General features: G+C 56.2%; 31 protein-coding genes (1 of these 31 cut by a window edge). 15 read left to right on the forward strand and 16 right to left on the reverse strand.

The window, feature by feature from the left end; all coding sequences use genetic code 11:
- Window positions 1–410 precede the first annotated feature (410 nt).
- Window positions 411–2,120: an Hsp70 family protein gene (locus J3U88_RS24070; protein WP_207861547.1), complete on the forward strand. Its 1,710-nt coding sequence runs from the start codon at window positions 411–413 to the stop codon at window positions 2,118–2,120.
- Between the two features lie 18 nt (window positions 2,121–2,138).
- On the opposite strand, the gene J3U88_RS24075 is transcribed toward J3U88_RS24070, so the two are convergent.
- The 6 genes from J3U88_RS24075 to J3U88_RS24100 all read right to left on the reverse strand — a co-directional run bounded on the left by J3U88_RS24075 (window position 2,139) and on the right by J3U88_RS24100 (window position 12,140).
- Window positions 2,139–3,803: a metallophosphoesterase family protein gene (locus J3U88_RS24075; RefSeq protein ID WP_207861548.1), complete on the reverse strand. Its 1,665-nt coding sequence runs from the start codon at window positions 3,801–3,803 to the stop codon at window positions 2,139–2,141.
- A complete protein-coding gene (locus tag J3U88_RS24080) occupies window positions 3,796–4,680 on the reverse strand; it encodes an HAD family hydrolase (protein WP_207861549.1) in 885 nt (294 codons plus the stop codon). The genes J3U88_RS24075 and J3U88_RS24080 overlap by 8 nt, the downstream gene beginning before the upstream one ends.
- Before the next feature lie 123 nt (window positions 4,681–4,803).
- A complete protein-coding gene (locus J3U88_RS24085) occupies window positions 4,804–6,849 on the reverse strand; it encodes a cation:proton antiporter (RefSeq protein ID WP_207861550.1) in 2,046 nt (681 codons plus the stop codon).
- 323 nt (window positions 6,850–7,172) lie between these two features.
- The gene (locus J3U88_RS24090; RefSeq protein WP_207861551.1) at window positions 7,173–10,337 is read right to left on the reverse strand and encodes a hypothetical protein; all 3,165 of its coding nucleotides are present in this window, start codon (window positions 10,335–10,337) and stop codon (window positions 7,173–7,175) included.
- A gap of 99 nt (window positions 10,338–10,436) precedes the next feature.
- Window positions 10,437–11,291, reverse strand: a complete 855-nt coding sequence (locus J3U88_RS24095) for a thioredoxin family protein (protein ID WP_207861552.1) — start codon at window positions 11,289–11,291, stop codon at window positions 10,437–10,439.
- A 306-nt stretch (window positions 11,292–11,597) separates the two neighbouring features.
- Window positions 11,598–12,140, reverse strand: a complete 543-nt coding sequence (locus J3U88_RS24100) for a thioredoxin domain-containing protein (protein ID WP_207861553.1) — start codon at window positions 12,138–12,140, stop codon at window positions 11,598–11,600.
- A 311-nt stretch (window positions 12,141–12,451) separates the two neighbouring features.
- On the opposite strand from J3U88_RS24100, the gene rsgA reads away from it, so the two are divergent.
- Window positions 12,452–13,381: a ribosome small subunit-dependent GTPase A gene (gene rsgA, locus J3U88_RS24105; RefSeq protein WP_207861554.1), complete on the forward strand. Its 930-nt coding sequence runs from the start codon at window positions 12,452–12,454 to the stop codon at window positions 13,379–13,381.
- A 193-nt stretch (window positions 13,382–13,574) separates the two neighbouring features.
- Here rsgA and J3U88_RS24110 read toward each other — a convergent pair whose 3' ends face one another.
- From J3U88_RS24110 to J3U88_RS24120, 3 genes are all read right to left on the reverse strand, one after another.
- Window positions 13,575–18,836, reverse strand: coding sequence for an ATP-binding protein (locus J3U88_RS24110; RefSeq protein WP_207861555.1), 5,262 nt, complete (start codon window positions 18,834–18,836; stop codon window positions 13,575–13,577).
- Between the two features lie 170 nt (window positions 18,837–19,006).
- Entirely contained in the window at window positions 19,007–19,714 is a 708-nt protein-coding gene (locus tag J3U88_RS24115; protein ID WP_207861556.1) for a cytidylate kinase-like family protein, read from the reverse strand.
- A gap of 371 nt (window positions 19,715–20,085) precedes the next feature.
- A complete protein-coding gene (locus J3U88_RS24120; RefSeq protein WP_207861557.1) occupies window positions 20,086–21,087 on the reverse strand; it encodes a M20/M25/M40 family metallo-hydrolase in 1,002 nt (333 codons plus the stop codon).
- 787 nt (window positions 21,088–21,874) lie between these two features.
- Here J3U88_RS24120 and J3U88_RS24125 point away from each other — a divergent pair.
- On the forward strand, window positions 21,875–23,290 hold the full coding sequence (locus tag J3U88_RS24125; RefSeq protein WP_207861558.1) for a hybrid sensor histidine kinase/response regulator: 1,416 nt from the start codon (window positions 21,875–21,877) through the stop codon (window positions 23,288–23,290).
- Between the two features lie 28 nt (window positions 23,291–23,318).
- Here the strand turns inward: J3U88_RS24125 and J3U88_RS24130 are convergent, their stop codons facing one another.
- Window positions 23,319–23,933, reverse strand: coding sequence for a chemotaxis protein CheB (locus J3U88_RS24130; RefSeq protein WP_207861559.1), 615 nt, complete (start codon window positions 23,931–23,933; stop codon window positions 23,319–23,321).
- A gap of 650 nt (window positions 23,934–24,583) precedes the next feature.
- Between J3U88_RS24130 and J3U88_RS24135 the strand changes: the two genes are divergently transcribed.
- Entirely contained in the window at window positions 24,584–25,648 is a 1,065-nt protein-coding gene (locus J3U88_RS24135) for a serine/threonine-protein kinase (RefSeq protein ID WP_207861560.1), read from the forward strand.
- A 70-nt stretch (window positions 25,649–25,718) separates the two neighbouring features.
- Here the strand turns inward: J3U88_RS24135 and J3U88_RS24140 are convergent, their stop codons facing one another.
- Window positions 25,719–26,909, reverse strand: coding sequence for an alpha/beta hydrolase (locus J3U88_RS24140; RefSeq protein WP_207861561.1), 1,191 nt, complete (start codon window positions 26,907–26,909; stop codon window positions 25,719–25,721).
- A 277-nt stretch (window positions 26,910–27,186) separates the two neighbouring features.
- Entirely contained in the window at window positions 27,187–29,268 is a 2,082-nt protein-coding gene (locus tag J3U88_RS24145) for a PA14 domain-containing protein (RefSeq protein ID WP_207861562.1), read from the reverse strand.
- A 1,269-nt stretch (window positions 29,269–30,537) separates the two neighbouring features.
- Between J3U88_RS24145 and J3U88_RS24150 the strand changes: the two genes are divergently transcribed.
- Both J3U88_RS24150 and J3U88_RS24155 read left to right on the forward strand, forming a co-directional pair.
- Window positions 30,538–32,676 (forward strand): VWA domain-containing protein, encoded by a 2,139-nt coding sequence (locus J3U88_RS24150; protein ID WP_207861563.1) that lies wholly within the window; start codon window positions 30,538–30,540, stop codon window positions 32,674–32,676.
- A 266-nt stretch (window positions 32,677–32,942) separates the two neighbouring features.
- Complete coding sequence (locus J3U88_RS24155) at window positions 32,943–35,225, forward strand: TonB-dependent receptor (protein ID WP_243436126.1); 2,283 nt, start codon at window positions 32,943–32,945, stop codon at window positions 35,223–35,225.
- Window positions 35,226–35,445: 220 nt separating this feature from the next.
- Here J3U88_RS24155 and J3U88_RS24160 read toward each other — a convergent pair whose 3' ends face one another.
- Window positions 35,446–37,656: a pre-peptidase C-terminal domain-containing protein gene (locus tag J3U88_RS24160; RefSeq protein WP_207861565.1), complete on the reverse strand. Its 2,211-nt coding sequence runs from the start codon at window positions 37,654–37,656 to the stop codon at window positions 35,446–35,448.
- Between the two features lie 1,460 nt (window positions 37,657–39,116).
- Between J3U88_RS24160 and J3U88_RS24165 the strand changes: the two genes are divergently transcribed.
- Window positions 39,117–44,225 carry an ATP-binding protein gene (locus J3U88_RS24165; protein WP_207861566.1) on the forward strand — a complete coding sequence of 1,703 codons (5,109 nt, stop codon included), beginning with the start codon at window positions 39,117–39,119 and terminating at the stop codon, window positions 44,223–44,225.
- Between the two features lie 105 nt (window positions 44,226–44,330).
- On the opposite strand, the gene J3U88_RS24170 is transcribed toward J3U88_RS24165, so the two are convergent.
- Complete coding sequence (locus J3U88_RS24170) at window positions 44,331–44,564, reverse strand: hypothetical protein (RefSeq protein ID WP_207861567.1); 234 nt, start codon at window positions 44,562–44,564, stop codon at window positions 44,331–44,333.
- A 41-nt stretch (window positions 44,565–44,605) separates the two neighbouring features.
- On the opposite strand from J3U88_RS24170, the gene J3U88_RS24175 reads away from it, so the two are divergent.
- Window positions 44,606–45,238 (forward strand): cyclic nucleotide-binding domain-containing protein, encoded by a 633-nt coding sequence (locus J3U88_RS24175; RefSeq protein ID WP_207861568.1) that lies wholly within the window; start codon window positions 44,606–44,608, stop codon window positions 45,236–45,238.
- 323 nt (window positions 45,239–45,561) lie between these two features.
- Here the strand turns inward: J3U88_RS24175 and J3U88_RS24180 are convergent, their stop codons facing one another.
- Window positions 45,562–46,242: a hypothetical protein gene (locus J3U88_RS24180; RefSeq protein ID WP_207861569.1), complete on the reverse strand. Its 681-nt coding sequence runs from the start codon at window positions 46,240–46,242 to the stop codon at window positions 45,562–45,564.
- Window positions 46,243–46,938: 696 nt separating this feature from the next.
- Here J3U88_RS24180 and J3U88_RS24185 point away from each other — a divergent pair.
- Window positions 46,939–48,021, forward strand: coding sequence for a calcium/sodium antiporter (locus tag J3U88_RS24185; protein WP_207861570.1), 1,083 nt, complete (start codon window positions 46,939–46,941; stop codon window positions 48,019–48,021).
- Between the two features lie 122 nt (window positions 48,022–48,143).
- On the opposite strand, the gene J3U88_RS24190 is transcribed toward J3U88_RS24185, so the two are convergent.
- Window positions 48,144–48,947 carry a TrmH family RNA methyltransferase gene (locus tag J3U88_RS24190; RefSeq protein ID WP_207861571.1) on the reverse strand — a complete coding sequence of 268 codons (804 nt, stop codon included), beginning with the start codon at window positions 48,945–48,947 and terminating at the stop codon, window positions 48,144–48,146.
- Window positions 48,948–49,203: 256 nt separating this feature from the next.
- Here J3U88_RS24190 and J3U88_RS24195 point away from each other — a divergent pair, with 256 nt between their 5' ends.
- From J3U88_RS24195 to rlmKL, 6 genes are all read left to right on the forward strand, one after another.
- The gene (locus J3U88_RS24195) at window positions 49,204–52,017 is read left to right on the forward strand and encodes a M16 family metallopeptidase (RefSeq protein ID WP_207861572.1); all 2,814 of its coding nucleotides are present in this window, start codon (window positions 49,204–49,206) and stop codon (window positions 52,015–52,017) included.
- Window positions 52,018–52,179: 162 nt separating this feature from the next.
- The gene (locus J3U88_RS24200; protein ID WP_207861573.1) at window positions 52,180–53,193 is read left to right on the forward strand and encodes an NAD-dependent epimerase/dehydratase family protein; all 1,014 of its coding nucleotides are present in this window, start codon (window positions 52,180–52,182) and stop codon (window positions 53,191–53,193) included.
- Window positions 53,194–53,309: 116 nt separating this feature from the next.
- Window positions 53,310–54,290, forward strand: coding sequence for an AAA family ATPase (locus tag J3U88_RS24205; protein ID WP_207861574.1), 981 nt, complete (start codon window positions 53,310–53,312; stop codon window positions 54,288–54,290).
- A 50-nt stretch (window positions 54,291–54,340) separates the two neighbouring features.
- Entirely contained in the window at window positions 54,341–55,177 is an 837-nt protein-coding gene (locus tag J3U88_RS24210; protein WP_207861575.1) for a YcjF family protein, read from the forward strand.
- Window positions 55,178–55,224: 47 nt separating this feature from the next.
- Window positions 55,225–55,992, forward strand: coding sequence for a substrate-binding periplasmic protein (locus tag J3U88_RS24215; protein WP_207861576.1), 768 nt, complete (start codon window positions 55,225–55,227; stop codon window positions 55,990–55,992).
- 16 nt (window positions 55,993–56,008) lie between these two features.
- Window positions 56,009–57,671, forward strand: partial view of a bifunctional 23S rRNA (guanine(2069)-N(7))-methyltransferase RlmK/23S rRNA (guanine(2445)-N(2))-methyltransferase RlmL gene (rlmKL, locus tag J3U88_RS24220; RefSeq protein WP_207861577.1) — the 5' portion only. 527 nt of this gene lie beyond the right edge of the window; the window shows 1,663 of its 2,190 coding nt (coding positions 1–1,663); the start codon lies at window positions 56,009–56,011; the stop codon falls past the right edge of the window.

A 57,671-nucleotide genomic window follows, 5' to 3' on the forward strand; every position in this document is an offset into this window, starting at 1 on the left:
CGGGCGGCCGAACCGTCCTGTTCCGGTTTCTGCATTTTTTGGTTGCAGGAAATTCCTCGCTTTCGCGCGTTGTTAAACGGGGCGCCGAAAAGAAATCGTCGCAATAACTGTTGCACGCTAAGGGATGTCTTTTCGCCCTGATTCCAGTAGCATAAAACCTAATTAGCGCGAGACCTCGCGGTGATTTCAACCAAACCTCTGGGGGGCAACGAGCTGTGGGAAAACGTGCCATTCACCAGTGAGGTTCGGTGCGATCCTGGTTTACTTTTTCAAGTTATTTCACACCAGAGTTTTAGCTGAAACTTTTGGCGTGTTTGGCGCTTTTTAGGTAAAAAGCCCGCCGCGGCAATTGTGGTTGCTGTCGTGCGCATGTTTTATTGGAACGACCAACAGACCGAGGGAGTCACTGAATGACAAGTTGGGCCATCGATTTGGGAACCAGCAATACCGCTGTTGCGCGCTGGGATGATCAAAACAACGAACCGCGTATGGGCCATTTTCCCGATATCGCGCGGGATGCCGAGGAAGGGCGTGACTTGGAAGTTCGCTATTCGATTCCTTCCGCCGTCTACCTCAGTGAACGGGATTCGTGGGCCCGCAACCTGTATCGTTATAAATGGTTGCGACGCTGGTTACCGACGCCCTACCAAGCCTTGATCGGTCGCGCCGCCTTGGATGAAAATGCCCGTTCCTCCAGTGCCCAATTCGTGCCCACCTTCAAATCGGCCTTGATGCGCGACAGTTACCGCACCCTCGGGCGGGTGAGACGCCGAACGGTTGGTGCTCGGGTTGTCGCCACCACTTTTCTGTTTGAACTGATGCATTTCATGAAAAAGAAGGACGGAAAATGGCCGCGCCGGTTGGTGTTCGGTACCCCCGTGGATAGCTTCGAGCCCTACCGTGCCGTGCTTAAAGAAATTGCGCGTGAGGTCGGTGTTCGCAAGGTTGGTTTTGTCGATGAACCTGTCGCCGCGGCCCTGGGTTACGGCCTTTCCATTCGCGACGACCGCCCCGTGTTGGTTGTTGATTTCGGCGCGGGCACCCTTGACCTCGCCCTCATCCGCATGACCAAACAGAAAAGCGAAAAAATCGGGGCCTGCGAGGTTCTGGCCAAAGAAGGTCTGGTCCTTGGCGGCAACCACGTCGACGCCTGGCTGTTCGAAAAGTTCGCGGCCGAAAAAGGGTTCGAATTACAGGGTATCAACGAAATGGTCGCCCAATGGTGGTACAACGCCATGCTCGGCGAAGCCTGTCGGGTCAAAGAACGCCTCTTCTTTGAGGAAGAAACCTTTTTCTCACTCGAACCGCCCGAACAATTGCGCTCTTTCGATAAAATCCTGCAAATGCAGGGGGGGCCCCGCCGAGACCCGGTTACCGTTAACCGCCAAGATCTGATCGACCTGCTCGATGAAAAAGGGCTGTACGCCGCCATAAAAGATGCATTGCGTGCCATCGAACGTCAGGCCACCCGCCACGGCATCGCCAACAAAGATATCGGCGAGGTCTTGATGGTGGGCGGTTCGACCTTACTTCCTCAGGTCTATTCCGTGGTCGAAAAACATTTTGGTCGTGACCGGGTTCGCGCATGGCAACCCTTCTTTGCGGTTGCCTACGGTGCCAGCGTATTTTCCGACGGTGGACGGCGAACCTCCGACTTCATTACCCACGACTACGCGATTCAAACCTTTGACGCCAAGGCCAAAAAGAAGGCGTATCACGTGATTGTGCCGGCCGGAACCCACTTCCCCACGCCAAAGGATTTTAACAAACAATTTTTTGTACCGACCTGCGCGGGCGGTGAACCGGAAGATCTCTTTCGGCTCGTGATTTGCGAACTCGGGCGTCACCGTCAGGAAGTCGAAGAATTCGTGTGGGACGCCCAGGGGAAACTCCACAAGGCCGGCGACGATTCGGAGGAGGGCGGCCGATTGGTCATTCCCCTTAACGAGCAGGATCCCACCTTGGGTCGTCTCAACCCGCCGCACCAGCCCCAGGACCGCAAGGCGCGCCTTGAAATTGCTTTTGGGATCAATGAGGATCGCTGGCTGATTGCCACGGTCACCGACATCAAAACCAACAAGGTCTTGATGAAGGAACGCGCGGTCGTCCGCCTCAAATAGGCCTGAACCCCGTCAGGGTCAATTTTCTTGCTTTGGAACGGATCGCCAGTTCCCCAGTACCAAGTGGCCGTCCTTTATGGACAGGGGGGCGCACCATTGATGCACCTCTTTAAAGGGTTCCTGCATCCGGCGTGATCGAAATAACGATACTGAAAGTTGGACGGTCCTCGGTCGAATTAAATGAAAGTTCAGCTGCTGATCATTAACCGCACGTGAGCCGGCACTGCCGCCGCCGAGGACGGCGACCTCGCCTAGGCAGTCGCCAGGATCGGTTTCTGGTGAACCAAAAACCGCGGTACGCCAAATAAAGGGCTGATGGCGATGACCGTGAAGTACCAAGTGTACGCCGGCGGCGGCTGACTTGCGCAGCGTTGCGGCGGCGTCCACGGCCATCCCAAAACCCTTGCCGTATTCATTCGGCGATTCAATGCTTTCCGTGGGACAGACATGGTGGTGAACCACAAGCCACCGTAATGCGAGCGAGTTGCGTTGCTGTTGCCAGTGCAGGGATTGATTGATGGCGGCAAAAGCCCGTGGGTGGACACGGCCCATGCCGGACAAAAAATCCTTCCCGTGTTCTAGGCTGCTCGAATTGACGGCACCGACTTCCAGTACTTGCCCATTTGGAAAAACAAAACGGCGGGTCATCGTTAGCGTTTCGTGGGGGTCATGCTTGAGAATGCGACGGTAACATTGTTCGTAGGCCGCGCGGGCCTTGGGCGGGGGATGATTGACCGGAGCATCGTGGTGGTAAGTGGTTTGATTGCTCCATTGAATGTTGTGGTTGCCGGGAATGATAACCAAATGCTCTGGTCCAAGAGAGAGCATGTTAAGCAAGGTTCGAATTTCCTGGTATGCGATCTCGAATTCGGCCTCATTTCCTAAAAAAGTAATATCGCCGCTGATAATGACTAAGCCAATTCGGTGTCCCTGAATGCCGGCTTCAACCGCCTCCACCAAGGTGGTTTTCCCTTGGGTCTCGTTACTGTAGCCCCAAACGTGTTGTGCCCTTAGCTTTTCTCCCAAGCTGAAGTGAAGATCGCTTAGGTGCAGGATGGTCTCGCCCTTTAGCGGGATTGGCTGGGATGAGAGGGGTTCGTTGATGACAAGACCGGGAAACACAAGCCGCTCGTCACGATCTTCATCGTGCCGAGGCCGTATTTGCCAGATGGTGGTGTCCATGGCGCTCAATTCGCCGTGGTCATGAATGACCTTGTCGTCCAATAGATGAAGATGATGTTTTTCAATCCAGGGAAGCGGCGGGGCCTTGAGGTAGCTGTAATTTTTAAAAAAATCGGTGGGCTCGGTGGCGATTTGATCGAGCTTTAACCAGCCCAAACTGTAGGGGCTTTTTCGGTAGTAACCTGGTACCAACAGGCGTTCTTCCTCATTGAGTTTAATCGTCCCTTCTTCCTCGGGTGCTTTGACAGCGACGACACGCGCGTGAAACACGGAAAGGTGTTGCTTGGCGCCTGAATTAAACAGACCGATAATGATGTGCCCGTTCTGATTAATTTCTTCCAGAAGGTGTTCCCAGACTTCTTGGCGATAGTCTTCGTAGGGCTTTTTCCACCAACCCCACCAACAAGCGCCGTGGTTGGCAATAAGTGTTCGGTGTTGCTCCAAAGTGTTTGCGATTAAATCGCGGTATCGAAACAAAACGGAAAGCGTAGGATTAGGCATAACTGCAGGTACCCTTGTTGGCGGGTTCGAAATGAAAATGAGAAAAAATCTGTTCGAAGGACTGATCCAAAACTGCATCCGGTTCCAGGTTGGGGTAACGCATTCGCAAGGTCTCGGCTTGAGCCACATCCTCTTCGGTCCAATGGCTGATGCGAACCAACTTTTTCCAGGCTTCGTCAGGGTGGTGGGTGCCGTACTTTGCCCAAGCACTTGCCAGGCCGGCCTCTACCGCCATGCTCATATCCTTAATGAGCGAATCGCCGATGTAAAGGCTTGTCTCAGGCTTGGCGTCCCACTCGTCCAATATGCCCTTCAATACCGCAACGTCTGGCTTTCTTTGCTTTGGCGGTAACGTCACAATTTTAATACCCTGATTGGCCGTTGTCGGACTGGGCCCTTTAGGGTGAGGCAACCCCCCATGGGCAGGGGCATGTAAACCGTGGAAAAAAGGTGTAAGTCCTAACTTTTTAAGGCGGAACACGGCGTTGGGTAAGGTCGCTTCCGTGTGACCGACAACCGTGACGCCGCTGTTTACCAACCGCTGCAAACCTTGGCGAACCCCTTGGTAAAGCGTTAGTTCACGATTGCGCACCGCGTTAAATGCATGGAATGCTTCATCCAAAGCATTCATCTGTTTTTTTCGCGAAAGCCCCTTGGTGTAATGCTTGACCGTTTCCGTTTCCAGAAGTGCGAACGGGTGTTCTGTGTTGTGATATCGCTGATGGACCTTTTGCAGCTCCTTGAGCAACTGTTCTTCACTAACTGACAGAATTAAGGCGGCTTTTTGTGTCATGGCGTACAGCGAAGCTGTGAAAAAATGAACCCAGTCGTACAAGGTGTTGTCTAAATCGGTGATGACCAGGTCAATGCTTCGCATTTCTTCGCCTCAGGTTCTCATTTTATTATGATTCTATCACTTCGAATGTGATGTGTCATCGGCTTATGTGTTTTTTATTACTTAATCGTGTATAACAATAGTATCTTTTTGGTGTGTTTGATGTTAGCTTTCCTCTGCTTCCGGGTTGGTGATGATTTCACGGGCCTTGGCGACTGCCTCCTCCGTGCCCGTGACGAACAGCAAGTCCTCCGCCCGTACGATTTCGGAGCCCGTTGGCAGAACCACGTCGGTTCCTTCGCGGTGGATGGCGACCACCAATGCGCCGGAGCGCGCGCGCAGGTTCAACTCCGATAAGGTTTTCCCGATGACTGGAAGGCCTTCCAAGATGAAAATACCGTCCATTTTGTCGAGGTCGGGGAAAAAAGCTTGTGGGGCTTGCTCCGAGACGCCTTCGGTGCGTTGGCGGTCCAGAAACGCGATAAGGCGTTCCGCTTCCGACCTAATCTCGGCGTCGAAACGGCCCGCCGAACGCCACAACAATCCCATCATCATAATGATCCCCGCTGCCACAAGGGCGATGATCGCGGCGGAACCGACAAAAGGCAGGAGAATGACCACCGCCGGAATGCCGATACCCATCATGACCAATACGTGAATCGAGGCGCGCAGCAGGGATGCACCGATGGGGGTGATATGGGCGTTGGCGCGAGCGCGGCGCTCCTCAATCCCCTGCAAAATACCTTCGACCAATTTGTGGGTGTTGCGCACGATGCCGATCAGAAGCGGAATGGAGGCAACAAAGAAGACGGCGAAGGAGACCATTTTGCCCTGGGCCGGGGTGATGGCCAATTTCTCCGAGAGGAAGGTGGAGATGCTTGTGAACCCGTACATAAACAGGGCGGTGACCACAACCCACACCAAGGCGTCGAAGGTGATGGCGTTAACCGCTTTGCGGCGTGGCGACTTGCCGCCGCCGCCGCCACTGCTCGTGCGCAGGCCGCTGATCCAGCCCTCGTAAACGACAATCGAGTTTTTAAAGCGGTTGGGTAGGTTGTGATCGACAAAAGCGACCATTCGCGGTGCCCATTTTAGGGCCAGCGGGGTGGTGAAGGCGGTCAGCACCGCAACCGTCACCATGATCGGTTGTAGGCCGGGACGGACCACCTCGGCGCTGATGCCGATGGCGGCGATGATAAACCCGAATTCGCCGATTTGCCCGAGGCTCAAACCGGAGGTCATCGACTTTTGCAAACCGTTACCGGATAAGACGCCGGCGATGGAGATACTGAGCAATTGAAAAACAATGACGCAGACAAACACGAGCATGGAAGGGCCGATGTTTTCGAGGGCGAGTTGGGGTTCGACCGTCATGCCGATGGATACGAAAAAGACGGCGGCGAAGATGTCTTTGACCGGTTGAATCGCGTGGACGATATCGTGGCCGCGCCCCGATTCCGACACCAAAACACCGGCGACAAAAGCGCCCAAGGCCACGGAATAGCCCAGGGATTCGGCCAAAAGCGAAAAGCTGAAACACAGGCCGATGGCGCTGATGATAATGACCTCGTTGTTTTTGAAGGACATCACGTGGCGCACCAAACGCGGTACGATCGGCAAGCCGAGGGCGATCATCATGGTTAGGGTAAAGAGCAGTTTGCCAAGGGTGAGGGCCAGGCTTTGGACCGAGACGCTCCCGCTTTCGGCCACGGCCGTCATGGCCGCGATTAGGGCGATGGCGGCCACGTCTTGCAGCACGAGGATGCCCAGCACAAAGGTGCGCACGTCGGCCCCGACCGGGCCGTCCTCAAAGATTTTACTCACCAGCATGGTGGACGAAATACAGATACAGGCACCGAGAAATAGGGCCTCTATGTTGGACCAGCCCAGGGCGAGGCCGATGGTAAAGCCCAAAAACAGCATGGTACCGATTTCGATCAAAGCCGCGAAACCCGCGACCGGCAGGACCTTAAAGAGTTTGCTGAGTTGAAATTCCAGCCCAATGTAAAACATGACCAGAACAACCCCGAACTCCGATAGGGTGTGCACGCGGGCCGTATCGGCGAATAGCGGGATGGGTATGTAAGGGCCCACGATCAGGCCCGCGGCGAGAAACCCGAGAATACTTGGCTGATTAATTTTGCGACAAATAATGCTGGTGCCGGTTGCAACACCTAAAACGATGCCCAGGTCGTGAACGAAACTGGCCAAAACGCCTCCTCAACACATATCCCATCCGTGGGGACCACAAAATTTAACCAAAAGGTTGCGATTTAGGAAGATGCCGTTGTCCAAGTCTTGGCTCGGGGTGCGCCTGGGACCGGCGCTACGGGTGGCGGAACATGCACGGACGGTTTTGGGAAGGTCGGCGAGCATGTTCATCACCCGTTGAAGACCGGTAAGCTGCGCGAATAGGCTGCCAAGAATCGCATTCTCTAGGTTCATGGCTATCGGAAAACCCTATTGTAACCGAGTTTTGTGGTTTGTCGGGAGGGGGGCTTTGCTTTTGCCTGGAAAGAGGGCCCAACGAAGGGTTATTGGGCAATCACCCCGGTCATCATTTCACCGTCTTTGCTGATAAGTAACTGAAAGCCGACCAACTCACTGGCGGCGGATGCTTTAACCCATGCGGCCTCGAGCGGGACATTCTCAAAAAGTTGGCTCAGCAAAAAGATGCGTTTTTCTTTGCCGGCCAAAGTGGTGGGTTCGGTTTCGCCGATGAGCGAGCCGTCCAGGGCGTAAAGGCCGAAACGGATCTCGCTCGCCGCGGCGGCGACATTAACTACCGCGTAGCCGTGGAAGGAATCGCCGCTTTGGTCGATCATCGGGAAGCAAATTTCCTCGGCCGTTTTGGCAATCGCTTCCAAGCCGGCCATGCGTTTGTTGTCCCAGGTACCGAACAATTCGTAACCGAGAATATCGGCGTCGGCGATGACCTCAAACCAATCGACGTTGGCCGGTGAGCCGATGCCTTCCAGAAACGTGTCGGCAAGCGATACTTTTTTCTCTTGAGCGGCGAAGGTCATGGTTTTTTCCCCGACCAAGGCGCCGCCCGGCCCATAGGCACGGACCAACGCGCTTTGTTGGCTGTCGGCGACATTGACCAGGGTGATCCCCGTCCAGAATTGGCCGATATCCCGCGCCACGTGGGCAAAATACAGGCTGTTGGATTCCGCCACGAAATTGGCGTTATCGGCCCGACTCCCTTCCAAGCCGAGCGCGGCGCTGTGTTCAAATTGATCGACGCGTCCGAAGACCTCCACGCCGAGCAGGCCTGCTTGTTGGTTCTGTTCACTGAAGGTCGCCCAGGTGGCGCCCTCGGGAATGCTGCCCTCGAAGCGGGTCAGGAAATCAAAACCGTCCTTGGAGAAACTGGCGTTGTTGGCGAGGGTGCCGCTGTAGGTGCCCGCGGTCATGAGGGCCTCGGTTTGTTCGGTTAAACCGTTCACCACGGAGGCGCGGGTAAACCAGGTTTCGGTGGCTTGGGCGATGTGGGGCACAAACAATTCTTCCGCCAGTTTTTTGGCGGCATTCACCGCGTAGGCCTCGGTTTCGGTCTGATTACAGGTCAGTGAGTACCCAACGACTTCCGCGGTGCTGTCGACGCGAATCCAGGCCACATCATTGATGACCTCGGGGAACAGCGAAACCACGCTGTCGCGGTACATCCCGTTCCCCTCCACCGCGCGTTCGATTTTTTCCAAGGTATTGCCGGCGTTGTCATAGGCAATGATGGTGAGGTTGGCGGCGCTGTTGGTGGTGTTAATAATGCCGATTTCCGTGGAAAAATCTTCGTCCTCGGTGACCTCGGCAAAAAAGAGGCCGGGGTTGAGGACTTCGATGGCAAAGCCGAAGCTGAGATTTTTGGTCGCGCCCTCGGTTGCCTGGGGACGGGCGCCGACAATGTAATTGCCCGCGGGAAGATTCGGGAACTGGAGATTGCGGCCCTTCTCCAACCGCCGTTGCCACAAGACTTGGTCCGGCTCGCGTAAAAAAACGATTTCAGCCGGACCGTCCAAATCCAGATCGAGGCTGATGGTCAGCCCGTCTTCAGCCAGGGTGTAGCGGAAATACTGATCGCCGTCCAGCACCAAACTGTCGTACCGGCCGGGTTGGACGTCGGCCGGTCGGTCGATTTGCGAGTTATCGCCAAAATCGGTCTGGTTCCCAACGGTTACGGCCCGTTGATCTACCAGCAGGCTTTCGCCCGATGCTTCGTTGCGGTAATAAAGCCGCGCCTCGTAATTGCTGGCCTGTTCAAAGGTCACTTTTCCCAGCGCAAGCTGGGTCGACTCGGTTAACACCGATTCGTCCTCAAGATTGACGATTTGCCAAGCGGGGTTCTGCTGTTCGCGGGGTACATTGCGGAACGAGGCGTCAAAAAATACATCGCGACCGACCGGGAGACGCACGTTGGTGCGGGGTCGGATGATGCGGAAGGAAGGGGTGGCATTGCTGTCGTAAACCTTAAAGGACACTTGATGCTCAACCACGTAATTTTTGGGTTGGTTTACCGCAAATACCCGTACCTGGTAGTGGCCGGGTCGGTTAATTGTGATGGGATCGGGTTTCAGTCCGGTCAAACGAATGTCGCGCCCCAACCAATTGACCACGGTGTTGGGATCATCGGCCAATTCGCCGCTCAGGGTCGCTTCCAAGGTAATCGCTTCGCCGACCCGGTATTCCGCCCGGTTTTGTGGCGAAACGATGTCAAAGTCCAATTGCGGGGCCACATTCACCCGCATGAAGTCGCCGATGACCGGTCGGTTATCGGCGTCCAAGGCCACCACGTTAATGGTGAACTTGCCCCGTTCGCTAAAGGTTACGGCGCATTCCTCCGTGTCGCGGCACAGGATGGTATCGCCGGGTTTTTGCACCCAGGCGGTGGTGGCGACCCGATCTAAATTGCCCTTGGCCTCGCTTCGGAAGGTGACGGTCTCGTTCAGCGCCACGACGATTTCGCGGGTGTCGGGCGGCGCCTCGGGTGAGACAATGCGCAGCGATTCGCTGATGACCTCAATAAATCTTTGAGCCGGAATGGGATCGCGATTGCCGGCACTGTCCTCGGCCTGGCAGGTCAGCACGAAGCGCCCGGGCTTGTCGAACGGGATCTCGATTTGGGGGCCGCCAAAGCGAATGGGTTGGGGATCGGCCCGTTCCTCGCGCAATTCCCAGTGAAAAAGGGTTGCCGGGTCGGGCGGTTCCGAGGTCGCCCCAAAAGGGATGACGGAGCCGACGCTGATGCGCAGCAGTTCTTCCGGGGGCGCGACGATTTGCGTATTAATCATGGATTGCACCACCGCTTCAAAGCGGCGTTCGTCCGGGCCCGGGGCCTCGCGGCCGGTGGCGGGATCGCGCATAAAACAGCGCACGATGTATTTGCCGGGCAGGGGAAAGGCGATGGGGACCTGGGGTCCGGTTAAGGTCGCCAGAATCAAGGTCGGGTTTATCTCCGCGGACACCTCCCAGCGAAAATCAAGCGGATGGTTCACCTTGGGTTCGGAGGTTGCGCGCAAGGTGCGTTCTTCATTGACCTGGATCAAAATGAAATCGGGGCTGGGTGGCGGGTCGACGATGCGAACCTGTAAATCCTGAGCCCGCAGTGATAAAGGCAGGCAGAAGAAACAGAAGCCAAGCAAACCCAGTGAAATGGAGATGTTAGGCGCTTTGATAAGGCCGATAGGATTGGGACGACGCATAAGTTCTCCGTGCGCGGTGTTCAACATCATTCTTTATAGATACAGACCTGAGAAACCTCGAATGGGTTTATTGCTGCAATCTTACAGTTTTTTCGTGGCTTACCAACCGTTGGCGCGCGCGATTTGATCGGCGGTGCGGATGGCGGCCAACGCGTTACCGTCGACCTTCTTCTTGCCCTTGTGGTCGTAAAGCACCACGTGGGGGATGGATCTAATGTTGTATTGCTTGGCCACGTCCGAATTCCAATTTTTAATGTCGATTTTTCGCAGGGCCACCCGACCCGGGTACTTACGTGCCAAGGCTTCGAGTTGGGGGGTGATCTTGCGGCAAGGACCGCACCAATCCGCGTAGAAGTCGAACATTACAATTTGGCCGGGCTCGATAAACCGTTTGATTTCAACCCGTTTTCCGCTGGAAATGGTGGAGATTTGCACGGTCCCCGAGGATGGTTTGGGCGCGACTTCGTTGCTCGCGGTTTCGGTTCCTTCACCCGTAAAGGTGTCGAACAGTGTTTGAATCAAGCCTTTTTCCTCGTTTTTCTCCGGGGGAAGTTCGGGTACATCGCCGTCCCATTTGTTGGCGAGGCCCTGGCCCGGTTTGAGGTTTTTCAGTGCTTTATTGTCAATTTTAATCTGTCGTTTGGGTTGCTTGCGCGCGGTGTAGCCGGAGGATGTGTTGCTCGGTTTTGGCAGCGGCCGGCCGGGATAGACTTTTTTGAACAGTTCCGGCGACTTTTTAACCGTGCGTGGCCAGTCCACCAGGGTTTTGCTGATCATGCGATTGGTGCCGTCCACGTCCTTAAATGCGATCATGTTGTTTTGGAAACCCAAGCTACCGGCGAGGGTGTGCTTTTTCCCGGTTAGCAAGATGAGGGTGTTGTCGTCGGCAAGCAACGGTTGCAGTGAACAAAGCAACAAACCGAGGAACAACGGGAAATACCGTGATTGAAGCATAGGGGCCTCCTAAAGCGCGGGTGACCCTGGCCGGGCCGGAGCAGTGCTAGCCCGCATTTCTCACAAGGAATTCTGCTACGAAGCCGAAACCCATGCGATTACTTCGCTTACTCGGTCGAGCCGCCTTCGCCTCAGCTGCTACGCCGAAAGGTCGGACCCCTGTGCCGTGGCTTGGTCGTCATCTTCGTACTCACAAGGCTTTCTGCTTCTCGCGACGAATCCTTGTGAGAAATGCGGGCTAGTCATTCTATCGCAAAGCGGGGCTTGCGTGTGTGAGCGACGGCAAAAGGTCCGACAATGAGGGCGTTATGAAACGCTGTTGTCGACGTTTTGGAGGCAATTTTCCAAAAATTGGTTTAATTCTTCGTCCAAAAGTGCGGCGAACCGGGTGGGATCCAGGTGGACCAGCCAACGGTCGCGGTCGGAAGCGGCTCGGTTTTGCATTTGCTCCAAGGCTTTGCTGACGGAGGCGGGACGCGGCCCCCACTGGTCGCGAATGGTGCCTTGTTGATCCAGCAACATCAGCAGCGGTGTTTTGCGGCCGAGGGTTCGCCCCATCACGGGGAAAAAGTATTCGGCACAGTGGAAGCGTACTTCCAGATGGTCGAAGGCGGCCAAACTCCCGCCGATAATCGGCAAGCTCAGCCAGGTATCGAGTTTGTAATTGCTGTAATAAACCGCAAACCGCGTGTACGGGGGCAGCTTCGCCAACTGGTCTGACGTTTTGGTCAGTTGGGGGGCGTTGGCGATTTTATCGAGAAAGGTGAGGCGGTGTGTTTGCCAGGAGGCCAAGCACTCTTGCCAGGTTTGCCCACGTTGGAATAATTTGTTATCGAAACAAAACGTCATCGGGTTGCCCGATCCTTGTGGCTGGTTTAAGGTGGTGCGCGGAAGACTCCCGGTATTCTAGCATTCGGGCGCGGGCCGTTGCCAAAAATTTTGGCGCCTTTACCCTTCTGTAAAGACACTACTTCGTTCTTCATGGGCCGGTCGCGGTGTCGGTGCTCCCGCGTGCGTGAAACTTGTGTTATAAAGCCTTAAATTAACTGCTCGCCGTGGCCGACTGCTCAACCACTCGCTGGTGAATTTGGGTTTGACGCGCGGGCGGTTTTCAAAGATCAAGGGAGGCAAAGCGTGTTGTACCAAATGGGCGAGGGTTCATGAAAGGCCTGGTCGTCAAAACCCACAATCGTTTTTATGAAATCAAAGCAGACGACGACATTTTTTTATGTAGCCCGAAAGGGTCTTTTAAGCGGAAGGCCGAACCCGAGTACCGTTTACCGGTGGTCGGTGACCAGGTGGAAATCGAACTTTTGAAGGAGCGGCAGCGTGGTGTCGACGGTTATATCGTCGAGATTGATTACCGGCGCAACCGTTTGAAACGGGCCTTGGTGGATAAGCGCCGAGAGCGCGTGATGGCGGCGAATTTGGACCGCATATTAATTGTAAGTGCCTGTGTCAAGCCGGGAATTGATTGGGGTTTTATTGATCGCTATTTGCTGACCTGTGCGTTGGCGGATATTCCCTGTAGCATTTTGCTCAACAAAATCGATTTGGACGAACAGCAAGGTGAGGACAAGTTTATCGATATTTACCGTGCCCTGGATTACCCGATGCTCAAAACATCGGTTAAAGGCAACATCGGGCTGGATACCCTGCGGGATTGGACGGCCGAGGGGATTAGCCTGTTTACCGGTGCCTCCGGTGTGGGTAAGTCTTCTTTAATTAATTGTTTGGCGCCGCGGGCGAACTTGGCCACGGGTGAGGTTGACGCGCGTAAGGGCACCGGTAAACACACCACAACCACCTCCGCCTTGGTTCGTATGGAAGCGGGTAAGGGTTGGTTGGCCGATTCGCCGGGTTTGCGCGATTTTGCGCCGCCGCCGGTTGAGCCGGACCAAGTTCGTTTTGGTTATCGGGAGATTGCCCAAGTCCAAAAAGAATGCCGTTTTTCCACCTGTTTGCACGACGCCGAGCCGGGATGCGCGGTGCGTGAGGCGGTCGCGGCCGGCACGATTTCCAACCATCGTTACCGCAGCTACCTCGCGGTGTTTCAGGAAATGCGCGATTATTTTCAAACGCGTTTCTAGGGGGGGGTTAATGGTGGATTTTTGCGCTGCTTGGTTTGGTTTTCGGGATTTCTTAGGATTTCAGGATGATCAGAGGATGCGGCCGGTGAGCCCGCTTTGACCGCTTCCCGATGTGGATGGAGCCGTCGCTTCGGATGGCTTCTTCGCCGGTGATTTCCACCTAGTTGCTCTTTTAGTTGCTCCTTCGTTGTGGTTAGTTTTTTTGTTCGGTGGGGATCGGTGGCGCGGCTTCGTCCAGGCGGTGCCCCGCTTTGAGTGGAAGGCAAAGCATGAATTTGGAACCCTTGCCTTTACCGTCGCTCTCGGCCCAAATTTTGCCCCCCATCGCATTCACGGCGTTGGCGCAAAAATGGAGGCCGTAGCCTTGACCGGACTTTTTGGTGGTGAAACCGTGGGAGAAGATGTGGACCAGGGCTTCTGGGTCGATGCCCATTCCGTTGTCGTGGATCTCAATGCGGACCAGGGTTTCTTCTACCGAGGTGCTCACCAAAATGACGCCTTGTTGCTCGAGACTTCTGACCGCGTCTAGGGCATTGAACAAGAGGTGGGTCAAGACCTGAGACAACATTTGGCGCCGGCCCACGATGTTCGGCACCCGTCCCAACTCAAGCCGCAAAATGACCTGGCGGTTGTCCAGTAAGCCGCGCTGGAGGTTAACCACTTCCTCAACCAGTTGGTTGACGGCGAATTCCTCGTTGAAACTGATATGGGTGTATTCGTTGTGGGCGCGCACGAATTCAGTGATGCGCTCCACCCCGCCGCGCACCGCCATCGCCTCGTTGGAGATTTGGTTGAGCAGGTTGGTCATGTGTTTGGTGGCTTGAATGATGAGCGGCGGCACCACATCGCCTTTTTTGGCTTCCACCAGAAAATCAATCAGATCATGGCGGTGCGACTCCATTAGGGTCGCCAGCCGGTTTAAGGTTTTCATCGGTTTGGGTTCGCGCAGGTAATCTTGCAACAAGGAGGCCGAGGTGGTCACGCTGTTGAGCGTGTTGCCGATGTTGTGCAACACGCCCACGGCGATTTCGGCCATACCGGCCTTGTGGGCGGCGTCGACCAAATCGCGTCGCGTGCTGACCAGTTGGCGCGTGGTTTCCTCCAGGCTGCGCACGTAGCGCGCCTTGTTTACCGCGGACGTGGCGTGTTCCCGGAACCGCTTGAGCTTGCCCAGATCCGTGATTTGGTCAAAGGCATCGTCTTTGGTGAAATTGTCGAGGATAAGAAAGCCCTCGAGCCGGTTTTCGGCATTGAGCGACATCGAAAGCATGCAGCGCGGGCGCGGCAGATGGTCCATGTTCTCCCAGCCCGGCAGGCGTGGCGCATCGCGCAATAACCAAACCCCTTCTTCTTTTTGCTCGCCGCTGGTGTAGCGTTCCCAGACCCCTTTTTCGTCAAACACCAGGGCCTGAATCTCGTCTTGGTCGTAACCATGGGTGCGGGCAATATGGAACTGATCGTCCTCGCCCCGGCGCATGAGCAAGGCGCCTTTCTCCGCTTGGGGAAACAGCAAAAAGCCTTTTTCCAGGATGGCTTCGAGCAGAGACTCCAGCATAATCTCGCGGTTGATCGCGTTGACAATTTGGTCCAGGGTCTCCAGTTCGCGGTTTTTTTGATTTAACTCGTCGTTGCGGGTCACCAGTTCTTGGTTGGCGATCTCCAGGGCTTGGGTGCGGTCCTGGACTTTTTGCTCCAGGTTGCGGTGAATATCCAGCAACTTAAGTTGGGTTTCCACCCGACTGATGAGCTCGGCCTTACTAATGGGTTTGGTGATGTAATCGTTGGCGCCCACCGAAAAACCCTCCACCAAATCGTCAATCCGGTTTTTGGCGGTTAACAACAATACCGGCAAGTCTTGAACCGAATAGTTTTGACGTAGGTTGCGACAGACTTGGTAGCCGTTCATTTGCGGCATCATGACATCTAACAGAATGAGATCAAACGGGGTGTCCCCGCCGATCAGCTCAAGCGCCTCACTGCCGCTGGAGGCCTGGGTGATCTGGTAATTGGAGAAGGCAAGATGGTTGGTCAAAACCTGGCGGTTCACCGGCTCGTCGTCAACCACGAGAATGTGAAAGCGGCCTGTGTCGCCCTCGAGCCTGGGTTCGGCCGCCGTGTCGGTGTCGAACACGGGAACCTCCGCGTCGGGGCTTACCAGGCTGGGATCTTCACCATCCTCCATGGGACGGTAGACGGCGACGGCTTCGATATCAACGGCGGTTTGATCGCTGGCGGGTAGGGTAAACGAAAAGTTGGCGCCGCGGCCCGGCTCGGATTCGATCCAAATGCGCCCTTCGTGCAGGGCGACCAATTGGCGGGTAACGGCGAGCCCCAAACCCGTGCCGCTGTAGTGGCGCGAAGCTGAGCCGTCGGCTTGTTCGAAGGATTCAAAGATGCGCTCTTGGTCCGCCGGCGCGATGCCGATGCCGGTATCGATCACACTGATGACAACCTGGTCGTCTCGGCGTTCGGCGGTGGTGCGGATTGAACCACTTTCGGTGAATTTGATCGCGTTGCCGATCAGGTTATGGAGAATTTGCTGGAGGCGGTCGTAATCGGCCAACACCGTATGGGCGCCGGGTTCTACCAGGTTTTTTAAAACCAAATTTTTTGAGCCGATAAGGGGTTTGGAAAGCGACATCACGCTGTTGAGCTGCTGGTAGAGATCAAGGGGTTGCCGGCGCAGCTCCAGCGAGGCTTTGCGCAATTGGGAAAAATCGAGAATGTCGTTGACCAAGTTGGCCAAACGCCTGCCGCTTTGCACGATCATTTGGAGATTGCTCTCTGCATCGCCGTTGATCGGTCCCGATACGCCGTCAATCAGCGATTCGGCGATGCCGATGATGCCGTTGAGCGGCGTGCGCAGCTCGTGGCTGGTATTGGCCAGAAATTCGTCTTTAAGGGTGGCGACTTGCCGCAATTGATGGGCGACTTCTCGTTCCCGCAGCGCGATTTCCCGCTCGCGTTTGAGTTTGTTGTTTTGGAACTGGAGGAAGGCGCCGACCAAAAACAGGGAAGCGAGGAAGTACAGCGACATCGCCCACCAGGAGCGCCACCAGGGCGGTAAGATGCGCACCGCAACAACGGCCCCGACGGGGTCCCAGTTACCCTCTTTGTCACCCGCTTGAACCCGAAAGGTGTAATTTCCGTGGGGGATACGGTTGTAGTTTGCATAACGGTTGGTGGCCGTGGTTTCAATCCACTGTTGGTCCAAACCTTCCATTTTGTAGCGGTAGCGATGCGCCGCGGGATTGTTGTAGGTCAGGCTGGAGAATCGGAACGAAAAAACACTGAAGTTGTGGTCCAGGGTGACCGATTCGGTGAGGTAAATCGGTCGGCGTAAAGGCGATTGGGACCATTTGAACCGCAGGGGGACCGGTTGGTTGGCCAGGAAGAAATCGGTGATCGTGGTGCGGGGTTGGGCGGTTCTCGGTTTGAAATCGTCGGGATTAAATACGGATAATCCGGTGATGCCGCCGAAGTACAACAAACCCCTGCCGTCGGCCAAGAAGCTGTTGATGAAATAACCCGTTCCTTGAGCGCCCTCGGGACGGCTGTAGTTCTGGAAGTGCTCCTTGGCGGGATCGAAACACGACACACCGCGGGTGGTGCTGATCCAAAATCGGCCCTGTCGATCCTGGAGAATGCCGCCGATGGCGTCTGCCGCCAAACCGTCCTCGGTGGTGTAGGCGCGAAAGCGCAGCGCCCCCGGTTCTTCGTTGACCACCTGGTTAATGCCGCCGCCTTGGGTGCCGATCCACATCACGCCGTCTCGGTCTCGGTAAAAACAGGTAATGCGATTGTGGCTGATGGTATCGGGTTTGCCTTGTTGGGAGCGGTAGGTCTCAAAGGCCGCGGTTCCGGGAAGCCGACGGTTGAAACCGTTCAAGGTACCCACCCAAAGGGTGCCGTTCTCTTCCTGCAGGATGGGGTGAACGCGGTCGCCCGCCAGTGAATCGGGGCGGTCGGGATCGTGGTTGAAGCGTTCAAAGGTGCCGGTTCCGGGGTCAAACAGGTTGAGGCCGTGGGCCAAGGTGCCCACCCAGATACGGCCGTCCTCGGCGGGCGCCAAAGAGCGCAGCTGATTGTGGCTGATGCTTTGGGGATTGTAGGGGTCGTGTTTGTAATGGGTAAAACGCCCGTCGGCCGGGTCGAGTCGGTTCAGGCCGCCGCCGTCGGTGGCGATCCAAATAATACCCGCGGGATCGGCGTACAGCGCATCAATCCGCGCCGTGTTCAGACCCTCCGGCTTCTCCGGTTCGGCCGGGTAATGGGTGAGTTGTCTGGTGTCGGGATCCAGCATGTGGAGACCAAGGCGGGTTCCGATCCAAATGCGCCCTTTGCCGTCCTCGTGGAGCGCGCGCACCTCGCTGGATGCCAAACCCTGGGCGTTTCCCTGTTGTTTGCGCAGAATCTTAAAGCGGTCACCATGGGGGTTAAAGCGATTGACGCCGTTGCCGTAGGTGGCAATCCAAAGCAGGCCCTCGCGATCCCGGTACAGTTTTTCCACATCGTTGTGGCTGAGGCTAAAGGTGTCCTCGGATTGGTATTGGTAGGTTTTGAATCGGCGCACCGCCAGATCGAGGCGGCACAGGCCGCCGCCGTAGGTGCCCACCCACAAGACATCCCAACCATCGGAGGTGACACTGTAGACGCGGTCACTGGGCAAGCTGTTGGTGTTCTCCGGCTGGTGGCGAAAGGTTTCGGTGGTGACCGTGCCGGGGTCGAAACGCACCAGTCCGCCGCCGTCCGTCGCCAACCAGAGAAACCCTTCTTTTTCATAAATATCGAGGATGTCGTGGGCCACGTTGTAGCGCGGGTAGTCGGGATTGTTGGCGCTGTAGGTTCTGAAGCGCGCGGATTCGCGATCATAAACGGCGAGATGACCGTCTTCCATGCCCAACCAGAGCCGGTTCTTGCGATCCTGGGCAAAGGAGAAGACCGTGGCCGCGGGCAAGCCGTTGTCTTCCTCGGGCGGGAAGTGGCGGAGTTGGTTTTGACTTCGGTTCAAATATGAAAGGCCGCCGCCGTCAATGGATACCCACAATCCCGCGTCGCCCTCGGGGGAGAGGGCGTGGACGATTCCGGGTTTGACCCATCCTTCCCGATCCGCAGCGGCCACGTAGCGCTGGAACTGATCGCGATCCGCATCGTAGCGGTTAAACCCGTTGCCGGTCCCAATCCAAAGTGTGCCGTCGGGGCTAACCGTGAGGGAGTGAATAAAGTTATCGGATAAGCTGCGCGAGGCGCCGCGCTCGTAGCGGTAGGTGCGCATTTGGTAGCCGTCGAAGCGACTTAACCCGTCTTGGGTGCCGAACCACATAAATCCGGTTTGGTCCTGGGCCACCGCGTTAACGGTGAACTGGGCCAAGCCGTCGGCCATGGTCAAACGCTGAAAGGCGAGGTGGGGTTCCTGTGCCGGCGCGGTTACGACCCAGAACAACCAGCAAAGCATCGCCCACCCGTACCCGCGACAGACTCTGTCGCGCGCGCCGCGGGCGGCGGGGACGGAATGGGTCGAGAACCAATTGGAGGAGCAAGCTAGTTGGCGCATCGCTGGTTGTGTCCCTAGACGGGGAGAAGATAAGGTGCGGAAAGGCGTTTTCCGGGAGATCGGCCAGATCGTTAACGAATGGTTTTGCGGATTTGGAGTTTTTCACAGATGAGACGGAAACACAGATCAATGGCTGTTTCGGTGCCCACCTTGGCGTTGTCAATCATGATGTCGTAGAGGTAACGGTTGCTAATATCCTCGGAAAGATAGGTTTTGAGGTAGTTGTAGCGGTGGGCGTCTTGTTCCTCTACCGCTTTTTTCCCTTCATCCAAGGTCAGGTTATGGCGTTGGGCATGGTTCTCCGCGCGCCAGTCTTTGTTTGCAAAGAGGCGAATATGGACCGCGTGGTCGTAGTCCTGGGTGAGCACCGAGGCGCCCGCGCCCAACAAAATCACATGGCCGCGGCGCGCGGCGACGCGAATCATGTTGGCCAAAATCTGGATGGTCTGGAGTTGGCTTTTTTGACCGAACAGCGCTTCTTGCAGATACCCCTGGAATTCGGAATGACCGTATTCTTCCAGGATATTTAAGCGCTCCTCGTTGAGTTCATTGGGGTCCGCGTTTTTTAGCAACTGTGCGCGATCAATCGTATGCCACGGCATTTCGTCCTGGCGTTGGTTCAGGCGTTCTTGGAGGCCCGCCGCCAGCAGCCTACCGTCGCAGCCGTACTCGCGCGAAATGGTCACAAAGTGAGGGGTAAAGGTCTCTCTTAACGCGAACTTGAGATTGAGTTGTGCGGCAATTTGGGTATCAGCTTTTTTATCCAGCCAAGTCGTCATCGGTTGCCTCCTAGCAAAACGGGTCCGGTTTGAGGGTTGATGAAGAACTGGTTGCGCATGCGCGCGAAGGGTGGTTTTTTCAATACTAAAAAGAAGAGCTACGCGGGTTCACCCTGACAGGGTTTGGGCCGTCCCTTCGCCGGTTCCGTTGCCAAGTCCGGCGGGAAGCGCGGATTCCATGGCGTGCGGTGCGTGCGAACCTGCTTGGTGGGTGCTGCCAAGCCGTGAACGACGGGCCCTTCGTTCTCCCGGGCCAAATGAGGCACGGTCAAACGAGGTGGTAACAAGGGTTAAGGGTCAGATTGGGTGTGGGCCTATCTTATCAGACCCCACCCCGTCTGTGTGTTTTTGTGTCGGGAAATGGGGCCGCTTTAACCCAAGAGTTGTTCCGCCAAACGCCGGTAAATGTGTACCGCCTCTTCCAAATCCGCAATTTCGATTTTTTCACCCGCCGTGTGGGCGTCCGTGATCGAACCCGCGCCCCATAAAAAGGCTTTGCCCCCGAATTGGAAATACGGAATGTCGGTATTAAATGAAACCACCGTGGTCGGGTAACCCGCCACGGTGTTGAGTTCAACCGGATCGTTGGCGGCGACGACCTGAATCTCAACCCGTTCGTCGGCCATGTCGCGCACTTGTGCCAAAAGTTCCGTTTGATGGGTGACGACCCGAAACAAGACTTCCGCGTAAGCGTGGTCGGGAACGATATTGGCCGCTTTCCCACTTTTGAGGACCCCGATATTCACGGTGGTTTCGCCGAGGCGTGTTTCGGCGGGCCAGGGGTGTTTGCGAATCTTTTCCAGCAGATCGAGCAGGGGGTCTAGTGCCGAGCGACCCGTGTGGGGGTAGCCGGAGTGGGCCGCCTTGCCTTTGCAGGTGAGCGCCAGCTTGAGGATGCCTTTTTGACGGGTCACTAGTTTGGATTCGGTTGGTTCACCCACGATTAAATAATCCGGCTTCAGGCCCAGTTCGTTGGCGTGAATCATGCCGATGTGGTCGACCTCTTCCCCAACCACGTACAGCAATGCGATATCGTCGCGGCCCGCCTCTACCAATTCCTGGGCGGCCAGGAGTTGGGCCGCAATCAAACTTTTGGTATCACAAGCGCCGCGACCATAAAGGGTGCCGTTCTCAATGGTGGCTGGAAAGAAGGGGGGGACGGTGTCGATGTGGCTGTTGAACACCAGGCGCGGTTGCTTGGCGTTGCGGCGTGCCAGGACATTGGGACGGCCGGGTGCGACTTCTTGAAAGGTAACTTGCCAGCCGCGGGGTTCCAGGTAATCGCGGAGGAACCGTGCCATGGGTTCTTCATTGCCCGAGATGGATTCCGTGTTAATCATTTCCATGGCGAGGGCGACAACATCGTTTTTCATAGGGTTCCTCTTTAAATAATGACCGATTCAACCTAAGAAGCGCGCGTTATCGTGCTTCTTAGGTTACAACTTACAGCGTTCTTCAGCATTCTAGCCGAGCCGACGGGGGGGCGCGAGTCTTGAGGTCGATTCCCGTGGAATTTGTGGCACCGGGCGGGCCGGGATCGCGCCGCCTATGTTGCCTTTTTGTTGGGGTTTACGTTTGATACGAAAAAAGATGTAAAAAAACTGAACAAATGACGACGAATAGTCGTAATAGTTACTGAACGAAAACGAGGCTCTTACGGTCTCAGAAGCATATTTTCTCCTCATTTAGGGCTGGACTTTGGTTCCGGCCCTTTTTTTTACCTAAGAAGCGCGATAAGAATGAGGGATTTTGGCTAAAGATCTGGAGCGAAACGGTTTGGGAAAAGCGAGCCGGGGTCGCGCACGACCGCACCCGTTGGGTGCGGTGAGCATTTTTACAGGCCGTTGTAGCCCAGAGGTTTAGCCAAAATCGCCACGAGTTATCGCGCTTCTTAGGTTTTATGAAACCGCGAGCCCGTGGGATCGCTTACGTGCGCTGACGAACCCCTTTAGTTTTATTCATCACTGTGTCAACATGAAAAGACGCTTGAGGCTTTTGCCTTTTTTGCCGAAGCGTCCTAGGAAGCATCCCGATGTTGCCGTCGGCCGTCGGTTTCCCGGCCGCCTTGTCACGATGATCTATTGCGCTATGATGATTTGATGCAATGGCGGGATGTCCGCGCCCCCTTTCGCTCTGTATCTTCTTGGGAATCTGAAACTCATGGCATTGCTTGACCAAAACCTCGTTACCGTGACCACGACCACGGGCCTCCACAAGCCCGAGGATCAGTCCGCCGTGCCTGCCCCCGAGGAGGTGCGGCCGCTTGCGCTGCTGGTGGTTGACGGGAATCGGGTGAGTCGCAAAGTATACAGTCGGCTGTTGCAAAAACATTTCGGTGGCTGCCACATCAGTGAGACCGAAACCGGCGAGAAGGCGCTGACGATGTGCCGCGAGGGTGTTGTTGATTGTGTGTTGGTTGATTACAACCTGCCTGACATCAACGGTTTGGAGTTTTTGCAGAGTTTGCGGGAAGAACTCGGCCTGGGCTTTATCGCCGTGGTGATCCTCACCAGTCAGGGCGATGAAATGACCGCGGTTGAAGCCATGAAACGCGGTGCCCAAGATTATTTGGTCAAGGGGAGCTTTTCCCAAAAATTGATGGCCCAGGCAATCACCAATGCCATGGAGAAGGTCGAGCTGCTCAAAGAGTTGGAGCAGAAACGCATCGACCTGGAACGCAAAAATGTCGAACTGCAACAGACCAACGAAGAGCTGAACCGTACCCAGCGGCAATTGATTGATGCCGCCCACAAGGCCGGCATGGCCGAAATGGCGACCGGGGTATTGCACAACATCGGCAACATGCTCAACAACCTCACCACCGCGGTGGGGGTTTTGGATGAGATGGTCAAAAATTCGCGGTTGGGTGGTTTGAAAAAAGCCAACCAACTCTTGGAAACCTTTGCCGACGATTTGGAACAACGGCCTAAGGGACCGCAGCTCATGCAGTATTACCGTCGTCTTGAGGGCATTCGCACTGAAGAGTTTACGCGTTTTTCCTCAGAGATCACCTCGCTTAACGAGCGCATCGACCTTTTGTCGAAAGGGGTGATGGCACAGCGCAAATACGCGTCGCTGGAATACCACGTTGAAAAAGTCACCATCAAAGATTTGGTTCAGGACGCCATTTTGCTCAAAGCCACCTCGGGGACCGACGATGCCGGTGGGGTTGAGATTGTCGAGGATTATCAGACCGATCAACCCATTGAATGCGTCAAAATCAAAATTCTCCACGTGCTGACCAATTTAATTCTCAATGCTCGTGAATCCTTGCGCCAAGTCGCACGACCCGAGGGTGACAAGGTGATCCGCATTACCGTGGAACAAGAAGAAGACGCCTTTTTGTGTATCACTGTCGCGGACAACGGTACGGGCATTGAAGCAGAGAATTTAGAAAAGATTTTCCACTACGGTTTTACTACCAAACCCAACGGAAGCGGTATCGGCCTGCATGTCGCCGCGAACTCCATGACCGAAATGGGGGGATCGCTGCGTGTGGTGAGCGAGGGGAACAATCAGGGTGCCGAGTTCATCGTTCGCGTACCCGTCAAGGTGCGCGCCAAGGTAGGTTCCTAAGTTCTCTGAAATAAACAATATCCGTGGATCAGCAAGGTTCCGGCGATACCTCGCCAAGACCCTCTGCCATCTGGCTGAGGAGGGTGGCGATTTGGGTTGGCGCCAGGACGCGGTCAACGGTAGTGGCATTGAGCGCCGCGAGCGGCATTTGCGCGACCTCGGCACTTTCAGGACTCTGGACAACCGTGAAACCGCCGAGTTCGGCGACCATCCGCAAGCCCTGGCTGCCGTCGTGGTTGGCGCCGGTTAAAATCACCCCGATCAAACGCGGCCCGTAAACTTCCGCGGCCGACTCGAACAAGACGTCAATGGAAGGGCGTGCATAATTAACCCTTGCGTCTACCGAGAGGCTTAAGCTGTTGTCGGCCTCAATTAATAAATGGTACCCGGCCGGGGCTAGGTACAGATGTCCCGCGCGGAGTTGTTCCTTCTCCTCTGCTTCTTTAATACGCAGCGATGTTTTTTGCTGGAGCAAGGGGTAAATCAAACGTCCGCTGTCGGCGCCCACGTGTTGGACCGCCACGATGGGAATCGGAAAATCCTTGGTCCAATGAGGCAGGATCAAGCTTAAGGTGTCCATGCCCCCGGCGGAAACGCCGATGACAAGGCACTCGAATCTCCGTTGAACAGCAGATGAGGTCATGTTCTCGATCCTTGGGGTGAGGCCGGCGCGGGTTGGTGTCGGCGACTAAAGGATATCCCATCATAGAACATCGGTATTTCACCTGTTCGAGAAAAGTCATTCTTGCGATTTCATGTGAAAGTGGGGCGCGCGAAGCGCTCCCATGCCATTCAAGCATCCTACATTTTGGAAGGGTTTGATATGGATTTAGATAATTGGGACAAGATGTAGATCTTAGGATAGGTATTTAGGGTTTTTCACGTGCAAGACCGATTCTAGGCGGCCCATATAACAAGGTCTTTGGGTGATCTTTTAAGAGAAATCCCATGGTTCTTGTATGGAGTTTGAAGCTAAGTTGTTTGAATAAAGTGGTTTGAGGGTTCTTGGTTGCGGTTTTCTCAATCGGCGAGCATGAGGTTGTGTTTTTTTGGCACGGACCTTGATGTGTAAGGAGGGTGAGACTGATGGCAATCAGTCGACAATTTTTTGAATAATTTAGGTTTTTTTAACGGATTGGTAAGGATAAAGATAGGTAGCAAATTCGGATAATCGTTGACAATTTGTTTGGTTGCGTCGTTAAGCGTATTGACTGAACGTTTTTTGCGATTCCTGAGACCTGCGCCCCTCCTCTTTCTCCAGCGCCTGTCCTTCCCTCTGATGGAGATTGGGTCATGACACCGCAAGCACTACACAACACGAACCTTAGGCAGTCCTCCGTTGTTGACAACGGCACCGCCGCTCGTGCGTCTTTGCTGGGTAACATCGGCCCTTACCAATTGCTCGAAAAAGTTGGGCAGGGTGGTATGGGGCTTGTTTACAAAGCTGTACGGCGCGATGCCGACCATCACTATGTCGCCGTAAAAGTTATGCGGGGCATGGTGCCAAACCAACTGATGTTCGGGCGTTTCCAGCAAGAGGCGGAGGCCATGGCGCGGTTGCGCCATCCGAACATCGCATCCTTCATTGAGGTGGGTTACGACGCCGAATGGCGGCCTTACCTGGTGATGGAATACGTCGACGGCTGTCCGCTGTTGACCTACGCGCGGCAACGTCAGCTTACCTTGGCGGCGCGGTTGCGTCTGTTCCAGCAAGTGTGCGACGCCATGGCGGCGGCGCACGCGCAAGGTATTGTTCACCGCGACCTTAAACCCGACAACATTTTGGTTGCCGACACGGGTTTGGGACCACGGGTTAAAATCATCGACTTCGGTGTTGCGAAGGTCAACGATCTTCGCGACGGTCATCCTTTGACCCAGGCCGGGGCCGTGGTTGGCACTTTGTCCCACATGAGTCCCGAGCAGGCCGGTTTCCAAGAAGGTCCGATTGATGCGCGCAGCGATGTGTACACCCTTGGATTGGTTCTCTACGAACTGCTTGTTGGTGTACTGCCTTTTGATCGGGCCGGCTTGATCCGCAAACCCTTGTTCCGACAGATGCGTTGCTTGTTTGAAAAAACACATCCGGCCCCAATCGCTCGCTTGCGGGCGCTTGAGCCCGAGTTGGTACAGGAAATTGCCGAGGCCCGTCAAACCACGCCCAAGTTGTTGATGAAAGCCCTTGCCGGACCGATTGCCGAGGTGATCGGTCAGGCGTTGACCATCGACCTTGAAAACCGGACCCGCGATGTGGGCGCCCTGGGCGAAGCCGCTTCGCGCGCGTTCGAACAACGTCAAACTTCTAAGCGCTTGTCCTTGGCCGGCTTCCGTCAATGGGTCGGTTTGGGGATGTCTTCCTAAAGCGCAAACGCCAAAACGAAAACCCGCATGGATGTTGCCCATGCGGGTTTTTTTTGTTTTGGGTCGTGGTCTACCGCGGTGTAAATGGGAAGAAGTAAGCGGCTGCGCTCGGTACCATGTCGACCCAGGCGTGGACGTGGTGACCGTCTTGGAACTCCGCGGTTTTATGGGCTAGCCGCTTGGTGCGCAACACCTTGGCCAGCTCGCGGCCGTCCTTGAGCCAGTAGGCGTCTAAGTTGGCCAGGCCCACGAATACCTTGATGCCCGGTTTGGACTTGCGCTTGAAATTGCGCATAAATTTGGTCGGGGACAAGGCCGGGGTCAACGCGGCCACGTTGGCGACCCGGTTGGGGTAGTTAAGCATGGCGTCCAGCGCCATCAGCGCCCCGCGTGAGCCGCCCAGGATGACACGGTGCTCCGGTCCGTCCAGGGTGTTGTAGGTGCGATCAATAAAAGAAAACAGATCGTAAACGTACCAATTGCGGTATTTGCTCGAGCCGCGGTATTCCTCGCGGCGGTTGGTCGGGTTACTGAGGACCACGAAAAACGGATCGCATTGGCTGTGGTACATCATCGCGTCGAGGGTCTGTTTTAGGTTGCCTTCATCTAGGAACAGGCTGCCGTCGTTGATGTACATCACCGGAAAGGCGCGGTCGCGGTCCTCGTCAAAGGCGCGCGGAACATATACAAAAATTTCTTCTTCTTTGCCGTTGCGTTTGATCTTTTGGGTTTCAATGCGGCCGGGTTGGGTGCGTGCCTGCTCTTCCTTGGAAAATCGTTCTTTGAATTGCGGCATGGTGAACGAGGACAGGGTGTTGCCGAAGACCTGGACCGTGGCGGGATTGTGCGGGTCGGTCAACCGTTTTTCGCCAACGGCGAATTCGTAAACCAGGCGTGCGTCTTCAAGCAAAGGGACGGTTGCGTAATACCAAGTGGTTTGGCTGATGCGCGTCATTTGGCCGATGGCGGGATCATCTTTGCCGTACAGTGCGCCGAACGCGTTGTTGTCGTGTAACAGGCGTGGCCGTTCCGTTCCCGCTTTGTGTTCAAAAAGGAAAACGGCCTGGGTTTTTTCGACCAGGGGATGTCCTTGGCGTTTGATGAACTTGCGGATCAAGCGGTGGGCTTTGCGGGGTTTAACCTGGGTGCTGACCTGCAGCAATTCACCAAAAGTTTTCGGTTTGCTTTTTTTTGCTGCCAATGCGTCGGGTGCAAAAAGGAGAAGCAGGATGAATCCGATACGGAACAGCGAGGAATGCATGCAAAACTCCGGGAGGGAAAAGGTTGAATCGTCGCCTCATCCTAGCAGGGGGCCGGTTCTCTAAGAAAGCTGTAAAGTCACGGATTTGGCGCTGCTTTTCATCTTCCTGTTGCACGGCCTCAATGAAAAAGCCGGCCAAGATCGGCCGGCTTTCGCGGTTCCCCCGAGGGGGTTACTTTGGTTTTCGCCTGGCGGCGGGATTGGTTGAGGGAGGGGTCCCCCGCTTACCCGGGAGTCGGCGGGGGGACCCGCCCGCTCTAAACCCTGTCCGCCAAAATCAGGGTTCGTTCACACCTGAGCGGGCATAATTGCTGACGACGTCCCATGCGATTTCCTGCAGGGCGAGGGCTGTATCGCTGGGAATGTTGAGCCAATCGCGCTCACCCCAGTAGCCGTCAAAACGGCTGGTGAGCCCGATGGGGCAGCGTTTGTACAAGGTCGCGTATTGAACCAGGGCGACGAAGTAGTTGCCGACGTTGTTCATGTGAATGTTGTCGACCATCATGCCTTCTTTAAGGTTGCTAATGCCAGGTACTTGACCCGCGTCGATGCGAATGCGGAGTTCGCGAACCGCCAAACCGGCGGGAACCAGATAGACAGGTGCCTCGTTGGGGCGTTCGCGTTCAACCGTGTTGGCGATTTGTTCCCAGAGCAGCAGCTTCTGGTCGACCGCGTTGTACCAGTCGCCCGTCGTCATTTCCGGCCAGGTTTGGTAGATGTACAGCTCGGCATTGCCGTTGCCTTTGAGGATTTCGTCGTAGAAGCGAACCGCGTAGCCCTCGGAATCGTTCCAAGTAATGTGGTTTTCCAGGGGGAGGGCTTCGGTGATGACCAGGGTGTCGTAGTTGCCGGAGGGCAGTTCGGCGGCGTAGTTGGTGCCGCCACCGCCGCCGGGATTGCTGTAGTTCCAGCGCAGGGGTGAGCCGTTGATGTATTGGTAGCTTTGGGTGTGGTTCATGCGGGCGTCCTCGGCGAGTTTGCCCAGGATGTAAGGCATGTTGTCGTTAACGAGGCTGTGGCCGATGAAGTAAACGCCGCGTGAGGTGATTGCGGAGGTGCTGCAATCGCCGGGAATGCCGCCGTCGCCGCCGTCGGAACCGTCGCCGCCGTCGGAACCGTCGCCGCCGTCGCCGCCGTCGGAGCCGTCGGAGCCGTCGCTACCGTCGGAGCCGTCAGAACCATCGGAGCCGTCGGAGCCGTCGCTACCGTCGGAGCCGTCAGAACCATCGGAACCATCGGAACCATCGGAACCATCGCTACCGTCGGAACCATCGCCGCCGTCGCTACCGTCGGAACCATCGCCGCCGTCGCTACCGTCGGAACCATCGCTACCGTCGGAGCCGTCGCTTCCGTCAGAACCGTCGGAGCCGTCGCTTCCGTCAGAACCATCGGAGCCGTCGCTTCCGTCACCGCCGTCGGAGCCGTCACCGCCGCCGTTGTTGTACCACTCGACTTGCAGGACCGCGTCCCAGCCGCCCTCGTAGTATTCAACCGTTACCGTTTCTAAAGGACTGACGATATGAACGTCGGCGGTGTAGGTGGTGGCCGGTTGATCGAGCCAGCCGTCGATGACCATTTCGCCGCCGACATAAATGCGAACACCGTCGTCGGCGGTGGCGGAAAAGGTGTAATTACCAGGGGCAAAATCAAAGGTACCCATGAAGCGGGCGGAGTAGTTGTCTTTGCTGAGGCCGGGGCCGGGGGAGGTATCGCCCCAGAAATAATTGATGCGTTCGGTTTGGACCGTGTAAACCGCGTCACCGCGCAGGAGGCGGTTGGGGAAAAATTCGCCGCAAAACATGTTTTTGGGGCAGGCATCCAAATCGCCGACGCGTTGCCAGGAAAATTCCAAGGTGGCGTCGCCCCAATATTCGTAATATTCAATGATGATGTCGTGGAAGCCGGCAATGATCGGGGCCTGGGCGAAATACTCGGTCGGCGGCTGATTCTTCCAGCCGTCGATGATGAGTTCGCCGTCGAGCCAAACGCGAACGCCGTCGTCGGCGAGGGCCAGGAATTCAAAAATGCCGGATTCGAAGAAAAAACGGCCCTCGTAACGGGCGGCCCAGAAATCGTGGGCGATGCGGTCGCCCGGGCTTAACGCGCCCCAGTGGTTGGCGATAATGCCTTCCTCGCGGGTGTAGGTAGGGGTGCCCGCGAAATCGATGTTGTCGTAGTAACTCGCGCAGAACTTGTTGTCGGCGCCGGTACAGTCTTGGGCCTGAACCGGGGCGGAGACAAGGCTTACTAGGAGAAGCAAGCCGTAGAACAGTGGGGAAAGACGGTGGGCGATGGAAAAGTTGGTGTGTGAACCTTTTAAAGAAAACCAATTACCTTCCTGTCTTAAGAACAAGGACATGGGGAATCTCCTCAGTAGATGGCCGACATAATGCGGCTAGTGTTCTTTTCGACGCAGGCGTATCTATTACCTATCTGAAAAGAAGGCAAAGTGTGATACTTCCTAAGATTTGCGTGAAAAGGGTTTCATTTGGCGGAATCTTGTCGGTGACGCTCTGGATCGACGAGACACAAGCCTGCTTGGAACCAGCGAAGCCAGGTGTTCTCCGTGATTGTCAAGGATCTCGAAATGAAACACTTAGGGCCGAATGGCGATTGGGACATGGTTGCGTTGGGTTACACCTTTCGCGGCGGGGGTTAAACACGAAAATGGATCTCTTCTAAGCGGAAACTATGGGAAGAAATGGAACGGAAAAACCAAAGGAGGTTTTTCAACAATTATCGCGACATTGGATGACTTCTGTCTTGGTAACAACCAGAAAACCATGCCTTCACTAAATGAAGGTTTTTTTGAGTTTTTGTTGGAGCATGTTGGGTTCTTCGTTTTGACCGGTTTAGCCAAAACGTTCGGTTTTTCAAAACGTACATGTCCCATCGGATGTGCCTATCTTAACCCTTTTTTCCTGTCATCTGTGTGTCGATGCTCACCTTATTAACGCTTGGGAAGAGAACTTGGGAAGGTGTGAATTTTTTGTCAGCAACTAAAAATACGCGGTGTTCTGGTTAAGGCTATTTTCTTCAGGGGTTTGGCTGGGACCGGTGCGCCATTTTTTTACGTCTCAGTGCGTCAGTTGTGTTTTTTTGGTGGCCTGGACGATGGTAAACCGTGAACCTGGACACGTTTTTTGGAAGCCGTGGAAAACGGACATTGTCCCGGTGTTGGGTTTTTCGTAGGGGAAAAGCCCAAGTTGTGCGTTTGCTCCTACACTTGGATGAGTTTGATTGGATGGTCCGTCGCGCGTTTGGGTCGCGTGTTATGCATTGAGTTGGATCATCGGAAATTTTGCGGCGAGGCTGGCCTTGGTCACGTCCATTGATATATGTTTAGAGCAACTTTTCGAATGGAAGTTTGATCCACACAATGGTCTTTTCTGTACGGCGTTATCCCTGAGAAGCACGATGTGAGCGAGGGGGTTTGGCGAAAAATCTGGAACGAAATGGCTTGGAGGAGACGGAGGCGCACCCAAGGGGTGTGGTGAGTATTTTCACAAGTCGTTGTAGCCCAGAGGTTTCGCTAAAATCACCGCGTCAGCGCTTCTTAGGTTAAAGCCCATGTATTTGAGAATGAATCACTTGGTGTGATTTGCTTACCCAATGATGAGGTGGATTTATGAAAGCTAGGTTGCTCATTGTGTTGTTGTTGAGCTGCAGTGTGGCCACGGCGTTTGCTCAAGAAGTTCAAGAGAATATCAAGGTCATTTTCCGCGATGTGCGCGTGCACGTTACCGATGGTGACGGCAATCCTGTTCGCGGCCTGAAACTAGAGGATTTTTCCTTAACCGAGGCCGGCAACGGTCAACGCATCGACTTTTTCGAAGAAGTCGATTTATCCCAAGAAGTCTCCAAAGGCACGATTTACCACAAGGATGGTCTGGTTGAAGATCCCGACGACCGTCCTGTCCGCGCAAGTGGCAAAGAACGCAGCCTCGTTCTTTTTATCGACAGTTCCAACATGACCAAGGATGCCTTTGAGCCCTTCGTCGAAACCGTCCACGAATTCATTGATTCCTCGGTGGTGCCCGGTGATTTGGTAAAGGTTGTCCAGTTTGACGAGCGCCTGGAGATTCTATCGGCGTTTACGTCCAACAAAAACGACCTCCACGCCGCTGTTGACAAAGCCAAATACGCGGGCAACATGCGCAACCGTTTGGAGGCTGCCGAGCGCCTTGTAACCGACAAGTTTACCGATTACCTTCAGCCCCAGGTGACCAATCCCTTCCCTGGCGAGCTCGAGCAAATTCGTGACGGCCTGTTGCTCGAACTTGAAGACGCGGTGCGCCAAAAACACAGCATTAAAACCGGTTACTACAAGGCCTTTGAATCAAGTCTGGGTTACCTCGCGCGCATTTTCGACCAAATGTCCGGTTCCAAATCGGTGTATTTGTTCACCGGCGGCCAACATGTGATCGACAAAAGCCTCGTCGGTACCAGCAAAGAAGTGGCGCGCCTGATGAACCAGAGCCTCAACTCCTCCAACGTCACCGTTTACACCATGATCCACCTGCCCCAGCGTCCCATTGGGCACAGCCATCGTTTCACCGGGCGGGTCCGCTTGGACGATGAAACCAATCCGCTTCGCTCACTGGGCCTGAATAGCCGCCCGTCGGAAGGAACCATCCTCGAGGACACCGTGGAGCTGTCCACCGGTCCTTATAAAGTGACCGACGGCACCGGCGGTATTATCCAGGCGGCCCACAAACCCCAGGACATCGGCTCCGCGCTTAAGAAGTTCCAAACCCGCGCCAATCACTACTACCGTCTGGGTTACTCGGTGGATTCCCCCGACAAGCAAACCCAAATTAAAATCAAACTCAGCGATGCCTACAAAAACGCCAAGCTCAGTTACGGCGGCACCTTTAACCCGGTCAAAACCTACTTGGAATTGAAACCCCAGGATCGGGCCATCGCCTTTGAAGCCTCGTTGCAATACACCCAAAGTTTTCGCGACGATCTCGACGCGCAGCCGGGTTTTCGCGGCTTCAAACATCCGGTGGAAAAAGGCGACATGATTCCCGTTTACCTCGGGCTGAAGGTCAATCAATTCCCCAAAAACGGCTATGAAATTGGTTTTGCCGCCCTTAACGCCGAACGCGGCCTCATTGATTTGGTGCGTTCCACCGTCAAAAAAGACAAACACCAAACGGATTTTCTGCTTTACGACGTGTTGCTGCCCAAGGCAAAACCGGCTCTGCTGCGCTTTAAAATCGTCAACCTCGACAATGGCGAGGAGAGTTTGCTGGAAGTTCCCTATGAGCGCGAGGAAAAAGGTGAGACCGATTTTCACATCAGTGAAATGGTCTTTTTTGGCAAGTCCGACCGCGAAATGGTACCGCTGAACCATTTGCGCTACAACGGGACCCCGGAAAAGGACCGTCCGGTGATGGTTGATATGCGCAAGCACTACGACCCGCTCGCCATGGCCAACTACTTGTTCAAGCCGGTGGCCACGGATAACCTGTTCCCGGCCAAAGAGCACCACCTCTTTTTCCAAATCCGCAATATGGAAAAAAGCATTGAAAACTACCAAATCAAATACACCTTGAAACGCGGTGGCGAGCAGTTGCCGGTCGAGTTCCAGGTGAAAGACGCTTACCAACCCAAGGGGTTTGGTAACACCTACCATTTTGTTGGAACCTTCTCTGGGATCGATTTTGATCCGGGCGATTATGAACTGATGATCGAAGTGGTCGACGATCAGGCCGACGCCGGTGCCCAGTTACAGCGCACGTTCTCGGTTGCGGCAAAATAAACAACAGCTCGTTGCTCGCGGGACCCGCGAGCAACGGGCGAAACGCATGCTACGCAAACCCCAAACGCAAGCGGAGCTTGCATTTGGGGCTACAAAAAAGTTTCCCCAGGAAAGCAGCGATTCCGGCGGCACACGCCGCCCACGAACACAGGGTGGGGAGGACTGCGCCGATTATATTTGAGAAAGAAAATTAGTTGTTATTATAAATAAAGCGTTAAGTGAATAAATAGCCTCCTGTTAGAATGACCGCGGGAGGCACCGTGTTTATGCGTTTAAGTCTGTTGCTTTTACTGGTTTCACCGATGGTGCACGCTAAGCCGTCCCTCAAGGGTGCGCTCCAAATTACCGTTATGGATGCCACCGGTAACCCCGTGTACCTAGCGACGGTGACCCTCAAAAACCCACTGTTTGGTCGCACCGTGCGCGTCGCCAAGACCATGACCCTGAAACAGATCCCGCCGGGAAGCTATCGCATCGAAGTGCGCGCGCCCAATTTCGAGCCGCAAGACAGATCAGTCATCATCAAGGCCGGCGAAACCGAGGCCGTCACCCTAACCTTGACACCTGCAACCCTCTCGATGGGTGTTCAGGTCGTCGCACCGAGTCAATTCTCCCTCATGAAACAGAACAGCGAGGTCTCCTCCCAGTACCTCGACCGTGACACGGTCAGCCGCTTACCTCGATTTGGTGACGACTTGTTTCGCGCGCTCAATACCGTGCCGGGCACCAGCAGCAATGACTTTGGCTCGGCGTTCACCGTGCGTGGTGGTGAATATCGCGAAGTTCACGTGACCTTGGATGGCATGGAACTCTACGAACCCTTTCACATCAAAGACTTTACCGGTATTTTTAGCTTTATTGCGCCCGAAACCCTTGGCGGGATCACACTTAATACGGGCGGGTTCGATGCGACCTACGGCAACGCGCTCAGCGGCGTCATGGCGCTGAGCTCCTCGGAACCCAGTGAGCGACGCTCGCATGCGCAGATCAGCCTTGGCGGCCTGAGCTATCAGACTGAAGGCCGTTTTAACAATGGCCTTGGTCAGTACGTCTTTAGCGCACGACGCGGGTATCTTGACGTGTTGCTCAGCTTGGGGGGTGACGAGGAAGAGGAAGGCGAAGTCGAAGACACGGATGTTACCTACTGGGATTCATACGGAAAACTCGCCCATGCCCTCGGAATAAACCAAACCCTCTCGTTCAACTACCTGCTCGCCGCTGATGGTTTTGTCAACTACGAGGAAGAAGGCATGGAGCTTGAGGACATCGACAGCGATTATGACGATCAGTATTTTTGGATGAACCACGACTGGGTGCCCAACGATCAGTTCTCCTTGCGCAACACCCTGTATTCAGGACGAATTGATCGTTCCCGCTTCGCCTTTAGTGAAGGCAGCGAAGAACGGGTAGATTACCGAATCGACGATCAACGTGAGACCCGTTATCGCGGTTTCAAAACCGCCGCCGAGTGGGAACAGCGGTGGCATTTCTTGCGCTTCGGAATTGGGTTTCGTCAAAATGACGCCACCTTTCGGTACACCAGCAACATCAAAAACGGGATTGTCATCGGCGGCGTAGGCGAACGCGTTATTTCCACAAATTTCGATTTTGACAACACCGAATACCATGCCTATATCACGGATCGATTTCAACTCACGGCCAACCTCAATGTCGAACTCGGCTTGCGTTTTGATCACCAGTCTGAACCCAAAGATGATCAACTAAGTCCTCGTCTCAATGCCCGTTACCAAAACGGACCCCATACCTTTCGACTGGCCGCCGGCACCTTCCACCAAGCCGAACGCGGGCATGAACTCCAGGTCGCGGACGGCGTGACGCGACTCCAGACACCAGAAAAAGCGACCCACCTGGTGTTGGGTTATGAACGTCGATTGCCGTTCGATATCGACCTCCGCGTCGAAGGTTATTATAAAAAGTACGACAACCTGCGAACGCGTTTTGTCAACCTCACCAAGTCACTGGTGTTTTATCCAGGTCTCTCGGGTGATCGCGTCGCCATCGACGCCGATCAAGGCCGCGCTTACGGATTCGAAATTGTCTTTAGAAGAGACATCGGGTCACGCTTTAGCTTTTTCGGGAATTATGCCTGGTCTCATACCAAGGATGAACTTCTGGACGGACGCGAGCTGTTTCGACCATGGGACCAACGCCACACCTTGAACCTCGCCGCCAACTATCGCGCCGGCCGCAAGTGGAACATCAACGGCGCTTGGATCTACCACACCGGTTGGCGCACCACCCCATTTCGCTATGACGCCACCACGGATACCATTGAGGTGGGTGCGTGGTTCAGCGATACTTTTCCTGCCTATTACCGACTCGACCTGCGTATTAACCGCGCTGTCTACACGCGGGGGAAACGCTCCTTCGAGATCTTCGTCGATATCGCCAATGTCACCAACCGAAAAAACATCCGGGGAACCGAGGATTTTACCTTTGTCGAAACCGAGTCCGGCACCCGGCTCGAATACGGCGAGGACGGTTGGTTTCCCATCCTTCCCTCATTCGGCATCACTTGGCGCTTTTAACCGGGACATATTGATTCGTTTTGACGTCGGCCACAGAAGACGTGAAGCTGATGCGTGTGATCCCTGCAGGTGTGGTGTTGCCTGGATCCGTTTTAACAAAAAGACCACCGAACGGGGGTCCGCTCGGTGGTTCTGGGGGCGCTGTGGCCGGATGGCGCTTTGGTATGGGTGACAGACGTTTACCCCGCCGCGTTGGCGCGGCGGGGTGATGGTTGCTTCCTTACTCCTGCTCAGCCGACAGGGTTAGGCCGGAGTAGGAACGGTAGGCGCGAATACCGATATGCCAGGTACCGGCCGCGGGGTTGTCGAAAGTACAGGATTCGTTGTTGCCGTTGCGGTAGGGGCGGCAGTCGTAGGCACGGGTGCCGGGGCGGCTACCGAAACGAACGTACAGGTCCGCGTCGCCGCTGCCGCCGTTGATGCTCACCGTCAGTTTGGAAACACATTCTTCTACGTTGACCGTGTAGTATTTCCAGTATCCGCGTGAGCCGGAGATGTTGTCGATGCTGCCGCTTTCACCACAACTTCCTCCCTCCTCCCAGGATGCCGTCAGCGTCAAGCCGCCGAAGTTGCTGTAGGCGTAAACGCCCACGTACCAGGTGCCGCCGTTGGGGCTTTCGAAGGTGCAGGACTCGTTGCTGCTCGGGGTGATGGAACGACAGTCGTAGGTGCCGGTGGTGGGCTCGGCACCGGCGCGGATGTAGAGGTCGGCGTCGACATCATTGCCGGTCGTGGTGATTTGCAGGTTGCGCGCGCCTTGGGGCAAGTCGATGCGGTACATCAACCATTGGCCCGCGGTGGCGGTGAGGTTGGTCACGGGGTTGCCGTTCTGCAGGACGTCGCCGCCGCCGCCACCGCCGCCGCTCACGGTGATGTCCGCGGTGGCGCTGTCGGTGGCGCCGTCGTCGTCTGTAACCGTCAGGCGCACGCGGTAGGTGCCGGCCGAGGCGTACGTGTGGCTAGGGTTGTGTTGGGTGCTGCTGTTGCCGTCACCGAAGTCCCAGGCCCAGCGGTTCACCGTGCCGTCGCTGTCGCTGCTGCCGTCGCTAAAGGACACGCGCAGGCCGTTTTGGCTTGAGGTGAACGCGGCGTTCGGCGGGTTGTTACCGGTGCTGCAGGTGGTCAAGCAGTTGGCGCCGTTAACGCGTGAACGAATGAGGTTGCCGGGGACGGGGCCGAAACCGGCGGTCAAATCGATGCCGATGTTGGTCAAGTGGCAGTAGCTCATGATGGTGCCGCCGCTGGATGGGGGCGCGGGTCCGGGCGAGCAGTTGCCCTCGGTGGTGTAACAGTTATCCAAAGCACCGCCCGGCCAGGAGCAGCTATGGGTGTGGGGTGAGCCGAGGTTGTGACCCATCTCGTGGGCGACCACGCCCACGGTCCAGGAGTAGGTAGGCAGCGGGTTGTAGGAACTGCCGATGTTGCTGTAGGCGTAACCGTAGCTGCCGCACAGGCCGTTCAGCCAGGCGACACCGCCGAGACCGGAACCGCCGCGTGCCAAAAGGTGGGCCAGGTCGGCGTTGTGGGTGGTGCCGCGGAATTGGTTCAGGGCTTGTGAGGAAGAGGTGCGGGAGTAACTATCACGCGTGGTCCAAACCTTGATTTCGTTGATGGTGGTGGTGATTTGTTCGTTTTGGTAAATCGCCGCAACGACATTATACATGCCAGTCACAAAGGCCGCGGTTTGTTGGGTACTGCTGCCTTTTTCTTGATACATGGCGTAATCGCACTCAAAGTAAACCTCAACACAATTATCGACCAACGTGTTTGCAATGGGTTCAGCTAGTAAGTCGGCGATGGTGTCGTGGTAAGAAGGATCCGCCTCGGTACTGCAGGAAAACGGTTGCGTTTCCGTCATTTCGGCGGTGCGGTAGAAGATGTGTTGGTTGTTGGGGGCAAAGGCCGCGTCTTCCATGGGGCCGAGGACCATGTCGCCGTCCTCGGGCGTTTTGATCATGGCCATCACGTGCTCGCCGTAGAAACTCATGGCGACCAAGGTGTCGGTACGGCCGCTGACAATGCCGCGGTAATGAACCCCGTCGCTGAAGTTTTCCTCCTGGCCGCTGCTGGTCGTCAGGCGGAAATTGTCGCTAAGTACCTTGGTTTGAAGCAGGTCGAACTGCATGGTATCTTGGGTTTTACCCAGGCCGGCGCCGATCGGCAGGGTTAGGCGCACGCGCTGGGGACGGCTTTCGACGATGGTGGCCAACTGATCCGTGTTGGGCGCAAACCATGCCGCTGATTCAACCGGCAAGTTACCGGACCAAATGGTGGAAGGTGGCGTGGTTGCGCTGAGTGGGGCAACCTCGGTGAAGGATTGATCATCCAAATACTTCTGCATGACCTTTTCGGCAACCGGTGGCAGGTCGCCGGCGATGACGCACAATGATGCAAAAAATACCGTGAATAACGCGGTGAAAAAGAAGCGCATGTTTTCTCCTCCTGAAGATGACTTCAATGTGAAACAGACCCGAATATGCATGAATAATGAAACAAAAGGGACATACCAAAACGAGCCGTGAAGCATGAATCTAAAACGAAAGAATCGTGCTCTCAATGTGAAAGCATGATCTTCGGCAATGTTGAGATTACAGCATGTTATCCGGTGGTTTTATGTGACGAAAGTGACGAATTGAATACCGAACCTTTACAGTAAAGTATTGCTATTTATTGTGTTAGAGTTGATGAAAATCACGTGTGTTCAATCCGCTGTGCAAAGTGCCTTTTGGCACCTTTTGTCACGGATGGGCGCGGTTCAGCTTCACTGCTGATACCGCCGGCTCCCGCGCGAAAGGCGTGCCGCGTTGCCCGACACCCCCTGGCGTGATGGGTGGCGTGGACGCGGCTCCACGAGCGGAGCGATTCCTTTTCCACTCCTGGGATGTGCCGAGGTGGTGACCTAAAGAAACACATCTTTTGGAGTAGCTTAGGCATAATATGGACACCCGCGTGATCAGGACGGACCTTCCCTAAAGGCGTGGCACGGGTGGTTGGTTTTGGATCAAGGGCCCTGGCGTGGTAGAGGAAAAAAACTTGCAGGCGGCCAAATCATAAATCAGGGCGGGCCGCATAAAACCCAAGAGACGCTGAAGCGAGGGTTTTTTGCTAAAGGTCTGGAGCGAAATGGCTTGGAGAAAACGAGCCGGGATCGGGCATTTTTACAGGCCGTTGCAGCTCAGATGTTTAGCTAAAATCACCGCGAGTTGTCGCGCTTCTTAGGTAAAACCCTCAAGTCGGCGCTGTCGTCGGAGGACGGGGTTCGTGCTTTTTGCGCCACTTGATGGTGTGGTTGAACCATCTTACGTTAATAAAACGTAAATCCCAAGCGATTATGTCTGGATTTCTACCTGGATCACAAAATTGCCTTTGGCTAATACTAGGTGAATAACAAACCTTTACGTTGCGCGGCCCATTTGTTCTCATTTGCCTGCTGATCCACATGCCCAACGAGGAATGAGGCCTCTTTGTTGCCCGAGGTGTCTTTCGGATTCGCGCCTGGTTCATTTATGATAAGGTGATGCGCCGGACCCTTGGCCCGCATTGCTCACAAGGATTCGTCGCGAGAAGCTGAAGGCCTTGTGAGTACGAAGATGACGACCAAGCCACGGCACAGGGGTCCGACCATTCGGCGTCGTAGCTGAGGCAACGGCGGCTTGTCCGAGTAAGGTGGCCGGCCGCCCCGCGGAAGGCCGCCTCCTCGTAATCGCATGGCTTGCCTCGTCGCAGAATTCCTTGTGAGCAATGCGGGCTAGCCGACCATGCTTTGATCGGCGCTTGGCGTCGGGAGGCATCCCATCGCTAGATCCATGTCAGCGGTGTTTTTTCGTGTTGGGATTTTCGCCGGCTGCCCGCGGGATGGTTCCGCCGGCGCGCGAGGTTTGGGAACAACTTATGGTGATGCACAGGGTGATACGCCGCTGGGTCGGCTTGGTTTGGTTGTTGTCGGCAACCCTACCTTTCCTGTGGGGCCGCGAGAATTTCGTTAAATTTGAACGCCTCGGCATTGAGCAAGGCCTTTCCCAGAACGTGGTGAGCGCGATTCACCAGGATCACCGGGGTTTTCTATGGCTTGGAACCCAGGATGGTTTGAACCGCTACGACGGTCACGAATTTGTGGTTTACCGTCCCGTTCCCCTCGATCCCGGCGCGATTTCCGCGGCCAACATTTCGAGCCTGGCCGAGGATCGCGGCGGTCGCCTTTTGGTGGGGACCCTCGGCGGCGGACTGAATGTGTTCGACAAAGCACGCCGCGCTTTTACCGCCTACCGTCACGATCCCCAACGAATTGATTCGCTCAGCAATGATTTGGTGCGCTGCATCACCATCGACCGCCAGGATCGAATTTGGATTGGCACCGACCGCGGCCTCAATTTGTTCTTGGAAGGGGAGGACCGTTTTTTACGGTTTGACCTGAATCAGGGGAGCGGGGATCCCGCCATGGTTACCGCCATTCGCCAGCGCGCCGACCAATCCTTGTGGGTGGGCACCCGCAACAAAGGTTTGCTGTTGTTTGAACCCAATTCGGCCCGTGTTTTGGCCTTCCCCACCGCCCACGACGATCCCTTGGGGCCGGGCTCGCGCCAGATCCTTGCGCTTGCCTTGGACGCGGATGAAACCTTGTGGTTGGGCACGGATCGGGGTTTTGCCATGTTGCCCGACCAAGGGACTCGCTTTACCCATTTGCGGTTACCCATCGCCACGGAAACCGCGCATGCCCCGGTGATTGCCGTAAACGTCGGCGGCGACGGCAGGATTTGGTTGGGATCGCAGCAGGGTTTGTTCCGTTATTACCCCGACACGGGACTTTTTGATCGGTTCACCTATGACTACAACGATCCCTACAGCATTTCGAATGATTTGGTGACCACGGTGCTTGAGGACCGCAACGGTTTGATGTGGATCGGGACCGAGGGCGGCGGCCTCAATAAATTGAACCCGGCCGTTGAGGTGTTTCGTCTTTACCGGCGGGGCGTGGGCGGCAAAGCCTTGGGCGTCGTGGTTGGTTTGCAACAGGACCGCAACGGCGCGATTTGGGTGGGCACCGACGGCTCCGGTTTGCACCGCTTCGACCCGCAAACCGAGCGTTTTAAGTCCTTTTACCATGACCCCGAGGACCCGGAGACCTTGAGCAGCGACAACCTGTGGTCCATTGATGAAAGCCCGGACGGTTACTTGTGGATTAGTTCGCGGCGGGGTTTTAATCGCTTCGATCCTCGGACGGGCAAAACCCGCCGTTACTTGCCGACGCCCGACTTTCCCACCGGTTTCGACGGTTTGTACGACAAGCAGGGGCGTTATTGGTTTGCGGCCTTCGGCGGCGGACTGGTGCGTTTGGAGGCCGACCGCGAAACCGTGACGCGTTTTCGCGCCGAGGAGCACAACCCCAACAGCTTGGTCCACGATTTTACGCTGAGCTTGGGTGAAGACCCGGACGGGCACCTCTGGATCGGCACCTTCGGCGGCGGCGTTTCCATGTTGGATACCGAAACGAACCGTTTTACCAATTTTCGCCAGGACCCGAAACGCGAGGACGGTCTGGGCGACAACGCGGTGGTTTGTTTCTTCAGCGACAGCGCCGGCCGTTTTTGGTTGGGCACCGTCCAGGCCGGTTTACACCAATTCCTCCCGGAAACCCAAACCTTCCGGCGCTGGGACAGCCGCCACGGTTTGCCGAACAGCAACATTTACGCAATTCGCGAGGACCGTCGCGGCCTGTTGTGGCTTAGTACGAACATTGGGTTGGTGACCTTTTCGCCCGAAACCGGTGAAATGACCCACTACGATGCACGCTACAACTTGCAAAGTCAGGAGTTTAACCAGGGCGCGGGACTTATTGCCGACAATGGCGAACTCTATTTTGGTGGAATTCGCGGATTTAATCGCTTCCAGCCCGAGGACATCCGCCGCAACGAAATCCCGCCACTCGTTGCCATCACCGCGTTTAAAAAGTTTTACCAAAACGTACCGGTTGATTTGGAATCCGGCGAGGTGCTCGATATCCAAGCCCGTGACAGCCTGATTTCCTTTGAATTTGCCGCGCTTGATTTCACCCATCCAAAAGGTAACCGGTTCGCCTACCAACTGGAGGGTTTTCACACCGACTGGATCGAAACCGGCGCGAAAAGCGACGTGTCTTTTACCAATTTGGACGCGGGTACCTATCATCTGCGCGTGAAAGCCGCCAATCCCGACGGGGTTTGGAGCGATCAACCTGCCGTATTTTCGTTTCGCATCGTGCCGCCGCCGTGGCGCAGCCCGCTTGCCTTTGGCATTTATGCGTTGTTGCTGCTGCTGGTGGTTGGCAGCGTGTGGCGTTTGCAGCTGTACCGCTTGCGCCGTGCCCGCGACATCAACCATCGGTTGCGGCGCCTTGATCGCCTAAAAGATGAATTTCTCGCCAATACCTCCCACGAACTGCGCACCCCGCTCAATGGCATTATCGGCATCGCCGAATCGCTTTTGGAAGGGGCGGGCGGCGACATCACGGGTTTGATGCGCGAGAACCTCAAACTTATGGTCTCCAGCGGACGGCGCCTTGATCATTTGATTAACGATATTCTCGACTTCGCCAAAATGCGCCACAAAAGCCTGGAACTTCAGTGTACCGAGGTGGATTTACAAGCGGTGGTCGAGGTGGTGCTCGCGCTGTGTGAACCCTTGGCCAAAGACGCACAGATTGCCCTGGTAAACGAAATTGACCCGGACTTCGCGCCCTGTTGGGCGGATGAAAATCGGCTCCACCAAATTCTGCACAACCTCATCGGCAACGCGGTGAAGTTCACCCGCAAGGGCAAGGTCACCGTCAAAGCCCGGGTCCATCAGGATTTGGCCATCGTGCATGTTATCGACACCGGGATTGGCATTCCCGAGGATCGGCTCGATTCGATTTTCGAGTCTTTTGAGCAAATCGAAGGATCCGCCTCACGGGAATATGGGGGGACCGGCCTTGGCTTGGCGATCACCCAAAAGCTGGTGAACCTTCACGGCGGCACCATTCGCGTAAAATCCACCTTGGGTCGTGGTTCCGATTTTTCGTTTTCGATCCCGCTCGCGGTCGGTCAGACTGCCGCGAAACCGACTTTGGTTCAGGAACCGGATCGCACCTGGCATTGGGGAAGCGAACGGGAGGAGCCGGAAGCGCCCGATTACTTTGAGGATGAGGCCATGGTTTCGAGCGCCGGCGCCGACCATTTTCACGTGCTGGTGGTCGATGACGAGGTGGTCAATTGCCGGGTGCTCGAAAACCTGCTGCGTTTGCGCGGTTATCGGGTTACCTCTTGCCACGGCGGCGAGGAGGTGGCCAAGCTGGTCGAGGCGCAGGGCGACGTGGACCTGCTTTTGCTCGACGTCATGATGCCGCGCGTGACCGGGTACCAGGTATTACAGAAGTTGCGGCGCCGTTATTCGGCGGCCGAATTGCCGGTCATTCTGTTGACGGCCAAGGCGGGAGAGCGGGACCTGGCCTTGGGTTTCCATCTGGGCTGCAACGATTACGTCACCAAACCTTTTTCCAAGGAAGAACTGCTGGCGCGCGTCCAAACCCAGCTCAACTTACGCATTTTGACCCGTGACTTGGAAGCGGTCGTGGCGCAGCGCACCAACGAAATCAAAGCCTATGTTGCCGAGTTGGAAACCATGAACGACATCACCAAAACCATTAACAGTGAGGGTGATTTCGAAAAGGTGATGAACTTGGTTCTGGAGCAGGGGATTGCTCTGTTCCCGCAAGCGAGCATGGCGACCTTCATGTTTCTCGATGAAAGCCGGCGTTTTTTCCAAATTAAGGCCGGTGTCGGCTACGACATGAACGACCTGATCAAAGGGGTTGACTTCCCGCTGGAAGTCGCATTGGAGCGCTACACGCGGCGCGGCGACAGTTTGGCCCCGGGCATTGCCGTCATTCGTTCGCCGCGGCGCAAAACCGTACCCCCGGCTTTCGCCGAATTCCCCGCGCCCCAGTCGTTGCTGGCCATGGAAGTCCATCTGGACGGCCGTCTCGAAGGGTTTCTGGTACTCGACAACAGCACCCATCCCGACGGGTTTAAAGCCGCCGATGTCGCCCGTTTGGGCCGCTTCCGTGAACACGCCGTCAACGCCTTGGCGCGCGCCAAAAGTCTCAACAACCTGCGCGATACGCAAAAAGAGCTGGTCGAGGCCGCCCACCTGTTCGGGATGGCCGAAACCGCTACCCTGGTGATGCACAACATGGGCAACAACCTCAACAGCGTCAACACCTCGCTGCAAGTTTTGCGGGTGGATTTGCAGCGGGATCGCTGGTTGCGCAACCTGGAGCGCTTGGACGAACTGTTGCGCGCTCAGAAAGACATCGCCGGGTTTTTCCAGGAGGACCCACGCGCCGCCCATGTGCCCCAGCTGGTTTCCGAACTGACCCAGCGCCTCTACCTTTGGCGCAAGCAACTGCTGTTTGAGAGTGAGCGCTTGGAGGAACACGTCCAGGCCGTGCTCAAAGCACTGCGTGAGCAACGCGATTACGCCAACATTAAACGCCGTTTGGAACCGGGCGACATGAATCGCATTTTGGAAGGGGTTTTGGCCTTGGATGATGCCTTGGCCGGTTCGGTACCCATTCAGGTGAACCGTGCATTTCGGATGCCGCCGCGGGTTCCGGTTCACAAGATCCAGTTGATGCGGGTCTTTTTCTGTTTGGTGCGCAACGCCGTGGAGGCCGTGGACGAACAGGCAAAAAAAGGGGACACGGAGTACGAGGGTATTCTGCACATTGAGACCGGGGTGATTACCGAGGACGGCGTTGATAAGGTGTTTGTTTTCTTTGAAGACAACGGGATCGGCATTGAGCCGGAAAACCTGGCGCGGGTATTTACCCAGGGGTTTTCAACCAAAAGGCGCGTCAAAGGGTTTGGTTTGCATAACTGTGCCAACGCGCTAAAAGCCATGGGTGCAACCATTGAACTAACCAGTGAAGGCGTGAGCCGAGGCTCCATGGCGCGGCTAACCTTCCCGGTTCCCGCGCCGGATTAACGGGGTTCGTCCACCGTTTGCCCACCGCGTCGAAAATTCTCCGCGGTGAAGATTGCGGCCTGTTCGGTGGCGGAGACTTATTGGAAGCCCTTGGAAAAAAAGCGTTTAATCCTGTGATTCCGGTTGCCGGCGGCCTTGAGCCACCGTGAGAACGGCCTTCGGTTTACCTGGATCGTGGCGTATCAAAAATCTTTGCATTAAAATAGTTAGAATCGCATTCATGTTCAGCAGCGCGCGCGTGGCCACGTGGTTGTTCGTGTACCCTTGCCGCAAATGATCGTTTGCAACTTTTGTTTTCCGCCGAATTACCGACAAAAACAAAAAGTTTGTTTGTTTCATCCCAACCACCACCGTCATACGCACACACAGGAGTCGTCCATATGCACAAGGTAGCCTTTTTTTTAGGTGAATTGGACGCCGCGGATATTCATTGGTTCCTAAACGTCGGCCACACGCTTAAGTTGCCCAAGGACTCGGTTCTGATCCAATGCGGCAAAAACATCAAAGCGCTGTACATTTTGTTAGAAGGGCAGCTCGTCGTGCGGGGTGGTGCGCCCGACCATCCGATTATCGCCCGTTTGAGCGTGGGTGAAATCGTGGGTGAGTTGTCGTTTCTGGACCACCGACCGCCCAGTGCGACGGTTGAAACGGTGCAAGAGGCCGAGGTTCTGGCCATTCCCCGTTTTGAGTTAGAAGAAAAGCTGATTAACGACCAGGGTTTTGCCGCGCGATTCTATCGCGCAATCGGCGTGTTGTTGGCCTCGCGCTTGCGCAAGACGGTTAGCCATTTGGGGCATCCGCAAAACCCGCCGCTGACCGCGGAAGAGTTGGGTCAAGGCATGGATGACGATGTGATGGAGAGCATTGGGATTGCCGAGGGTTGGTTCGATTTCATCATGAAAAAACTCCATGACGAGTCCGATGATCACTGGGATCAGCGCATGGAGATGGAGCGGCAGAAGCGCAAACTCAAAGAGTCCAAGCAAAACGACGGCAAAATGGGTGTGGGTTAGGATGGGCTGTGTCGTTCTCCCGGCGTGTGCTGAAAGTACACGCACGCCGCCATGCGAGGTCCATGCTTCATTTAAATGTGAGGCGGAGCCGAACCACCTCAAGCTGGTCGGGTAGAGAGCGTGCCGTAAGGTACGCCCTCTACCCGACCGAACCGGATCAAACCCCGACCACCATTTGTCCTTAACCCCCACCACGGGGGTGGTGGTCCGCCTCCTGCGAACATTTAAACGAATGGTGGGCCGAGCATGGGGGTGTGTTCGTCCCTTCAGGACGAACCGGAACACATGCCGGCCCGTTTTTTTTTCCGTGTCCGCGGCGCCGGTTAGGCGGGGCGGAACACCAAATGCTCGTGACAGAAGTAAACGGGCAGGTCGGTCTGGCCCTCGGGTGTTTGGAATTCGAGATGACTGCGGCTGCCGTGGGGTTCCATGAAGTAGAGGTGTGAGGTTTGTTTCATGGCGATTTGACGAGGGCCTTCCAAGTCGAGGCTGCCGTCGGCGTTGCGGTGGATGCGCATCGAAGAAAGAATGCGCAGCTTGTGTTTGCCGGCCAGGTTGTGGAGGCGGCGTAGTTGACCCTCGGCGTTGCCGTCGAAATCCAAACCGTCGACGATGACCAAGCTGGGAGAGAGACGGGCTTGACGGTGGATCGTTTCAATCTCTTCATCCAGGTCGTTGATCATGCGCTGGCTGTCGCGGTAGGAAACCACCATCAGGTGGTTGTTCAGTTCCTCCCATGGGTGGCTGCGGTCTTCGGGATTGAATTTAAGAAACGCCGTGTAGATCTCTTGGTAATAATCGTGAACTTTGGCGGAATCCATACCCGCGCTGAAATGAAGCACTTGGTGCCCGTCGAGGAGCGTGTCGATGGCAAAGTTGATAAGGGCGGCGCTTTTTCCCACGCCGGAGCGGGCTAGAATCAGGCTTATTTCGGCGTTGGGTAGCCCGGTCTTTTCGTCCAACAGCCGTAGCGGGTGATTGTCGTTAACTTCTTCTGCGATCATGATCCACCTCTTCCGTTTGGCGGGCGGCGCGTCCAAGACACTTATTTCAGCTCGGCGCGATGGCGCGCGGGTGTTCCCGGCAAACTTAAAAAAATTTGCAACCGGGTTAGGCCAAGGCTTTGCCCCGCCGTGCTTGCGAGCCGAATCACAGCTTTTCGCTAGGAAGGACAGGCCGTACCGGGCCCGATCCAGGACCGCGGTCACGCGAACCGCGGGGTTCTCGGCTCTTAAAGCAAAGTGAGCAACAGACTCACGCTAACTTAGGGTTTGCATTTCTCATCTTAGTTCGCGCCTCGCTAAAATTCAATCAAATGCTCTTGCTTGTTTAACTTTGTTTTGTGTCCTCGAGTATCTTGCTGATTCGCGGAAGTTTGAGAAGACCTGCCGCCATCCTTGCGATTTGTGATCCCCACCGCCCGGCTTTGATTGACGCTTGGCCGTTCCCAACCTATGATGGTTTTTCTTGTCGAGGCACGCCCACATGGCTTATGACCTAAGAGGCGCGATGTGAGCAAGGGATTTTGGCTAAAGATCTGGAGTGAAATGGTCTGGAAAAAGCCAGCCGGGGTCGCGCCCGACCACACCCGTTGGGTGCGGTGAGCATTTTTACAGTCCGTTGTAGCCCAGAGGTTTAGCTTAAATCGCCGCGTCGCGCTTCTTAGGTCTGAGCCATGTGATTGAACCCAGCGAGGCATCATGATTCTGCAGCTTTTTGAATGGATGGTCGCTACCATCGGCCAGTGGCCCTCCGTTGTTCTTTTTTTTCTCGTCGGCATTGCCGGTCTTAATTACGGGGCCGATTGGCTGGTTGACGGCGCTTCGAACATTGGATTTCGGTTCGGGATTTCCGCCGCCATGATCGGCCTGACCGTGGTTGCCTTCGGCACCTCGGCACCCGAGTTGGTCGTCTCCGTGATGACCGCGCTCCAAGGGAAACCCGAGATTTGTCTCGGCAACGTGGTCGGCTCGAACATCGCCAATACGGCGCTCATTCTCGGGGCCACCGCGATCATTTTCCCGATCAATGTCAGCAAAGACGCCGTGAACTACGACGCGCCGATCAGCTTTTTCGCCATCGCCACGGTTCTGGCCTTGGCCTTGATCGGCAGCACCATCTCTCGCCTCGACGGCCTGATTCTGCTGGGAATTTTCACGACCTGGATGATTTGGTTGGTGCGCAAGTCCTTGCGCGAAGCCTCATTGGTGCGCAAGGAACGCAAAGAACAAGCCGCCGCCAAAGAAGCGGCGCGCGCCGAGGGCGCGGGCGAGGTGGAAGAGGAAGAGCTCCATTTCCACCCACGTCCGATGTGGATGGACGCCGCTTTGATCACCGTGGGTTTGGTGGCCCTGGTTTTTGGCGCCGACGCGCTGGTGATTGCCGCGGTCGCGGCCGCGCGCGCCTTGGCCGTACCCGAGGTGGTGGTTGGTTTGACCATCGTCGCGGGCGGTACCTCGCTGCCCGAACTGGCCGTCGGCCTGATGGCCGCCCTCAAGCGCAACGCCGATATCACCGTGGGCAACGTCATGGGTTCCAACATTTTTAATGGTTTCCTGATCCTGGGTGTCGCCGCCGTCTTGGCGCCTATCGCCTTTAATGTCAATGGATTCGCCTGGTCCGGCGATGCCGGCACGCTCTACGTCGACATTCCCTTCTGTGTATTCGTGTGTGCCTTGGTGATCCCCATGATGCGCCATAACCAACAAATTTCCCGCGCCAAAGGCGGTGTGTTGCTGTTGCTGTACCTGGGTTATTTGGTCACCTTGGTGCTGCGCCAGTAGTTATCCACGGTGTGGGTAAAGATGGCCCGCTTTTTTTGTCGCACGTTTAACCGGTGAGCTTCGACCCGTTATCGACGATGATTGGGTAGGGCGGGTCTTTTCACTTATTGTTGTCGGGACCGTTAACGCCAGCGGCCGTTGTGCTGCAAGATGGTGCTGACGTTTTCCGGCAGGCAGGCGGTCAAATCGGTCCAACTCAGGCCGCGATCATTTAAAAAACGTTCCGTCAGATAATGGCGCCGTTTGGGAATTTTGGCGTACCAGGACAACAGCAAAACCGTGCGTTGTGCTTCCGTGAGACGCCAGGGGATGTTCGTCGCGCGCAAGCGTGCGCTGATCGTGTAGAGACAGAGTGCCGCCGCGACCGAGAGGTTGAACTTGCGGCCCATACCCAATACGGGAAGGGTCGCGGTCGCGTCCAGTGATGCGTGCACGCAATCGCTGAGGCCCAGGTCTTCCGAGCCGAACACCAACGCCGTTTTTTGGTCGAGGTCGACCGCGTCAAGCGGAATGGCATCGGGCCGGGTGGAAAGGCCGACCACCCGGTAACCTGCTTTTTTCAGCTCGGTTAGGCAGGGGCTGGCGTCGTCTTGTTCCGCGTGTTTGTAGAGATCGACCCATTTCGAGGCGCCCACCGCCACGCCGGGCGCCACCGTGAATTTGCGGCGGCGGGTAATGACGTGAAAATCTTGGACGCCGTAACACTCGCAGGAGCGAATCACCGCGCTGGCGTCGTGGGGGTCGGCGATGTCTTCCATGACCACGGTGACGTGGCGGGTTCGTTCGGCCGCGGCCTGTTGAAACAGGTTCTTTTTGTTTTCAGAAATAAATCCGGCGAAGTAATCGGTGAGCTCGGCGACGAGGTCGAGACGCTGCATGGGGAAAACCTTTGGAAACAACAGATCGGGATCGAACAAACACGTCACGAAAACCCCATCATCCTATCACGAAGACCAGGGGCCTGTCCGCGGCGCCTAAGGACCCGAACGAATGGGGCTCGGGTCGATTGCGGTCGGATTCACCTCTTGGCAACGATCTGATTGAGGACCCAATTGCGCGTGTACCTACATAACCAATGCCTCGGTTTTCCCGCGGTTGTTTGGGTTCGATTGCACCTTGCCGCGTTGCTTTCTATGATAGAAGCATGCTTACCAAAACATTGATTCGCCATGGAGTTCACTTATGAAGCGATTGTTTGTCGGCCTACTTCTGTGCCTGACGCCTGTTCTCGCCCAGAAACCGCTGGATTTGAGCAAACCGATTCCCGTTGATCCCGACGTTCTGATCAAAAAACTCGACAACGGTTTGACCTATTACATCCGCAAAAACGCCAAACCCGAAAATCGCGCCGAGTTGCGCCTGGTCGTGAATGCCGGTTCCATCTTGGAAACCGAGGAGCAGCTGGGACTGGCGCACTTCCTAGAGCACATGGCCTTCAACGGCACCAAAAATTTCGAAAAACAAGAGCTGATTGATTACCTGGAATCCATCGGCATGCGCTTTGGGGCCGACATCAACGCCTACACCTCTTTTGACGAAACCGTCTACATGCTTGAGGTGCCCACCGACGATCAGGGCGTGGTCGACACCGCTTTTCAAATCCTCGAGGATTGGGCGCACCAAATCACCATCGATCCGGTCGAGGTTGATAAAGAACGCGGGGTGGTCGTGGAGGAATGGCGACGCGGCCGCGGCGCGCAAATGCGCATCATGCAGCAACAACTGCCCCTGCTTTACAAAGATTCACGGTACGCCGAACGCCTGCCCATCGGGAAGGTAGAGGTCATTGAAAATGCGCCTGCCGAGCAACTGGCCAAGTTTTACCGCGATTGGTACCGGCCCGACCTGATGGCGGTGGTGGCCGTTGGCGATTTCGATCCCAAGATGGTGGAAGCCAAAATCAAAAAGCACTTTGGCCACCTCAAAAATCCCAAAAATGCGCCGGAGCGGGTGATGTACGATGTACCGCCCCACAAGGAAACCTTGTTCCAGGCGGTGACCGATCCCGAGCTGACCAACGCCACCCTGCGCATTGAGTACAAGCGTGCCGGCGAGGAGACCAAAACCTTGGCCGACATGCGCCGCGGCCTGCTGGAAGGGCTTTACCAAGCGATGTTGAACGACCGCTTGGCCGAACTGCTGCAACAGGCCAACCCGCCCTTTTTATTCGGGAGCGCGTCCAGTGGTTCCTATGCGCGAACCGCCGCGGCCTTCCGCCAATTCGCCGTGGTCCAAGAAACCGGTTTTGAAACCGGTTTGCGGGCATTGCTCACCGAGGCCGCGCGCGTTAAGCGCCACGGCTTTACCCAAAGTGAACTGGACCGCAAACGCGCCGAATACCTGCGTTCACTGGAATCGGCCTACAAGGAACGCGACAAAACCGAGCACCGCGATTTTATCGGCGAATACGTCAACCATTTCCTCGAAGGCGAAATGGCGATTAGCGCGGGCCAGAGTTTGGAACTGGGCAAAGCGATCTTGCCCACCATTCAGTTGGATGAGGTCAACAAAGCCACCGAGAACTGGATCACGGAGGAAAACCGCGTCATCCTGCTGGCCGCGCCTGAAAAAGAAGGTCTGAAGCTGCCGACCAAGGACGCGGTTTTGGGCATGATTAAGGAAATTGCCGCCGCCGATGTGGCGCCTTACGCCGACAATGCTTCCGAGGAACCGCTGATCGCCAAGGTACCCAAGCCGGGTAAGGTCACCGCGGAACACCAGTTTGAATCGGTTGGTGTGACCAAGTGGGAATTGAGCAACGGGGCGACCGTGTACCTTAAGCCCACCGATTTCAAAAACGATGAAATTCTCTTTAGTTCTTCCCAAAAGGGGGGCTCTTCCCTGGTTGACGCCGACGATTTGATCGCCGTGGGTACCACCACCGCCATCATGGGTCAGAGCGGACTGGGCGCCTTTGACGCCATCCAACTGCGCAAGAAAACCGCCGACAAATTGGTGCGGGTGGGACCGTACATCGGCAGCTTCTCTCAGGGTCTCAACGGTGCTTGTACACCCGAGGATTTGGAAACAATGTTTCAGTTGGCGCACCTTTATTACACCGCGCCGCGTTTCGACCAAAAGGCCTTCCTTTCGGTAAAAAACCGCTACCAAGCGATTATCAAAAACCGTTCCTCCCGGCCCGAAACCGTATGGGGCGACGAACGGCAAAAGGTGTTGTACCAAGACCATCCGCGCCGGCAGCCCTGGACCGCGGCGCGCTTGGAGCACATGTCGCTGGAAACCTCGCGCGACACCTACCAGCGGTTGTTCAGCGATGTAGGCGGCACCAACTACGTGTTTGTGGGGAATTTCGACCTTGCCGCGATGAAACCCCTGGTGGAGACCTATCTGGCGAGTCTGCCGGGGACCGACGCCGAGAAGAACTGGCGCGATACCAAGGACCGTCGCGTCAAAGGACGCAAGGAGGTCGTGGTTCGCAAGGGGAGTGAACCCAAGGCGATTGTCAGCTTGCTGTACCACGGTGAAGCGGAATTCGAGCAGAATCAGGTGTTGCCGCTCATGGTATTGAACCGGGTATTGACCATCCGCTTGCGGGAAATTATGCGTGAGGACATGGGCGGCGTTTACAACGTCGGCGTCGGCGGCTCACAGTCGCGTTTGCCCATCGGCAGTTTTAGCAACCGCATTTCCTTTTCCTGTAATCCCGAGAAAGTGGACGAACTGGTGAAAGCCGCCAATGATGAGATTCAGCGCTTGATTAAGGACGGTTTTGAGGAACCTTACCTCCAGAAAGTGACCGAGGCGTTGCATCGCGAACACGAGGTCGACCTCAAGGAAAACAGCTACTGGCGCGGTGTGATTGGTTCCTATGTGCGCTGGGGTTTGCCGTTTGAGCGGATTTTGGGTTTCGAGGACCGCCTCAAGGGTCTGACCATCGCAAAAGTTCAAGGCGCCGCGGCGCGCTATTACGGTGATGCGAACTATTTGGAAGCCGTGCTGCTGCCCGAGGCCGAATCCGCCGGTAAAACCAACTAAACCGTGTCTAAGGGGCGCTCGGTCTCACCGGGCGCCCCTGGATCCCACCTTGTGAGCCGGGCTGCAGCGGTGTAGGATGGTGTTTTTTCCGGTAGCTGTTTGTCGCCCTGGGTTTTGCCTCGGCACGCGCGGCTGCCAATTTTGCCGACCGGAAGGGTGCCCGTGAAACACGTACTGGTGACCGGTGGCGGCGGATTTCTCGGCATCCACCTGGTCAGGCGGTTGCGTGAACGGGGCGTCGCTGTCCGCAGTTTTCAACGATCTTTTTACCCCGAACTCGACCAACTGGGCGTTCAGCAGTTTCGCGGCGATTTAGCCGTGGATCGCAACACCTTGAATCAGGCCGCCGCCGGCTGTGATTTGGTGTTTCATGTGGCCGCCAAAGCCGGGGTCTGGGGCAGTTACGACAGCTACCACCAAGCCAATGTGGAAGGCACGTTAAACGTGCTCAATGCGTGCCACAAAGCCGGCATCCAGCGTTTGGTGTACACCAGTTCGCCCAGTGTCACCTTTGATGGTCGCGATCAGGAAGGCGTCGACGAAAGCGCGCCTTATCCCAAAAGCTTTTTGGCCCATTACCCCGCCACCAAAGCCAAGGCCGAGCAAATGGTGGTTGAATTTGCCGACGACCGTTTGGCGACCGTTTCCTTGCGACCTCATTTGATTTGGGGACCCGGCGACCAGCATCTCGTGCCGCGCGTGGTTGAGCGGGCCGAGGCCGGCCGTCTGCGTTTGGTGGGTGATGACACCAAATTGGTCGACACCCTTTACATTGATAACTGTGTTGACGCCCACCTTGCCGCCGCCGAACGGTTGGCGCCCGGTGCGGCCATAAGCGGTAAAACCTACTTTATTACCAATGGTGAGCCCTTGCCGATGGCCGCCATCCTCAACGGTATTCTCAAGGCCGCCGGCAAAACCCCCGTTGAGAAGCGGGTTTCCCCGCGTTTGGCTTATGTGGTTGGGACCGTTATGGAAACCGGCGCGGGTTTGCTGCGGATGCGCAACGAGCCGCCGATGACCCGCTTTGTCGCCGCACAATTGGGCACCGCCCACTGGTTTAACATCGAGGCCGCCAAACGCGATCTCGGTTACGAGCCCGCCGTTTCCATGGCAGAGGGCTTTCGGCGTTTGGCCGAGGCGTTCCAGCGCGAGGGCGCTTGGTGGCGCCGCTAAAAGATAACCGTGATTCCCCTTGGGGGACCCTAAATTTTTTGCTCCCAGGCCCGTGAAGCTGTTAGACTGCACGCAATTGCACCTATTCACACGTCGATGCTAGGGAGTCACAAGCCGTGACCTTTGATGCCGAGGCCTTTCGCCAAACCAGTGATGCCTTCCGCTTGCCGCTTCGCGACCTAACCGCGTTAACCCGTCACGCGCCCGCCAAGGTCCGGGCCGCATTGCCCGCCGAGGCCCTCCACGAGCGTTCCGGGTTTGGTTACCTGGTGGATGCCGAGGCCGTACGCGCCTATTTGGCCGTAAACGGCGTGGATTTTCCCTTTCGCGTTTTTGCCCACATCAACCTCAAAGGTGGGGTTGGTAAAACCACCAGTGTGGTGACCTGTGCCGTGCGTGCCGCCCAGTACGGGTTCCGTTGTGTCGTGTTGGACCTCGATTCCCAGGCCTCGGCCTCGCTGGCGTTCGACGCCTTGCCCGAGGACGACACGCCGATTTTTTACGATGTTTGGCAGAAACCGGCTGAAATGCTGGGGCCCGCCCTCAAGCGCATCGACAGCCATCTTTACCTGTTGCCCTCCTCCCTTGAGAACGGCCTTTTGGATTCGAGCCTTGCCAATCCGCGTCATCAGAAAAAAGCCGTGGCCGAGGTTTGTGCCGAACTCAAGCGGCTCGGTTTCGATGTCGTGTTTATCGATTGCCCGCCTTCCCTGGGGACTGCCGTGATCAGTTCGATTTGCGCCGCCGACGACGTGGTGATTCCCATCGGCAGCGATCCTTTTTCCCACAAAGGTTTGGCGCTGACCCTGGAGGAAATTGAGGCCATCTGTGATACCTACAGTTTGCCCATACCCACCCGTCGCGTTTTGTTTGCGCGCTACGACAAACGGGAAAAATTGGCCGCCGAAACCTTGGCCCGCATGGAAGGGGCTTATGCTGAATTCGCCATTCCGGTTCCCGTCCGTGTGAGTACCGAATTTTCCAAGGTGCTGGCGCGAGGGGAAACCTTGTTCCACTCACAGCGCAAAAACCCCGCGCGCCAGGATTACGACCGTATCGTGCGGTACCTGTTTCAGCTTGATGCGCCTTTTGCTTAAGTGTCTGTTCCTCCGCCTCTTGTTTGAATGCAACCCTTGCCGAGGTAACCATGAGCGATTCGACCAACCCTGATTCAGGAAATAACGACCAGGCCGGTGCCCCCCGGGTGAAACGCAAACGGCGTCGCTTGTACGAGACTTTGCCTGAAGCGACGGAACCAATCGATGAACCGGCCAAGTCGAAAGCGGACTCGGCTGAGGCCTCCAAGGCCGACGAACCTGTTGCCGCCAAAAGCGACGCGGCCGATTCTGATGCGAAGGCCGAGGAACCTGTTGCCGCCAAAAGCGACGCGGCCGATTCTGATGCGAAGGCCGAGGAACCTGTTGCCGCCAAAAGCGACGCGACCGCTGCCGATGAGAAGGCCACTGGAAGCCTTCGCCGGGGTGGTACGGCCATCTCGTCGCAATATCGCATCCATCGTGAGCTCAAGGCGCGCAATATCGTGAAAAACCATGTCCTGGGAACCATGACTTTGGCGATGGTGCCCGTGCCGATTTTCGATGTGTTGGTGGTGAGTGGGTCGCAGGTGGAAATGGTGGAAAAGTTGGCCGATCTCTACGACGTCAAACCGCGCCGCCGTCCCGTCCGTACCATCCTCGCCGCGCTCCTTGCCGGGCTGGGAAGTTATGGGTTGTCTTCTTTGTCCGCGTACTCGTTTAGCAAGGTGGTTCCGGGATGGCGCTGGTTCGCCGCCGGGGCCGCCATGCCCTTGGCCGCCGGGGCCGTGACCTACGCCGTCGGCACCGTCCTCTTGCAACATCTTGAGGCCGGTGGTACCTTGGAACAGCTCGACGTGCGTGCGCTCCGGGCCGATTACCAACAAAACGTCGAGAAAGGATACGCGCTGGCGAAACAATGGTCGGGGACACCTTCACCTTCAAGTTAAACCCTGTTTTCGCTGGGCCCGCCCCGCGGACCTTGTGGTTCAGTTGGTTGCTCTTCGGTTTTGGGTTGGGTGCCTTTTCCCAATCAACCGAGCCAACCACCGCGATTCCGGCAACCGACGCCGATTTCATTCAGGTTTATGCCGAGGATTTCCCCCCGTTTTGTTACCAAATCGACGGCAAGGTTGTGGGTATCGCCACCGAGATGGTGACCGAGTTGCTCAAACGAGCCGATATCCCCCATCGCATTCGCATTGAGACCTGGAAACGGGCCTACCACCAAACCAAAACCGAGCCGGGTCACGCCTTGTTTAGTGTGACCCGCCGCCCTCAACGCGAGCGGGACTTCCAATGGGTCGGCCCGCTGTTTGCCGACGAAACCATGGTTTACACCGTGGATCCATCGCTGGGTCCCTTTGACGAACTCGATGCCTTGCGGGACGCCCGTTCCATCGGCGTTTTGGCCGGCGGTTCAACCGAATCCTACCTCAAAGGCTTGGGTTTCGAAAACTTGGAGGCACATCGCGACAGTTTGACCATTTACCGCAAGTTGGTACTGGGCCGCATTCAGCTCGGGACCGGGAGTGCGTGGGAGCTTCGTTTCCGGGCCACCCTCGACAATTTGGATATCAGCAGCTTGCGCGATGTATGGATGTTAAACCGCAACGAGATGTACCTTACTTTTCACCGTGATACCTCGCCGGAATTGATCCGCCGTTTGCAGCAGATTCTCGACACCATGAAACAAGACGGTACCTACCAAGCATTGGTTCAAAAATACCGCGAGCGCCCGCCGGTTCCGGCCGCGCCCAATTAATTTTTCTGGAGACAACATGCATCCTTATCTCGCCGTCGTGCCCATGGGCATGGAAGACTGGCTGGCCGACGAACTGCGCGGGTTGGGTATTGACCAGCCGAAACCGATCAAATCCCGTGTCGCCTTCCACGCGACCCCGCGCCAAGCCGCCCGGGTGCTCATGGAATCCCGACTCTGCGGCCGTTTGTTGTTTCCCCTTGCCGAATTTGAGGCGAGCGATCCCAACCGGCTTTATGAAGGTGTGCTCACCATCCCCTGGCCGGACCACATGCAGGTCGACCATGCATTTATGGTCGAGGTCAATTTGGGCCGTTCCCGCATTACCCACGCCCAGTTCGCCGCGCAACGCATCAAGGATGCCGTCTGTGATTGTTTTCGCCACAGAACCGGCGGGCGGCCCAGCGTGGACCGCGATTTTCCCGACATTCGCATTCACTGTGCCATTAAAAATGACCGCGCCGTCGTCAGCATCGATTTGGGCGGAAGCCTGCACCGTCGCGGTTACCGCGTCGACGGCGGCCTCGCGCCCCTGAAAGAACACCTTGCCGCCGCCATGCTGATCCGTGCCGGTTGGCCCACGATCGCCGCGGCGGGGGGCGCCTTGGTCGATCCCATGTGTGGCTCCGGGACCCTGTTGATCGAGGGTTTGATGATGGCGGCCGACATTGCGCCCGGCCTCGGTCGTTTCACCGAAATGCCCACTTCTTGGTTGGGTTTTCCACGGGGCGTTTGGCAAGAGGTCGTCGATGAGGCCAAGCGCAGGAAGGAAGCGGGCCTCGCGCGCGGTTTGCCGCCGGTGTTTGGCTTTGACCGTTCGACTTCCGCGCTGGACGCCGCCAAAACCAACCTGCAACGTGCCGGCCTGTTGGACCACGTGCGCCTGGAGCGCCGCGCGCTTGCCGAGTGGCCCGATACCCGCGACGTCCCCTTCAGCGAATGTGAGCCAGGTTTGGTGATGTGTAATCCGCCCTACGGGGAGCGTTTGAGCGAGTTGCCGGAGTTGGTGTTGCTGTACACCATGCTCGGCCACCAACTCAAACTGCAGTTCCCCGGATGGCAGGCCGGTTTACTTACCGCCGATACCGGTTTGGGCAAACAAACCGGGTTACGCGCCAAGCGGGTGAACAAAATGCACAACGGCCCGATTGCTTGTGAATTTTTGTTTTTCGATCAGCTTGGCGGGGATGAGAGCGGTCGTCGCGCCGAGCTGCTGACCCTTTCCAGCGGGCGCATGTTACCGATTGCCGAAAGCGCGGCCATGTTTCGTAACCGCCTGAAGAAAAACGTCAAACACCTGCGTAAATGGGCGCGTCGCAGTGGTTCGCCGGGCCGGCCCGTCGCCTGTTACCGGGTCTACGATGCCGATTTACCCGAGTACAACGCCGCCCTTGATGTGTACGGTGAGCATTTGCTGATTCAGGAATACCGCGCGCCGAGCAGCGTGGCCAAGGCCAAGGCCGAGCGGCGTTTGATGGACATCTTGTTGGTGGCGCCGGAAGTGTTGGGCATCCAACGGGACAAGGTGGTACTCAAAACCCGCGAGCGCAAGCGCGGCAAGGATCAGTACGACAAAATCGACACCTCGGGTCGCTTCCTCGAGGTTCACGAACGCGATCTCAAGTTTTTGGTTAATTTACAGGATTACCTGGATACCGGGTTATTTTTAGACCATCGTCCGT

The organism is Acanthopleuribacter pedis (genome assembly GCF_017377855.1).
Classification (GTDB): domain Bacteria; phylum Acidobacteriota; class Holophagae; order Acanthopleuribacterales; family Acanthopleuribacteraceae; genus Acanthopleuribacter; species Acanthopleuribacter pedis.

What these genes read in the sequence shown, in the direction of transcription:
- J3U88_RS24070 (WP_207861547.1), top strand. Translation starts at nt 411, where the DNA reads ATGACAAGTTGGGCCATCGATTTGGGAACCAGCAATACCGCTGTTGCG.
- J3U88_RS24075 (WP_207861548.1), bottom strand. Translation starts at nt 3,803, where the DNA reads ATGCCTAATCCTACGCTTTCCGTTTTGTTTCGATACCGCGATTTAATC.
- J3U88_RS24080 (WP_207861549.1), bottom strand. Translation starts at nt 4,680, where the DNA reads ATGCGAAGCATTGACCTGGTCATCACCGATTTAGACAACACCTTGTAC.
- J3U88_RS24090 (WP_207861551.1), bottom strand. Translation starts at nt 10,337, where the DNA reads ATGCGTCGTCCCAATCCTATCGGCCTTATCAAAGCGCCTAACATCTCC.
- J3U88_RS24095 (WP_207861552.1), bottom strand. Translation starts at nt 11,291, where the DNA reads ATGCTTCAATCACGGTATTTCCCGTTGTTCCTCGGTTTGTTGCTTTGT.
- J3U88_RS24100 (WP_207861553.1), bottom strand. Translation starts at nt 12,140, where the DNA reads ATGACGTTTTGTTTCGATAACAAATTATTCCAACGTGGGCAAACCTGG.
- rsgA (WP_207861554.1), top strand. Translation starts at nt 12,452, where the DNA reads ATGAAAGGCCTGGTCGTCAAAACCCACAATCGTTTTTATGAAATCAAA.
- J3U88_RS24110 (WP_207861555.1), bottom strand. Translation starts at nt 18,836, where the DNA reads ATGCTTTGCTGGTTGTTCTGGGTCGTAACCGCGCCGGCACAGGAACCC.
- J3U88_RS24115 (WP_207861556.1), bottom strand. Translation starts at nt 19,714, where the DNA reads ATGACGACTTGGCTGGATAAAAAAGCTGATACCCAAATTGCCGCACAA.
- J3U88_RS24120 (WP_207861557.1), bottom strand. Translation starts at nt 21,087, where the DNA reads ATGAAAAACGATGTTGTCGCCCTCGCCATGGAAATGATTAACACGGAA.
- J3U88_RS24125 (WP_207861558.1), top strand. Translation starts at nt 21,875, where the DNA reads ATGGCATTGCTTGACCAAAACCTCGTTACCGTGACCACGACCACGGGC.
- J3U88_RS24130 (WP_207861559.1), bottom strand. Translation starts at nt 23,933, where the DNA reads ATGACCTCATCTGCTGTTCAACGGAGATTCGAGTGCCTTGTCATCGGC.
- J3U88_RS24135 (WP_207861560.1), top strand. Translation starts at nt 24,584, where the DNA reads ATGACACCGCAAGCACTACACAACACGAACCTTAGGCAGTCCTCCGTT.
- J3U88_RS24140 (WP_207861561.1), bottom strand. Translation starts at nt 26,909, where the DNA reads ATGCATTCCTCGCTGTTCCGTATCGGATTCATCCTGCTTCTCCTTTTT.
- J3U88_RS24145 (WP_207861562.1), bottom strand. Translation starts at nt 29,268, where the DNA reads ATGTCCTTGTTCTTAAGACAGGAAGGTAATTGGTTTTCTTTAAAAGGT.
- J3U88_RS24150 (WP_207861563.1), top strand. Translation starts at nt 30,538, where the DNA reads ATGAAAGCTAGGTTGCTCATTGTGTTGTTGTTGAGCTGCAGTGTGGCC.
- J3U88_RS24155 (WP_243436126.1), top strand. Translation starts at nt 32,943, where the DNA reads ATGCGTTTAAGTCTGTTGCTTTTACTGGTTTCACCGATGGTGCACGCT.
- J3U88_RS24160 (WP_207861565.1), bottom strand. Translation starts at nt 37,656, where the DNA reads ATGCGCTTCTTTTTCACCGCGTTATTCACGGTATTTTTTGCATCATTG.
- J3U88_RS24165 (WP_207861566.1), top strand. Translation starts at nt 39,117, where the DNA reads ATGGTGATGCACAGGGTGATACGCCGCTGGGTCGGCTTGGTTTGGTTG.
- J3U88_RS24170 (WP_207861567.1), bottom strand. Translation starts at nt 44,564, where the DNA reads ATGAAACAAACAAACTTTTTGTTTTTGTCGGTAATTCGGCGGAAAACA.
- J3U88_RS24175 (WP_207861568.1), top strand. Translation starts at nt 44,606, where the DNA reads ATGCACAAGGTAGCCTTTTTTTTAGGTGAATTGGACGCCGCGGATATT.
- J3U88_RS24180 (WP_207861569.1), bottom strand. Translation starts at nt 46,242, where the DNA reads ATGATCGCAGAAGAAGTTAACGACAATCACCCGCTACGGCTGTTGGAC.
- J3U88_RS24185 (WP_207861570.1), top strand. Translation starts at nt 46,939, where the DNA reads ATGATTCTGCAGCTTTTTGAATGGATGGTCGCTACCATCGGCCAGTGG.
- J3U88_RS24195 (WP_207861572.1), top strand. Translation starts at nt 49,204, where the DNA reads ATGAAGCGATTGTTTGTCGGCCTACTTCTGTGCCTGACGCCTGTTCTC.
- J3U88_RS24210 (WP_207861575.1), top strand. Translation starts at nt 54,341, where the DNA reads ATGAGCGATTCGACCAACCCTGATTCAGGAAATAACGACCAGGCCGGT.